The sequence below is a fragment of the Streptosporangium sp. NPDC049078 genome (genome assembly GCF_040648855.1).
Taxonomy (GTDB): Bacteria; Actinomycetota; Actinomycetes; order Streptosporangiales; family Streptosporangiaceae; genus Streptosporangium.
In genome coordinates this window covers 114,339-171,641 of sequence record NZ_JBEZEL010000006.1, presented here as the reverse complement: position 1 = coordinate 171,641, position 57,303 = coordinate 114,339, and the positions used below count along the sequence as shown (strand labels likewise).

Sequence of the window (57,303 nt, the reverse complement as noted above, 5' to 3'; positions counted from 1 at the left end):
CCGACGGTCGGCGGGATCACCCCTTCGGTCAGCGTCATAGCCGCCCAGGCGAGGTCGAGGGCCGCACCGCCTGAGCACAGGCGGCCGGTCATCGTCTTGGGCACCGTCACCGGCACGCGACGATCCCCGAACACCTCCCGCAGCGCCGCCACCTCAAGGGAGTCCCTGACCACGTCTCCCGCCCCGTCCGCGAAGACCACGCCGACGTCGTCCACGCCGAGCCCGGCGCGGGCGATCGCCTCGCGCATCGCCCTGGCGTACTGACGGTGGTCGGGGGCCGGGTCGCTCACGTGGTGGGCGTCGTGGGTGGAGGCGGTCCCGGCGATCTCGGCGTAGACGGTCGGGGCGCCCCGGCCGAAGGCGCTGTGCCGGTCCTCCACGACGAGGATCGCGCCTCCCTCACCGGGAACATGCCCGGCCGCGTCGGGCGCGAAGGGCCGGTAGGCCGCGTCGGGGTCGGCCGAGCGGTTCACCGTCGCCTCACCGGCCTGGCAGGCGAGCGCGTACGGCGACAGCGGCGCCTCGGTGCCCCCGGTCACGACGACCTCGGTACCCGCGCGGATCAGCCGTGCCGCCTCGGCGAGCGCGTCGATCGCCCCCGCCGCGTCCGCGACCAGCACCCCGCAGGCGCCCTTGAGCCGGTGAGCGATGGACAGCTGGCCGGTGCTCGCGGCGTAGAACCAGCCGATGGACTGGTAGGCGCTCACCGCTCGTGGCCCCTTCCGCCACAGCGCCTGGATCTCCCGCTGACCGAAGGCGTTTCCTCCCGAGGCGGCGGCGGTCACCACCGACAGGTCGAACGGATCCTCTTTGGCGGGGTCGAGGGCGGCGTCGGCCAGGGCGAGCCGGGTGGCGGCGAGGGCGAACCAGGTCCACCGGTCGGTCTGCACCAGCAGCTTGCTGTCGACGAACTCGCGCTCGTCGAAACCGGTGACCTCCCCCGCCAGCCTGACCGGTGACCCCGAGGCGTCGAACGACGTCACCGGGCCGATCCGGCTCCGCCCGGACAGGGACCCCTTCCAGTGCCCGGCCGCGCCGACACCCGTCGGGGCGACCACGCCGAGCCCGGTGATCACCGCCCTGCGGTCGCTCATCGGGCCGCCCCCGGCTCAGAGAAGATCATCGCGGACTGGAACCCGCCGAAGCCGCTGCCCGCGGAGAGCGCGTGCCCGGCGGTCACCTCCCGCGCGACCAGGGGCGTGTAGTCCAGGTCGCACTCGGGGTCGGGGACGGTCAGGTTGGCCGTGGGCGGGATCACGCCCCGCTGCAGGACCAGGGCGCAGGCCGCCATCTCGATCGAGCCGATCGCACCGAGCGAGTGGCCGATCACCGACTTGATCGAGCTGATCGGCACCCGCCGGGCGTGCTCGCCGAGACTCCGTTTGTAGGCGGCCGTCTCGTGCCGGTCGTTCTGCCTGGTCCCCGACCCGTGGGCGTTGACATAGCCGATGTCCTCGGGGTTGAGTCTCGCCTGGTCGAGCGCGTGGCCGATCGCCCTGCCCAGTTCCAGGCCGTCGGGCCGCAGCCCGGTCATGTGGAAGCCGTTGGCCCGCGCGGCGTAGCCGGTGATCTCGCAGTACACCCGGGCACCGCGCCGCCGGGCGTGCTCCAACTCCTCCACCACCAGCACCGCCGCGCCCTCACCGAGGACGAAGCCCTTGCGCCCGGCGTCGAATGGCCGCGAGGCCGTCTCCGGTTCGGCGTTGTCCGGGCTGGTCGCGCGGATGGCGTCGAAGCACGCCACGGTGATCGGGGAGATCGGCGCGTCCGACGCCCCCGCGAGCATCATGTCCGCCTCACCGTCCTGGACGAGCCGGTACGCCCGGCCGATGGCGTCGATGCCGGAGGTGCAGCCGGTCGAGACGACGGCGGCCGGGCCGTTCAGGCCGAACCGGACCGCCAGCTCGGCCGCCGCGCTGGAGGGCACCAGCGCCTGGTGAACGAACGGCTTCAGGTGGCGGTGATCCACCTCCCAGTCCTTGCCGCGGTCGCTCGCGACCACGTACTCCTCCTCCAGGGTGATGGTGGCCCCGACCGCCGAGCCGAGGCTCACCCCGGCCCGCTCGGGATCGGCCGCGCCGAGGTCGAGGCCGGAGTCGGTCACCGCCTCGTCGGCGCAGGCGACGGCGAGCTGGACGAAGCGATCCATGCGCCGGACCTCACGCGCGGTGAGACCGTGGGCGGCCGGGTCGAAGTCGACCTCGGCCGCGATCTGGGAGCGGAACGGGGACGGGTCGAAGGCGGTGACCCGGCGGACGGCCGGTCTGCCGTCCACGATCCGGTTCCAGAACCGCTCCCGGCCCACCCCGCCCGGGGCGATCACCCCGATGCCGGTGACGACGACCCGTCTCACCTTCCCACCGCCTCCGGACAGGGCTCGGTGTCCACGTGCCCGAGTTCGGGCCTCGGGGCGAGCGGGCTGAGCTGGAAGACCACGAGCGCGTCGTCGTCGCCGACGTTGGTGAGGCGGTGCCTCACCTCGCGGGGGATGAGCAGCGCCTGCTCGGCGCCGACGGTGAGCGGCTCACCGTCGAGGTCCACCCTGAGCGTCCCGGTCGCGACGAACACGTACTCCTCGGAGTAGGGATGGTAGTGCTCACAGACGCCCTCGCCGGGCGCCAGGCGCACGGCCCCGCAGAAGCCCGACGAGGAACCGCAGGTCGCCGGGGAGACCAGGGTGCGCAGGTCGCCGCCGCGCCTGGTGTTGGACGGCACGTCGTGAAACCCCACGACGCGCCGGCGGCGTCTCTCCACCTTCTCCTTGATCAACGACATCTGGACCGCGGAGCCGGCGTTGATGCGGCCGGTCATCTCCCGGGTGTCGACCGGCGCCTCGGGCCTCATGTGGAAGTCCTGCACCCAGCGCATGCGGGTACGGTCGGGGCCGAGCTCCTCGTAGACCCAGGTGATGTTCATGAACTCGAACGGCCCGGTCTCCACCCGGCGCGCCCTCACCGTCCAGGTGTCGCGGTCCCAGGAGCGCTCCGACACCCAGGACCAGACGCGGTCCAGCTCGTCGGGGTGCATGGTGAGCCGGAAGGTCACCGAGTCGTCCGACTCGGTGAGGACCTCCACCTTGGCGTACTCGGAGAAGAGCTCCGGCCAGGCCCGGACGTCGTTCGTCAGGTCCCAGACGAATCCGATGGGAGCGTCGATCTCGATCGTTTTGTCGGTGTGTCCGATCATGATGTGCGTTCGCCTCCTCAGAAGACACCGGTCAGGCGCCCGTCGCCGCCAGCCGCTCGGTCACGAGTTCTCTCATCAGGGACGGCGTGGTCTGGGCCGTCAGCTCCTCCTCCACGTCCACGCCGAACCGGTCCTGGATGCGGGTGGCGATCTCCACCCTGGCCAGGGAGTCGAGGTCCAGCGCGTCGAAGGTGAGTTCCAGGGCCTCGTCCCCGGCCGCGGGGTCCAGGCCCACACAGAGCAGCAGTTCGCGTACGTTCTCATCGGTGAACGGCATCGTCATCGGCTCCTGTCGTCGGTCGGTGTCCTTCTTCGTCTCGCAGGGCGTCCACCAGCCAGATCCGGGCCGAGCCGACCGTCCGGGGATCCGCCATCACCGGGACGGGACGGCCCATCGCCCGGGCGAGGTCGGCCTGGTGGGTCACCGTGGCACGCCACCCGTACCGGGCCAGCCATGCGGTCGGGTCTTCGACGGCCGACCGCCAGGCGGCCCGGGTGGAGGCGAGCCTGCCCATCGCGGGCCGCATCTGCGGCAGTTCGGCGTACGCCTTGTTGACGTGCTCGACGGCGAGCCTGCTCCCGGGGGGCGACAGCTCGGAGACCCGGCCGACCACACGCCCCGCCTCGGCAGGCGTGAGGTACATCAGCACGCCCTCGATCAGCCAGGCGGTCGGCGCGTCCGGATCGAGGCCCGCGGACAGCAGCGCCGACGGCCAGTCCTCGCGCAGGTCGGCGGGGACGACCGCGCGATCGCAGGCGGGCCGGGCCCCCTGGTCGGCGAGCGCCTTCTCCTTGAAGGAGATCAGGTCCGGCAGGTCGACCTCGAACAGGCGGGTGCCTTCTGGCCATTTCAGCCGGAAGGCACGGGTGTCCAGGCCGGCGGCGAGCAGGGCCACCTGCCGCAGGCCCGCCTCCGCGGCCTCGCGCAGCCGGTCGTCGAAGAAGCGGGTGCGCAGGACGAAGTGCTCGGCCGCGTGCCGGCCCGCCTCGCTGATCCCGGTGATCCGCCCGGCCGCGTCGGCGAGCGGGCCCGCGAGCGGATCGTCGAAGAGCCGGTCGGGCCGCGCGCTCTCCGCCTCCCGCGCCTGGGTGATCACCACCGCGGTGCGGCTCACGCCCGTGGGCGGCCCGGGCTTCCCCGCGAGTCTGGTCACGTCTCACTCCCCTCCGCCGTGAGGTCCCCGTCGCCGGCGGACCTCCCGGCTCCGATGGCGTCCGCGTCTCCGGTGAAGTCGACGGCCATGGTGAGCCGGTACGTCTCGCGGTACACCAGCCGGTCGAACGTCAGGCGCATGAACGCGTCGCGTGCCGCGCAGGCGATCGGGTGCCGCCAGCGGGTGAGCTCGCCGTTGGCCCGCGACCGCCGGACCATCCGGGTGGTGCGTTCCACCCTGCGGGCCTCGTAGGCGGCGAGTGCCGCCGGAACGTCGCCGCCCGCGAGCTCCTCGCCCAGGACGAGCGCGTCCTCGATCGCCTGTCCGGCCCCCTGGCCGAGGTTGAACGTCATCGGATGAGCCGCGTCCCCCAGCAGCGTCACCCGGCCGTGGCTCCAGCGCCGCAGCGGAGGACGGTCGAAGACGTGCACCGGGGTGACGTCGTCGGCCCCGGTGGCGGCGATCAGGCCGGGAATCGGGTCGGGCCAGCCGTCGAACTCCGCGGCCAGCAGGCCGAGAGGGCTCTCGCCGAGCCGCGGCGCGACCCGGTCGCCCAGCACCCCGTCCCAGTAGACGTGGTCGTCGGAGAGCCGGTAGCAGACGAACCACCGGCCTCGGCCCCACGTGCTGAGGAAGGTGTGCTCGGGCATCCCGGAGCCGGGCAGCCTGATCACCCCCTGGAAGGCGGTGAACCCGGCGTATCGGGGCGGAGGGTCGCCGGGGAGCAGTGCGGCGCGTACGGCCGAGCGCAGCCCGTCCGCGCCGACGAGCAGGTCCGCCCGCTCCTCGCGGCCCTCGCCGAACCGGACGACGACGCCGTCCCCGGTCGCGGTGAAACCGGTGAACCGGAAGCCGGTCACGAGGTCGTCCCCCACCCGGTCGGCGAGGAGCGCGTGCAGGTGGGGGCGGCCGACGCCGTAGACGGGGGCGCCGAGACGCCCCGCCATGCGCGCCATCGACCACTCCGCGATCCTTCTGCCACGCGCGTCCAGAAAGCGATGCCGGTGAAGCTCGTGACCGATCTTCTCGACCTCGGGCCCCACACCGAGCGCGCGCAGTGCCAGTACGGCGTTGTGCCAGAGCACCAGGCCGTGTCCCGCCCGCGCGGCACGCGGTTCGGTGACGCGTTCGTACACGGTGACCTCGGCTCCCGCGGCCCGCAGCGCCAGCGCCGCGCTCAGCCCGCCGATGCCGCCCCCGACGACGGCCACCCTCACGACGGCTCCCGCGCGACGGCGGCGGCCACGACGGCCTTCGCCTTCCCCGCGGACGGCACGGCCGCCTCCTCAGGGAGTGACACGACCACCGCCGTCCCCCCGGCGGGCGGCGCTCCTCCGGGGACGGCATGGCCGTCCTCCGTCCCCTCCGGGAGCGGTACGGCCGCCGCCGTCCCCTCGGGAAGCGGTACGGCCGCCGTCCCCTCGGGGGACGTTAAGGCCGCCCCCGTCTCCTCGCGGATCAGAAAGCGCAGGGAACGGGCCTCGGTCATGCACTCGCGCATGGGCCCGACGAGTTCGCGGTGTTCCTCGGTCGCCTCCCAGGTGAGGAAGTCGGCCAGTTCGCGCCACTCACTGGTGATGAGCCACTGCTCGGGGTCGGTGGCCGACTGGCAGACCTGGTCCCTCAGGTGGCCGGGGACACCTGCGGACACCTGGTAGCGGATCTTCTCGTAGGCGGCCAGGAAGTCCTCTCGCCGCTCGTCGGGCACCCTGATCAGGAAGACGATCCTGGCCCTCATCGGGGACCTCCCGCACCGGGCGGCGGTCCGCCCAGCTCGGAGGTGAACTCGAACCGGCCCAGCACCGGGACGCAGCTGCCGTACAGGCCGTCCGACTCCTCGCAGGTGAGGAACCCCACGACCCTGGCGACCAGCTCGGGGGTGACGGTGTGGTCGAAGTTCATCCCGGGCCGTTCCCGGCGCTTGTCCGGTGTGTCCGCCACGGTCATGACGACCGTGTTGGCATGGATGCCGCTCCGCTTCACCTCGTGCGCGATGGAACGGACCCAGGCGACCAGGGCAGCCTTCGCGGCGGTGTAGGCCGACAGCGCGGGCAGCGGCTCACCGGCGAGCGGGGTGCTGAAGTAGACCAGCCGCGCCCCCTCGCCCAGGTACGGCAGGACCGCCTGAGTGGCGATCACCGCCGACAGGAAGTTGTCGCGCAGCATCCGCTCGTAGACCCCGATGTCCGTCAGGAAGAGCGGTCCCGCCCGGAAGCCGCCGACCAGGTGGACCAGCCCGTCGAGGCGGCCGAAACGCCTGATCGCCTCCTCGGCGGCGAGACGGGCGCCTTCGGGATCGAAGACGTCCGTGGCCAGCGTCTCGATCCGTCCGACGACCCCGTGCCGTCGCCGCAGCCCGTCGAGGCGGTCCTTGTCGCGGCCGGTGAGCAGCAGCCGGTCGCCCCGGCCGCCGAGCAGCTCGATCACGGACTCGGCGAGCTGCCCGGTCGCCCCGGTGATCAGGAAGGCCGGGGCGCTCATCGAACCGGCTCCACTCGAACCGGCTCCCCTCGAACCGGATCAGCTCGGAAGGGCTCAGCTCGGAAGGGCTCAGCCGGCTCAGCTCTGCCCGATTCCCCTCGTACCGCCTCAACCTGGACGGCCTCTGCCTGTACGGGCTCTGCCTGGACAGGCTCGCTCCTGGCCGGCCCGGCGACGCGGGTGGTCACGTGGTCCATGAGCGCCGACGCGAAGAAGGCGCGCACTCCCTCCGGGTCACTCATGTCGCGCGGGACCGCGAGGTAGGCGTCCAGCTCGCGTTCCAGTCGCTGAATGCCCGGCTGCCTGGACAGGTGGGCCATCACACTCGGCAGATCGCCGTCGATCTCGATGACACGGACGACCGTGGTGCCGTGCATGAAGATCGACGTACTGAGCAGACGCGTCCCGTCGGAGGTCTCCCAATCCGGGGGAGCGTACTCCGACAGGAGTTTCCGCACCGCCGCCTCCGTGCCGGGCCTGATCTGGAAAGTGATCGCGTAGCGCCGCATCGGTCTCCCTTGGCCGGTGGCAGCCGTCCGCCGCCTTCTGGAACCAGCCTGTTCGCGGCGGGCCCGGCTGTCTTCCACCGCGTGACCGAACCCGTCGTTCCCCCCTCGGTGGGGTCCTCTCCGCCATGGGTGGGAGCAGGCGTCCCCTCACCGCGGTGTTTTCCGGCCTCCGGTGCGGGAGCCCGCCGCCCCCTGCCCCGCGGAACACCCCGGAGCACGGGCACCCTGGCCACGGAATCGGGGACACGGGGCCGAAGGCACAGGGCAGGCGCACGGGAGCATGAAGGCGCGGGAGACCGGGAGGGCCAGGGCATCGACAGAGGTCGGAGCGAGGAGACGGAGACACCGAGGTCCAGGACACGGGCGTGGGGATCGAGGGGTGAGGGGCGCGGAGGCGAGAGGCGCGGAGGCGATGGTGCCATTGCGCCCAGCACTTAAACCGCCTCGCCTTTTAATTCAAAACATCATCACCACAATGCCTCGTTGTCACGATTCACGCCACTTTACCCGCATATCAAGTCACCGCACATAATGCGATTCGGTCCGCGCACCTTAAGAACCTCCGAGACCTCTCTGTGAGAACCCATAGATCGCTTGAATGCGGAGCCCGTCGCCGGTATCCGCCGACAGGAGCGCCTCGAATTCCCCGACGACCGCCCGAGAACATTTCCAGACGCGCGATCGGCGTTTCACTTACCCGGAGAACAGAATCTTAACGAAGCCTGTGACGGCCCATATAATTTGCTTGATATAGCTCCCTTTTCTGACTACGCTCACCTTTCATGGGGGAACGACGGGGCAAAACAACCCAGAAATGCAAGCACCTCTCACATCCACTGATCAGCCGATCCCAGCGGAGATCTCAACGGACCCCAACGGGGTGGGTCCGGTGAGCGACTTCTTCGGCTATCTCCTCTCCGAGCTGAGCTGGACCGACCTGTTGTGCTCCACGGCGGCCGTGATCCTGGCCACCGTGTCGGCGACGACCGATCCTCGCCAGGCCCGGATCACACCGACCCAGACCACCTCGGCCCAGACCATCCCGACCGGGAGCGAGACCGGCGCGATGCTCCGCGAGCGGCGCTGGATCGCCCGCAACCTGCACGACGGCGTGGGTCACGGCCTGACCGTCATCGCGCTCCAGGCCAGACGGCTGTCCGGCTCGTCGACGACGGGACACCAGGTGGCCCGGATCATCGAGGAGACGGCCCAGGCGACCCTGGAGGACCTGCGGGAAACACTGGCCGCCCTGCGGCACGAGCCGTCTCTCCCACGGGGGAGGCTCGACCTGGCGCCCTGGAAGGACCCGCTGGGAGATCCCGCATGGGAGCGGCCTCCGCGTGGTCCGTCTCGAAGAGAGCCGCCACTCCGCCTCTCCCGGAGGAAACCGTCGCGTGGCCTCCCCCTGGAGGAGCCTTCAGGCGGGCTCATCCGGCAGGAGCCTCGACGCGGTGACGACGGGGTGCCGCTCTCGACCAGGCTGACCGAGCTCGCCGGGCGCTTTCCTCTCCCCGACCTGGCCGTACGGCTGCGCAACATCGCCGACGAGCGCCACGTGCCACCCGAGGTCGCCAAGACCGCGTTCCGCGTCGCCCAGGAGGCACTGACGAACGCGCTCAAGCACAACGCCGGCCCGGTCCACCTGGACGTCTGCTTCGGTGACGAGCTGAGCGTCTCGGTGGTCAACGAGACACGCCCCGGTGTGATGACCGTGGCCGCTCCCGTGCCCTTTCCCGGCAGGCGGGTTCCCGGCGAACGGGGCGGCACAGGACTGTCCGGCCTGTCCGAGCGGGTCGCGGAGCAGGGGGGCCACCTGGAGTCGGGGCCACTGCCCGGGGGCGGGTTCGCCACCCGGGCCGTCATCCCCGTCACCTCCGCCGTCTCCAGAGAGGACGAGCCATGCGGAAGATCCGCGTCCTGATCGCCGACGACCAGCCGCTGATCCGCAGCGGCCTGCACGCCGTCTTCGACGGGGTGCCCGACATCGTCGTGGTCGGAGAGGCACCGCACGGGCTACAGGCGGTGCAGTCGGTCAAGTCACTCCGCCCGGACGTGGTGCTGATGGACATCAACATGCCGCGCATGGACGGCATCACCGCCACCAGGGAGATCTGCAAGCTGGGTGCCGCCTACCCCGCGAAGGTCGTGATCCTCACCATCTACGACCAGGACGAGCACGTCTTCGAGGCGCTGCGCAGCGGGGCCAGCGGCTTCATCCTCAAGCACACACCCACCGACCGGCTGGTGGAGGCCGTGCGCGAGGTCGCCGAGGGCGACGCCCTGCTCTCGCCCTCGGTGACGCGAAAGCTCATCGACGAGTTCGCCAGGCGCCCGGTGCTCTCGGCCGCGCCGACCGCCGTGCTCGACCAGCTCACCGAGCGGGAGCGGGAGGTGTTCCGCCTGCTCGTACGTGGCTACGGCAACGACGAGATCGCACGCGCGCTCGTGCTCGGCGACAGCACGATCAAGTCGCACGTCCAGCACCTCTACCAGAAGCTCGGGGTCCGCGACCGGGTCCAGATAGTGATCTTCGCGTACGAGAACGGCCTGGTGGCGGCCACCCCTCGGGGCTGACACGGCTCAGGCGCGCGAAGGCGGCCGTCTCCCCCACGGGGGGCGGCCCATTCGCGTCCGCCCGTACCGCGAGACCACCTTCCGCTCGATCCCGCAAAAGCACCAGAAACCCGAAAAGGCGCCAGGAAGAGGGCCGGAAGGAAGGTCCCGAAGGGGGCCCGGGAAAGAGGACGGCTCCCCTCGGGGAAGGAGGGGGTCCCCTCCCCGGAGGAGTCCCGGGTTCACGCCGGCGGCGGGCGACAGCGGCCCGGCCCGGTTCCTACGGTGGGACGGACCCGATCGACCGGACACCGAGGAGTTCCCGTGCCCGACCGGATTCTGATCGTCGCCCGCCTCACCCCCGGCGGCTCCGGCGAGGTCTCCCGCCTCTTCGGCGAGTCCGACGCCGGCGAGCTGCCCCGCGCGCTCGGGGTGACGCGCCGCGACCTGTTCCGCTACCGAGACCTCTACTTCCACCACGTCGAGTTCGGGGGATCCGCAGCCGAGGCGATGGCCACGGCCGGCGGACGCGAGGACTTCCTGCGGCTGAGCCGGGAGCTCGCCCCGCACGTCAGACCGTACGACCCGGACACCTGGCGCGGCCCCGCCGACGCGATGGCACAGCGGTTCTACCACTGGACCCCCCAGGAGCGTGCCCTGTGACGATCTCCCCCGCCGCACCGGCCACCGCCCCCGCCCCCGCCCTGTGGTCTCGCTGCCCCGGCTGCGCGTCCATCGTGTACGTCCCCCGCCTGGCCCGTACGCGGGGCGTCTGCCCCGAGTGCGACCACCACCACCGGCTGTGCGCCGACGAGCGGCTGCGCACACTGGTGGACGACGGTTCCTTCGTCGCCGCCCCCCGGGTGCGCGGTGGCGACCCGCTGGGATTCACCGACTCCCTGCCCTACGGCGAGCGCCTGGCGCGGGCACGCGAGCGCACCGGCCTGGACGACGCCGTCCTGCACGGCACCGCCACGATCGGCGGCCACCGCGTGGTCGTCGCCGTCATGGATTTCTCCTTCCTCGGCGGCAGCATGGGTTCGGCGGTCGGCGAGGCCGTCACCCGCTCCTGCGAGCGGGCGCTGAGCGAGCGCGTGCCGCTGGTCCTGGCCGTCGCCTCGGGAGGCGCCCGCATGCAGGAGGGCTGCCTGTCACTGATGCAGATGGGCAAGACCGCCCAGGCGATGCGACGACTGCGGCGGGCGGGCGTGCTCAGCGTCTGCGTGCTGACCGATCCCACCTTCGGCGGGGTGACCGCCTCCTTCGCCACTCTCGGGGACGTGCTGATCGCCGAGCGCGGTGCGCTCGTCGGCTTCGCGGGGCCGCGCGTCATCGCCTCCGCCACCCGCGAGAAGCTCCCGCCCGGGTTCCAGAGCGCCGAATACCTCGCCGAACGCGGCATGCTCGACCGGGTCGAGCCCCGCGAAGGGCTGCGTCCCCTGCTCGTCCGGCTGCTGTCCACGACCGGCCGCCCCGGAAACGAACAGACCGGGAACGCACCACACCGAGACGTGCGAAACGGGAACGGATCCGCGCAGGGGACGCCGCTCCCCGCCCGGTCCGCGGCGGTGATCCGCGATCCGGGCGAGCTGTCCGGCGCGCCGGCCGCCCGGGAGACCCTGCGGCTGGCCCGCGACACCCGGCGTCCGACCGCCCTCGACTACATCTGGCACCTGTGCTCGGACTTCGTGGAGCTTCACGGAGACCGCACGCACGGCGACGACCCGGCGATCGTCGGCGGCACCGGCCTGCTCGACGGGACACCCGTGATGATCATTGGTCATCAGAAGGGGCACGACACCGGGGAACTCGTCGCCAGAAACTTCGGTCTCGCCCATCCCGAGGGCTACCGCAAGGCACTGCGGCTGATGCGGCTCGCCGACCGGCTCGGCCTGCCGGTGGTGACGCTCGTCGACACCCAGGGCGCGGCCCCGGGCGTCGGAGCCGAGGATCGCGGGCAGTCCTGGGCGATCGCCGAGTGCCTCGCCGGCATGTCGGAGCTGTCCGTGCCGGTGGTCGCCACCGTGGTCGGCGAGGGAGGCAGCGGCGGGGCGCTGGCCCTCGCGCTGGCCAACCGGGTCCTGATGCTGCGCCACGCCGTCTACTCGGTGATCAGCCCGGAGAGCTGCTCGGCGATCCTGTACGGCGATCCCTCACACGCCACCGAGCTGGCCGGTTCCCTGCGGATCACCGCGCCCGAGTTGCTGCGGCTCGGTGTCGTGGACGGGGTCGTGCCGGAGCCCGCGGGCGGTGCCCAGGAGGATCCGCGAGCGGCGATGGACGCGCTCAGGTCGGCCGTACTGGAATCACTGCGCGAGCTGTCCGGGCTCGACGGCGACGAGCTGCGCAAGCACCGCCACGAGAGGTTCCGCGTGCTGGGGGTGGTCGAGGATGAGTGAGCGGGCCACCGGAAGGCAGGGCCGGGGAGAGGACACCCACGCGGTGGTCCGAGACACCGAGAGGCGGAGTGAGGGGGAGGAGACCCACGCGGCGATGCGGCTGCTGCGCGAGGAGGTCGCCAACCTCGTCAAGGCCGTCCCGGGACCGGTGGCCGGCATCTCCCTGCGCCTGGGCGAGTGCGCCCTTGAGGTGACCTGGGCCTTTCCCCAGGCCCCTCCCCCGGTCCTGCGGCCCGCCTCCCAGCCCGCCGCGCCGGTCCAGCAGCCCGCGGCCGTGACCACGGAGCAGGCGGCCGGGTCGCCCGAGCGGGAGGACCCCGCCTCGTACGCGGTGACCTCTCCCCTGGTGGGCACCTTCTACGTCGCCGCCGAGCCGGGAGCCCCGCCGTTCGTACGACCCGGCGACCGGGTGGACGCGGGACAGACGGTCGGCCTCGTCGAGGCGATGAAACTCATGAACCCGGTGGCCGCCGGCCAGGCGGGCGAGGTCGTCGAGGTGGTCGTGGGAAACGGCGAGCCTGTGGAGTACGGGCAGGTCCTGGTGCGGCTACGGACGGACGAGCCATGAGCTTCGGAAGGATACTCATCGCCAACCGGGGCGAGATCGCGCTGCGCGTGGCCAGGACCTGCCGCGAGATGGGCATCGAGACCGTCGCCGTGTACTCCACGGCCGACCGGGACGCCCGGTTCGTGGCCTACGCCGACAGAGCCGTCCACATCGGCCCGGCCCCGGCGCGGCGCAGCTACCTCTCGGTGCCCGCCGTCATCGAGGCGGCCCTGCAGACCGGGGCGGAGGCGATCCACCCCGGCTACGGTTTCCTGTCGGAGGACGCCGACTTCGCGAGGATCTGCGCGGACAGCGGGATCACCTTCATCGGTCCCCGTCCCGAGGTCATGGAGCGCGTCGGCGACAAGGCGCGGGCGCGCTCCCTGATGGCCGAGGCCGGGCTGCCCGTCCTGCCCGGCAGCGACGGCGCCGTCTCCTCCGCGGCCGAGGCCGAGCGGATCGGCTCCGAGATCGGCTATCCGGTCATCGTGAAGGCCGTCGCGGGCGGCGGCGGGCGGGGCATCGAGGTGGCGCGCGACCGGGCGGAGCTGCGTGACGTCTACCGGCGCACCACCGCGCTCGCCCGGCGGATGTTCGGTGACGGCGACGTCTACATCGAGCGGTTCGTGCCCGTGGCCCGCCACGTGGAGGTGCAGCTGCTGGGAGATTCCGCCGGGACCGTCGTGCACCTGGGGGAGCGCGACTGCTCGTTGCAGCGGCGCAACCAGAAGCTCGTCGAGGAGGCGCCCTCCCCCGCCCTGTCCGAGGAGGCGCGCGGGCGGCTCGGCGAGTACGCCGTGGCGGGAGCGCGGCACGTGGGCTACACCGGAGCGGGGACGATGGAGTTCCTGGTCGGCCCGACCGGCGAGGCGACCTTCATGGAGATCAACGCCCGTATCCAGGTCGAGCACCCGGTGACCGAGATGCTCACCGGCGTCGACCTGGTCAGGGAGCAGATCCGGGTGGCGGCGGGCGAGCTCCTGCCGTTCACCCAGGAGCAGATCCGCTTCACCGGCGCGGCCGTCGAGTGCCGGGTGAACGCCGAGGACCCGGGCGCGGGGTTCCGCCCCACTCCTGGCCGCCTGACGGTCTTTCGTCCGCCCGGCGGACCCGGGGTGCGGGTCGACTCCGGGTTCGCCCAGGGCGACACGATTCCCCCCGACTACGACTCGATGATCGCGAAACTGGTCGTCTGGGCGCCCACCAGAAAGGAGGCGATCGCCAGGGCGGACCGCGCGCTCGCCGAGTTCGCCGTGGAGGGACCGGGGGTGGCCACCACCATCCCGTTGCTGCGCGCCCTGCTCGCGCAACCGCGGTTCGCGGCGGGTGAGCACGGCACCGGATTCGTGGACACGTTCATGCGCGAAGAAGGGCACATGCTCTGGTCTGCGTAAACTTTCCTGAATGCCGACGTAAATCCTGGGTACTCGCCACCCCATGACCGATTCTCAGGGGATCATCGGAGCCCGCTACCGCCTGCTCGAACGCATCGGCCGAGGAGGCATGGGAACGGTCTGGCGAGCGCGGGACGAGGTCCTGGGCCGGGAGGTGGCGGTCAAGGAGGTCGTCCCCTCCCCCGACCTCACCGGTCCCGAGCGGGAGGTCTTCACCGTCCGGACCCTCAGGGAGGCCCGTACCGCCGGGCGGATCGGCGGCCACCCGGGGGTGGCGACGGTCTACGACGTGATCGAGGAGAACGGGCGCCCCTGGATCATCATGCAGCTCATCGACTCCCGCACGCTCGGAGCGGTGGTCAGGGAGGACGGGCCGCTGCCGCCGATGCGGGTGGCGCGGATCGGGCTGGAGGTGCTGGGCGCGCTGCTCGCCGCCCACCACGCCGGTGTCCTGCACCGCGACGTGAAGCCGGACAACGTGCTGATCGCCAGGGACGGACGGGCGGTGCTCACCGACTTCGGCATCGCCGTCCTGGAGGGCGACTCCTCGATCACCAGGACCGGCTCGCTCATCGGCACCCCGGCGTTCATCGCGCCGGAGCGGGCGAGCGGCGGGCCGGCCGAGTTCGCCTCCGACCTGTGGTCGCTCGGCGTGACGCTTTACGTGGCGGTCGAGGGACGCTCCCCCTTCGAGCGTGCCCACCCGCTCGCGACGCTCAGCGCCGTCATGCACCAGGAGCCGTCGCCGATGCGGTTCGCCGGGCCGCTCGCCCCGGTGATCTTCGGCCTGCTCCACAAGGATTCCGCGCGACGCATGTCGGCCCGCGATGTGCAGGTCCACCTCACCTCCCTGGTGAACGGCACCGCACCGGAACCGACCATGCCCATCGAACTGCCCATCGAACTGCCCACCGCACCGCCCACCGCACCGCCCGCCGGGGCCGCCACCGGACCGTCGACCGGATCTTCCTTGGCGGTTCCCCTGGTGGCCGCGGTCCCGGGTCCGGACGGCGCACCCACCGCTCCGGCCGAGGCCACACCGCCGCCGCCTCCCGTGCCCGCCGGATCCGGCCCGGAGCAGGGGCCGGGCTTCGTCCCCCGGAGGAGGCGACGCCCGGCGATGGCCGCCCTGGTCGCGGCGACGCTCGCCATCGCCGCGACCGCGGGAGGTGCGGCGTGGGTCGCCGTCAACTCCTCGCCCCCGATCCCCCGGGATCAGCCGACGTCGGCGAGCGTGGGGCCCGACGAGAAGAAGCCCTCGAACAAGCCCGAGCAGGCGAAGGTACCCGCGCGAGACAACGGTGGCGGGACCTCGGGTCGCCCCGCCCCGGAAAGGGCGAGGAACGACGACCCCGCGCCACGGGACAGGCCGTCGGGCGAACCGTCGGAGAAGCCGTCGCCCAAGCCGTCACAGGACCCTCAAAACAAGCCCGACAAACCCGACAAGCCTGAGGAGGACCCCGCCGGCCAGGGGCAGAACGAGGAGCAGGACCAGAGTGAGGGGACCGGCGAGGGCTCGGGGCAGGACACCGCGCCGGGCGAGGGGCAGCAGGGCGACTCACCCGACCAGGTCGACCCCAACGCCGGGACGGCCTCCGAGAGCAAGGTCGCGAACGCCGGAGTGATCAACGAGCCGGGCCAGGACACGGACACCGGAGGCGAGATCAGGAACGGCTGATCGGTGTGCGGCGCTAGGACTCGGCGGCGACGATCCTGAGAGCCTGGGCCAGATCTTCGGGGTAGGCGGTGCTGAAGGAGACCCACTCGCCGGTGGAAGGGTGCTCGAAGGCGAGGGAGACCGCGTGCAGCCACTGCCTGCTCACCCCCAGGCGCGCGGCCAGGGTGGGGTCGGCCCCGTACAGCATGTCGCCGACGCACGGGTGGCGCAGCGCCGACATGTGGACCCTGATCTGGTGGGTGCGGCCCGTCTCCAGCTTGATGTCCAGCAGCGACGCCGCGCGGAACGCCTCGATCGTGTCGTAGTGGGTGACCGAGTCCTTGCCCCCGGCCACCACCGCCCAGCGGCCGTCCCCGACGGGATGGCGGTCGATCGGCGCGTCCACCGTGCCTCGGTGCGGGTCGGGGTGGCCCTGGACCAGCGCGTGGTAGCGCTTGTCGACCGTACGCTCCTTGAAAGCCCTCTTCAGGTGGGAGTAGGCGTGCTCGCTCTTGGCGACGACCATCGCGCCGGTGGTGTTGGCGTCCAGCCGGTGCACGATGCCCTGGCGTTCGGCCGCGCCGCTGGTGGCCACCCGGTGGCCGGTGCCCAGCAGACCGCCGATCACGGTGGGACCGGTCCATCCGGTGGTCGGGTGGGCGGCCACGCCGATGGGCTTGTTGACGACGACGATGTCGTCGTCCTCGTACACGATGTGCATTCCGGGCACGGGCTCGGCCACCGGCATCGGCGTGGTGGGCGGCGGCGGAAGGGTGACCTCCAGCCACGCGCCGCCGTGGACCCGGTCGGACTTGATCGCGGTCGCGCCGTCCACCAGCACGTCACCGGCGACGATCAGCTCGGCCGCGCGGGTGCGGGAGAGGCCGAACAGGCGTGACAGGGCGGCGTCGAGGCGCTCGCCCTCCAGCCCGTCGGGGACGGGCAGGCTTCGCCGGTCAGCCATCGCTGTTCTCCTTCGTTTCCTTCGTGGTCTTCTCGGCTCCCATGTCGCGCGTGCCGTCGAGCTGGTAGCCCCGCCAGGCGAGAACGACCGCCAGGATGCCCCCGCAGACGATCGCCGAGTCGGCGACGTTCCAGACCGGGAAGTGGCCGGGGAAGGTCTCGATGAAGTCGACCACGTGCCCCTGGAAGGGCGAGGGCCTGCCGGGCCCGAAGCCCGAGGGCCAGCGGAAGATCCGGTCGGTGAGGTTGCCGAGTGCCCCGCCGAGCAGCAGGCTCAGCGTGATCGCCCAGGGCAGGCTGCGCAGGTTGCGCGCGGTGCGCAGGATCGCCACCACGACGGCGGTCGCGACACAGGTGAAGATGATCGTCATCCCGGTGCCGAGACTGAAGGCGGCCCCCGAGTTGAAGATCACCCGGAACTGGAGGAGATCCGGGACGACCACGAGCGGTTCCCTGCCCTCCAGGGTCCGAAGCACGAGGGTCTTCGTGGCCAGGTCGAGGGCGTAGATGACGGGGACGATCGTCGCGAGTACGGCGATCCGCCGCCTCGGGAGCGGGGCGGCGGAAACCGCCCCGTCCTCGCTGTCACCGGTCAGCGGCGCTCCTCCCGCTGCTTGCAGGCCACGCACAGCGTCGCCCTCGGAAACGCCTGAAGGCGCTCCTTTCCGATCGGCTGATGGCACGATTCGCACACTCCGTAGGTCCCCGCGTCGATCCGGGCGATCGCTCGCTCGTTCTGCGCGACCAGGTCGCGCGAGTTCAGGGTAAGGGCGATTTCGCGCTCGCGTTCATACGTCCGGGCTCCGGCGTCGGCCTGATCGTCGCCCGCGCCGTCGGTGACGTCGCTCGACGCGATCTCCGTCTCGGCCTTGGCGATCTCCTCGGTGAGCTCTCGGATCTCCGTGGCCAGTTGCTCACGGACCACCTTGAGTTCCTCGGCCGACCAGGTGACGACGGCGCCGTCCTGGGACGGCGCCACCGCGCTGTTGTGTGCGCGCACGGTCGCGGCCATGGCGGCCTCCTTGCTCGATGACCGTTTCCAATGTGGTAAGCGGTGCGGGCAGCTTAGGTCTTCTATAACAGAACGGCAAACGACCCGCCGCATTGTTTACCACTCCCGTAGCATCCGGTCGCTTCCCCCTGATTCCGCTCAGCCTGCCTCGATAACGGGAAGCTTCCAGGGGGGCGGGTGCGTTATCGTGTGAGCCTGCAAGGCGTTGATGGGGACAGCAACCTCCGCATCCCCTCGCACGAGCGACCCGGGGACGGTGCGAGCCCGGGGCGAGGCGCGAAGGCACGATCACCCCGGAGCCGCCGGAAGAACGGCCGCGACGTCCCGGAGAAGATCCGCGGCGGCCCAGTAGACCCGGCAGCAGACCGAAGGAAGAGGGCCTCGCACGCGAGGTCAAGGAGGGTGGTACCGCGGGGCCCGACGGCCTCGTCCCTCCACGCCACAGCCGGTTCCAGCGTGGAGGTCCAGCCCATCATGTCCGCCTATTTCCGCTCTCTTCCCGCGCAGGTCGATCTTCCCGCGCTTGAGCACGAGGTGCTCGACCGCTGGCGGGACGGCAAGATCTTCGAGCGCTCGGTCGAGCAGAACGCCGGCGGTCCCAACTGGGTCTTCTACGAGGGTCCGCCCACCGCCAACGGCATGCCCGGCGTCCACCACGTCGAGGCGCGTGTCTTCAAGGACGTCTTCCCCCGCTACAAGTCGATGCGTGGCTACAACGTCCCCCGCAAGGCGGGCTGGGACTGCCACGGACTGCCTGTCGAGGTCGCCGTCGAGAAGTCCCTCGGCCTCTCCGGCAAGAAGGAGATCGAGGCGTACGGCATCGCCGAGTTCAACGACAGGTGCCGCGAGTCCGTGCTGAAGCACGTGGACGCCTTCGAGGAAATGACCGAGCGGATGGGCTACTGGATCGACCTGTCCCAGGCGTACCGCACGATGGACCCCGCCTACGTGGAGTCCGTCTGGTGGTCGCTCAAGGTCATCTTCGACAAGGACCTCCTCACCCGCGACTTCCGCATCACCCCGTACTGCCCCCGCTGCGGCACCGGCCTGTCCGACCACGAGCTGGGCCAGCCGGGCGGCTACGAGACCGTGAACAGCCCGTCGGTCTACGTCCGCATGCCCGCGACCTCGGGGCCGCTCGCCGACCTCGGCGCCTCGCTGCTGATCTGGACCACCACGCCGTGGACCCTGGTCTCCAACACCGCCGTGGCCGTGCACCCGGACGTGACCTACGTCGCGGCCCGTCCCGCCGGATCCGACGAGGTCCTCGTCGTGGCCGAGCCGCTGCTCGCCGCCGCGCTGGGCGAGGGCGCCGAGGTCCTCGCCTCCTTCCAGGGGGCCGACCTGGAGCACACCACCTACACGCGCCCCTTCGAGCTGGTCGACATCCCCGGTGCGCACTACGTGGTGCTCGGCTACTACGTCACCACCGACAACGGCACCGGCCTGGTCCACCAGGCGCCCGCCTTCGGCGCCGACGACATGACGACCTGCAAGCGCTACGGGCTGCCCGTGGTCAACCCGATCGGCCCCGACGGCCGCTTCCTCGACAACGTTCCCCAGGTCGGCGGCACGTTCTTCAAGGACGCCGACGAAGGGCTCACCGCCGACCTGCGGACGCGCGGCCTGCTCTACCGGGGCGGCCACTTCGAGCACAGCTACCCGCACTGCTGGCGCTGCCACACCGCGCTGCTCTACTACGCCCTCCCCGCCTGGTACATCCGCACCACCTCGATCAAGGACCAGCTCCTCGCCGAGAACGAGAAGACCAACTGGTACCCCGAGACGATCAAGTGGGGCCGGTTCGGCGAGTGGCTGCGCAACAACGTCGACTGGTCGCTGTCGCGCTCACGCTACTGGGGCACCCCGCTGCCCCTGTGGGTCTGCACCACCGACGACTCGCACGTCACCTGCGTCGGCTCGCTGGACGAGCTGGGCCGCCTGTCCGGTCAGGACGTCTCCGCGCTCGACCCGCACCGCCCCTACGTGGACGACGTCACCCTGCCCTGCCCCACCTGCGGCGACGAGGCGCGCCGGGTGCCCGACGTGATCGACGCCTGGTACGACTCGGGCTCGATGCCGTTCGCCCAGTGGGGCGCCCCGTACCAGAACGAGGAGATGCTCGCCAAGGCGTATCCCGCGCAGTTCATCTGCGAGGCCACCGACCAGACCCGCGGCTGGTTCTACTCGCTGATGGCGGTGGGCACGCTCGTCTTCGGCAGGTCCTCGTACGAGAACGTGCTCTGCCTCGGCCTGATCCTCGCCGAGGACGGCCGCAAGATGAGCAAGCACCTGGGCAACGTCCTGCAGCCGATGCCGCTGATGGACCAGCACGGCGCCGACGCGCTGCGCTGGTACATGGCCTGCTCCGGCTCGCCGTGGGCGGCCCGCAGGGTGGGGCACGGCGCCCTTGAGGAGATCGTCCGCAAGGTCCTGCTCACCTACTGGAACACCACGTCGTTCTTCACCCTGTACGCGAACGCGGAGTCCTGGTCGCCGTCCCAGCTGTCGGCGGCGCCCGCGTACCACGAGCGCCCGCTGATCGACCGCTGGGCCCTCGCCGAGCTGCACAGGACCGTGGACGAGGTCACCGCGTCGATGGACGTCTTCGACACCGCCCGCGTCGGGCGGCGCCTCGCCGAGTTCCTCGACGACCTGTCCAACTGGTACGTACGGCGTTCCCGGCGCCGCTTCTGGAGCGGTGACCCCGCGGCGTTCGCCACGCTGTACGAGTGCCTGGAGACGGTCACCCGGCTGATGGCGCCGGTGGTGCCGTTCACCACCGACTACGTGTGGGACGTGCTCCGCGACGCCGACGCCGACGCCCCCTCCTCGGTCCACCTCGCCTCCTGGCCCGAGGTCAACGGCGAACTGCTGGACCCGGAGCTGTCCGAGCGGATGGCGCTGGTCCGTCGCCTGGTGGAGCTGGGCCGCTCGGCCCGCGCCTCCAGCGGGGTCAAGACCCGCCAGCCGCTCGGCCGGGCCCTGGTCGGCGCCCCCGGCTGGGCCACGCTCCCCCCGGAACTGCGCGAGCTGATCACCGACGAGCTCAACGTGAAGGACCTGGAGGACCTGTCCGGGATCGGAGCGGACCTGGTGTCCTTCACGGTCAAGCCCAACTTCAGGGCGCTGGGCAAGCGGTTCGGCTCGCGGACCAAGCTGGTCGCCTCGGCCGTCACCGCCGCGGATCCCGCCGAGCTCGCCCGCGCGCTCCGTACCGGTTCACCGGTCCCGGTGGAGGCGGGAGAGCTGGGCACCGTGGAGCTCGGCGCCGACGACGTGATCGTCACCGAGCAGCCGAGGTCGGGCTGGGCGGTGGAGGCCGGGGCCGGTGAGACGGTCGCCCTCGACCTGACCATCACCGACGAGCTGCGCCGCGCGGGCCTGATCCGCGACGTCATCCGCCTGCTCCAGGACACCCGCAAGTCCACCGGCCTGTCGATCGCCGACCGGATCGACGTGTGGTGGTCCACCGGCGACGCCGACCTGGCCGAAGCCCTGCGAACCCAGGGACAGGCGGTGGCCGACGAGGTCCTCGCCGTCTCCCTCACCGAGGGCGGCGCCGACGACCTCCCCGTCCACGGCGACGCGGAGCTGGGCCTGACCTTCCAGCTCCGCCGCGCGACGACGACGGTCTGACCGCTGACCGGTCCGGCCGGTCCGATCGGCTCAACCGGTCGGACCGGCCCGGGAAGGTCGGCGAGACCGGACGCGGCCGGGGTTTCCTGGATGTCCTCCAGGAAACCCCGGCCGTCATGGTTCACAGCGGTACGGATGTGCGGAGGGGCCGGTAAGGGCCGGGCATCCGGCCTGCCCGGTCAGCTCACGTCCGGCGGTCGATCCGGCAGATCGGGCAGTTGCTCAGACCGGCCCGCTCGGCCTCGGCTCGGGTCGTGGTCTCGACGCCGCTGCCGCCCACGCTGGCCCCCTTGACGAGAGGGCAGTCGGAATCGTGGAAGCGGCGGGTGCCGGCGATGACCGTGACCGTCTCGCCGTCCGTCTCCCGCTCCTCGGTCGCGGGGCGCGGCCGGTCCTTGATGGCGGGGATACCGCCGGGAGAGGTGTCGTCGTCTCGATCATCGGGGGCGTCGCCGTCGTCGCGGCCGTCGCGGGAGGAGGCCCCCGCGCCTGCTTCGGACCTCACATCGGCCGAGGCGTTCTCGGGTGCCGGGTCGGGTTCGGCTGAGGTGGAGTCGGCCGCTACCTGCCGCCCGGCGCGCCCGGGTGCGGTCTCGGCCGGCTCCACCGGCTCGGGGGTGCCGACCGTGGCGGAGTCTTCTCGCCCGGAGGAACCCGAGGGCTCCGGAGAGGTCTCCCGACCGGCGGTCGTGGTTTCCGCCTCCGCGGAGGAGGCGTTCTCGCCGGGGACGGCTTCGGCGCGGGCCTCCCCGCCACCGGACCCGCCCTTCGCGGAGTCGGCGGACGTGGCCTCGGCCGGTCGGCTCCTGGTCTGCTCGTCCTTCGCGGGCTTGGTCCGAGCGGGCCTGGTGGGCTCGACCTCGGCCTGATCGGATCCGGTTGACCCGGACTTCGCGGACGCGACCCCGCCGGCGTCCGGCTCATCGGGGTCGGACGCCCCGGCCCGGCTCGCCGAGGCGTCCGTGGCCGGCGTACCGGAAGATCCTGGGGCGCCTGAGGCGGCGGGCTCGGGTCCGGCCTTCGCGGAGTCAGGCTCCGGCTTCGGCGAACCGGGCTTGGCCGAGGCGCCCACGGAGCCGGCGGAGGCCTCCCGGCTCTCCCCTGCCGCCTGCGCGGCCACGTCACGGCTGAACCAGCTGGTGGCCTCGGACGCGGCGTGCGGGATCTCGGGGATCTTCGGCAACTGGATCGCCGGTCGGGTGGGCTGCTCCGCCGGGCGGGCCGGAGGGCTCGCGGGCTTCTGCGGCTGGGGCCTGGGCTCGGAGGAGCGAGGCTGGGGCTCGGAGGACCGCACGTAGGGCCGGGCGACCGGGACGACGGGGTCCTGCTGGGAGGGCTCGGCTTCCGGACGCCCGGTCTCCTGGCGGGACGCGGTGCTCTCGCGACCGCCTGCGGAGCTCTCCGGCCTGGCGGGCGCGGCGTCGCGGCTCGCGACCGGAAACGCCGGAGACGCCGGAGATTCAGCCCTGGTCTGCGAAGCCTCGAAACGGCCCTGCGATGCCGCTGTCTCGGACCGCTGCGATTCGGGCCGCTGAGTCTCGGACCCCTGCTGTTCGCCGGGCCGCTGATATTCGGAGCGCTGTGATTCGGGCCGCTGGGACTCGGAGCGCTGGGACTCGGGCCGCTGAGGTTCGGGCCGCGCTCCGGGAGTCTGCTGCCCGCCGGACGAGACCCCACCGGACGGAGCGGTGGGCTGCACGGGCCGGTACGGGGAGGTGAAGCGGGCGGTGGCCTCATGAGCACCTGGCTCGCGAGCACCGGCGACGGGGCCGGACTCCCGAGAGGCGGTCAGAGGCTCGTCGGGCTTCCGCGCCTCGGGCGAGGTCTCCCGCGGCTGGGGCCCGGAGGCGGAGTCTGCGGGCAGGCACGTGGTGCAGGGCGTGAAGCCCTCCTCCAGCGCCTCCTCGTGGGTGAGCTCCTCATGATCCCTGCCGGCCAGCTGGCGGCACCCCGCGACGTGATAGCGCTTACGGCCGGGGATGACCAGCACGATGGCCTCGGGGGCCAGGGCGCCCCGCCTCGCCGCGGCGGTGGCGGGTCCGGCCACCGGGCCGCGTCGCGGCTGGGTCGGGGCCACGGGCGCCTGCTGCATCCCGTGCCGCACCATCATCTGCTGTGGCGCCGAAGGGTGGTTCGGCACCCCGTGCGGCGCGGGCAGTGGCCCGGCCGGCATCGGTCCCTTCTGGGGAAGGGGCTGAGATGCCCCGGCGTCCCCGCCGGGGAACAACTCGTGGCGGCGCAGCAACGCCCCGATCACCAGGAAGACCGCCGACAACACGCTGACCGCGATCGACCACATGACCAGAAATGGCTTGGCCAGCACGAACCCCGCGATGAGCAGGACGATGGCCGTGAGTACCAAACCGGCGCTGATAAGGATCACAGAGAGACTCCCGGGTGCGGGTCAAGGGGATGACCCGACACCTTAGCGGCGGTCGTTGTGAGGACCGTCAACGCCCTGGAAGGCACCGGAGTGCTGCGAGGGGTCACCGCCGAACGGGTTGGGTGCGCTCTGGAGGGTCGGCTGACCGCCCTGAGCCACCGCGTGGGACATCGCCGGAGGCCCGCTCACGATCGGGAACCCGCCGCTGCCCTCGGCAGCCACGTTCAGCTCTGCGAGCTGGTTCTCCAGGTACAGCTTCAGGCGACTGCGATACTCGCGCTCGAAGCTGCGGAGCTCCTCGACCTTGCGCTCAAGCTCGTCGCGGGTCTGCACCAGAGAGCCCATGGCCTGGCGGTGCCGCTCCTGCGCGTCACGTTCCAGCGTCTCGGCTCGGGCACGCGCGTCGCCGATGACCTGCTCGGCCTGGCGACGTGCCTTGCCGAGGATGTCGTCGGCCTCGCGGCGCGCCCGGGTCACCGTCTCGTCCGCCTCACGGCGGGCGTCGGCGATGGCCTGGTCGGCGGTCTGCTGGGCGAGGGCGAGAACGCGGGCCGCGGTGTCCATGTTGTCCTCGGCCGGAGGCATTCCCATCGCGACGGGAACAGGCTGCTGATGCTGCACCGGCTCGGGAGCGCGCATGGGCTCCGGCTGCTGCTGCATCATCATCTCGGGCTTGGGCTCGGCGATGGGGGCCGGCGCCATGGCCATGCCCATACCGCCGGGGACCTTGCCCCGCAGGCACTCCGCCAGCTTGGCGCGGAGCTCCTCGTTCTCCTGAATGAGACGGTCCAACTCGGACTCGACCTCATCGAGGAAGGCGTCTACCTCTTCCTCGTCGTAACCCGGCCGAAGGCGGGTCGTACTGAATTGCTTGTTCCGCACATCGGCGGGTGTCAGCGGCATTTCGGTCTCCTTGGCGCGCTTGGAGTCTGTCCGGGGGGACGGTACCCGATCAACGAAGCGCGGACACGAGTTGGATCAAGACCAAGACCACAATGAACAGCACTGTGAAGCTTAGGTCAAAGGCCACCGTACCCAACCGGAGTGGTGGAATGAAACGGCGGAGGAACTTGAGAGGTGGGTCGGTCACCGTGTATACGGCTTCCGCCAGCACCAGAACGATGCCGGTGGGGCGCCACTGGCGCGCGAACGCCTGCACCGTCTCCAAGATCATTCTGCCGATCAGCAGGACGAGGTAGATGGACAGGACGAAGACCAAGATCCCGCTAACGATCCCCACGGTCCGTGCCCGCCTCCACTTCGCTCTGCCGTCCTCTGGCCCGTCGGGACCTGTCAGGCCGGTCACTGTTCATGATGGAACTCTAGCTCTGGTTGAAGAATCCGCGTTCCGCGATTCGAGCCTTGTCCTCGGCGGTCACCTCGACATTGGCTGGGGACAACAGGAACACCTTGTTCGTAACACGTTCGATGCTGCCGTGTAGGCCAAAGACGAGACCTGCCGCGAAATCAACGAGCCGCTTGGCGTCACTGTCAACCATCTCGGTCAGATTCATGATGACCGGGGTGCCGTCACGGAAGTGCTCGCCGATGGTCCGCGCCTCGTTGTACGTGCGGGGATGCAGGGTGGTGATGCGCGCCAGATCGGTCGTACGGCGCTCCAGAAGGGCCGTCGCGGGCCTCGGGGCGGGGACGCCGGAGTCGGTGTCGTCCTGGAGGTCGTGGACCGTGCCAGACCGCTCGTCGCCCTCGCGGCGCGCGTCGTCGAACTCCTCGTACTCGTCGTCGGGGTAGCTGTCGTATCTCTCGTAGCGGTCGTCCTCAACAAGACCGAGGTAGACCGCCATCTTGCGCATCGCGCCGGCCATCGCTACTTCTTCCTCCGTCTTACTTCAGATGTGCCCCAGGGGGACAGCCCGACCGCCCTGAGCTCACCACCGTTCGACCGCTGTCCGGACACGTGGACGCCAAGGTCCACTTGAAGGGACATTACCTGACGAAGGGCTTCCTGCGACCGAGCAACGCCGTACCAACACGCAGGTGTGTCGCGCCGTTGGCGATAGCCTGGGACATATCCCCACTCATCCCCGCCGAGACGACACCGGCGCCGGGGTGAGCCCGCCGGACGGACCTCGCGATCTCCCTCAGCCTCGCGAACGCCCTGCCCGGCTCCTCGCCCAGTGGCGCGACCGCCATCACCCCGCCCAGCTCAAGCCCCTCGGCTCCGGCGACGGCGTCGGCCAGGGCCTCCACCTCCTCGGGCCGCGCACCGCCCCGCGCGGGGTCGCCGTCGAGCGCGACCTGCACCAGGCAGGTGACCGGGCGTCCCGCCGCGAGCGCCTCCCGGCTGAGCGCGGCCACCAGGCGCGGACGGTCGACCGAGTGGACGACGTCCGCGTACCCGACCACCGAGCGGACCTTGTTGGTCTGCAACTGGCCGACGAAGTGCCAGCGGAGATCGAGGTCGGCGCATTCGCGCGCCTTGGCGGACGCCTCCTGGTCGCGGTTCTCCCCCACGTCGGTGATCCCGAGCTCGGCCAGGATCCGCACGTCGGCGGCGGGATAGGTCTTGCTCACCGCGATGAGCGTCAGCTCCTCGCGGTGACGGCCGGCGGCCCGGCAGGCTTGGGCGATCTCCGCCTCCACCCGGGCCAGCCCGGCCGCGATCTCATCACGTCGTGTTGTTTCCGTCACATCTCCGCCGCTCGGACGTCGGCAAACCGGCGGAGCCCATTCTTCCCGGCACGGCCGGGCAGGTCGTCGCCACCCCCACCGTGAGAGATCTCACTTCAGGAAGTCGGGGACGTCCAGCTCCTCTTCCTGCTCCTCGAAGATCACCGGTCGGCGCCGGGCCGGGTCGGTGGCCCTGGCGGAGATCGGCGTCGGCTGCGAGGGTTCGGGAGCCGGGCGGGGGATCGACAACGGCGGGGAGTGCGGCTCCTCCGCGCGGTGCGGCTCGGCGTGCTCCGCCGAGGGCTGCGCCTGCTGGACCGGGTAGATCTGCTGCTGGGGCGTGGGCTCCGCCGGCGCCGGCTGCGGGGTGGCGACCGGTCGCACCGGAGGGGGCGGCGCGTGCTCCACCCTCGGCTCGGGGCGGGGCTCGGCCTTGACCGTGGGCGCCAGCGGGCGGACCGGCGCCGTCGCGGCGGGCGGGGCGGGGCGGGAGACGGCCTGCGGGCGCGCGGCCGGCTGCGCGGCCTGCTTGGGCTCGGGAGCGGGCTCGTCGAAACCGGCCGCGATCACCGTGACGCGCACCTCGTCGCCGAGGGCGTCGTCGATGACCGTACCGAAGATGATGTTGGCATCCGGCGCGGCGGCGGTGGAGACGAGCTGGGCCGCCTCGTTGATCTCGAAAAGGCCGAGGTCGGAGCCTCCGGCGATCGAGAGCAGCACGCCGTGCGCACCGTCGATGCTGGCCTCCAGCAGCGGGCTGGAGACGGCCATCTCGGCCGCCGCGACCGAGCGGTCGTCGCCGCGGGCGTGGCCGATGCCCATCAGGGCCGAACCGGCTCCGGACATGACCGACTTCACGTCGGCGAAGTCGAGGTTGATCAGGCCGGGCGTGGTGATCAGGTCGGTGATGCCCTGGACACCGGAGAGCAGCACCTGGTCGGCCGCCTTGAAGGCGTCGAGCACGCTCACCTGCCGGTCGGAGATCGACAGCAACCGGTCGTTCGGGATCACGATGAGGGTGTCGACCTCCTCGCGGAGGGTCTCGATGCCGGCGTCGGCCTGCATCGCCCTGCGCCGTCCCTCGAAGCTGAACGGCCGGGTCACCACACCGATGGTGAGCGCGCCCAGCGTACGGGCGATGTTGGCCACCACCGGGGCGCCGCCGGTGCCCGTGCCACCGCCCTCGCCCGCCGTGACGAAAACCATGTCGGCCCCCTTGAGGACCTCCTCGATCTCCTCGCGGTGGTCCTCGGCCGCCTTGCGCCCGACTTCGGGGTTGGCCCCCGCGCCGAGGCCGCGGGTGAGCTCGCGCCCGACGTCGAGTTTGACGTCGGCGTCACTCATCAGCAGCGCCTGGGCGTCGGTATTGATGGCGATGAACTCGACGCCCTTGAGTCCCTCCTCGATCATCCGGTTGACGGCGTTGACTCCGCCTCCGCCGATTCCTACAACCTTGATGACCGCGAGGTAGTTCTGCGGTGCTGCCACGACGAGGGGCCTTTCCGCTCGTTGACTTGCAATTTCATGCGGCACGGGGCCCGTGCCGTCGTTTCCAAAACCCTCACCCTCAAGTTGAGATTTAGCTTTATGTCAACCTGAGGAGTGATACGGACAGTAGGAGTTACGCTCCTGGCGGGTCAACTAACCGCGCCGCAAGCGTGTCCAGCGTGTCGCGGGCCGTCCTTTTCCGGGAACGCCCGCCATCCGATGAGATCACTTAACCGTCACCACGTCAGGCGAACTGACGTCATAGGTGTCAGCGGGACGCTTGAGCAGCGTAACAAGGATCCGCGCCTTGTCTGCGGGGCGGTCGCCGCCACCCCACACGATCGCGCGGCCGTCCTTGAGACGCAGCGAGACCGTCTCCGCCGACGGCGCGAGAACCTCCGCGACCCGGCGGGCGAGATTCTGCGGCAGCGCGGTGATGACCTTGAGCGCCGCCGCGGTCGCGGGATCCGCCGGGCCCGGCCGGGACACCCTCAGCACGGGCAGTGCCGGGGGCGCGACGTTCCTGAGCTCGGTGACGATCCCGTGGCGGTCCATCAGCGCGGACCTGTCACCGACCGGCACCACCGCCACCGGCTCGCGCTCCACGACCTCGACGCGCAGGGTGCCCGGCCAGCCACGGCTCACCGTCACCGACTCCACCTGCGGGATCCTGCCGATCCTGCCCTCGACCTCGGCCACGTCGACGGTGGCGAGTGGCATGTCCTCGGCCACCTGCGCCGCCTGGCGGATCTGCTCGGCGGACAGGCCCGCGTTGCCCACCACCTGGATCTCCCTCACCCCGAGCACCGGGGAGAAGAACACCAGCCAGGCGGCGATGCCCACCACCCCCACGGTGAGCAGGGCCAGGAAGGCCGACCTCCACACCCCGTTCATCGCCACTCCCCCTCCGGCGACCCGCGCCCGCTGGCGTGAGTCACCGCGCGGCCAGCTCCGCAACGATCCTGGGACCGAGCTCGGTGACGTCGCCCGCTCCCATGGTCAGGACGATGTCACCGGGCCTGGCCCGCTCCGCCACCAGGGCGGGCACGCTGTCGCGGCGGGGGGCGTAGGCCACCCGCTCGGCGGGCAGCGGCACCTTCCCCGCCACCAGCGCCCCCGACACGCCCGGCTCGGGGTCCTCGCGGGCCCCGTAGACGTCCAGGACGATGGCCTCGTCGGCCAGCCCGAGCGCGGTACCGAAATCGTCGGCGAAGAACCTCGTCCGCGAGTACAGGTGCGGCTGGAAGACCGCGATGACCCTGCCGTCGCCGGAGAAGGACGCCACCACGTCCCGCGCCGCGCGCAGGTCGGCGGCGAGCTCGGTCGGGTGGTGGGCGTAGCTGTCGAAGACCGCGACCCCGCCCGCCTCCCCCTTGGCCTCGAAACGGCGCTTGGCGCCGGTGAAGGCCGCCAGGCCGTCACGGATCTCGTCGAAGGAGACGCCCAGCTCTCTGGCCACCGCGATCGCGGAGGCGGCGTTGAGCGCGTTGTGGCGGCCCGGCACCGCGAGCCTGACCTCCCCGTGCCCCACGATCGTGAAGGTGATGCCCAGCCCTTCGGGGACGATCCCGTCCACGCGCAGGTCGGCGTCCTCGCTCTCGCCGTAAGTGATCACCTTCAGGCCGCGGGCGCGGGCGATCGGGATGAGCGCGGCGGAACCGGGATCGTCGGCGCACACGACCATGGTGGCGGTGACGCGCTCGACGAACCGGGCGAAGCTGTCGTGGACCGCGCGCGGGTCTCCGTAGTTGTCCAGGTGGTCGGGCTCGACGTTGGTCACCACGGCGATGTCGGGGGCGAGCATCAGGAAGGAGCCGTCGCTCTCGTCGGCCTCGGCGACGAACGTACCGCCCGAACCCTCGTCGGCGCCCAGGCCCGTCGTCACCAACTGCCCGCCCACGCAGTACGAGGGGTCGGCGCCGCACTTCTGCAGCGCCACGGTGAGCATCGAGGTCGTGGTGGTCTTGCCGTGGGTGCCGGCCAGCGCGACACCGGTCTTGCCCGCCATCACGGAGGCGAGCGCCGCGGCCCTGGGGATGACCCGCAGGCCCTGGCGGAGCGCCTCGCCCAGCTCGGGGTTGGAGTCGCGGATCGCGGTGGAGACCACGACGGTGTCGACGTTCTTGATGTGGGAGGCGGCGTGGCCGATGTGGACCCTCGCCCCCAGATCGCGCAGCTCCGTCACCAGGTCCGAGCCCCGCGCGTCACTGCCGGAGACCGGCACTCCCCGCTTGAGCAGGATGCGCGCGATCCCGGACATCCCGGAACCGCCGATCCCGATGAAGTGGACCCGTCCCAGATCGCCGGCCGCGACCGGATCCACCAGCTTGACCAGGCTCATCGGCCGCTCACCCCTCCTCGTTCGCCGCGCGGGCGCGTCCGCGCCCCTCCGGCCGTCGTTCGTCTCCGGCGGTCCCGCGCCCGCCGCCCCGGCTCCCCTGCGCGCCCATTCAGCCTCTCCCCTGCGCCGCGATCCGCAGCACCTCGCGTGCCAGCGTCACGTCGGCGTCCTTCCTGCCCATCCTGGCGGCCGCCTCGGACATGGTGACCACGCGCTCGGGGTCGGACAGGATGGGCAGCACGCTGTGGACGATCCACTCCGCCGACAGCTCGGCGTCGTCGATCATCACACCGCCGCCGCCCCGCACGATCGGGGTGGCGTTGAGCCGCTGCTCGCCGTTGCCGTGCGGCAGCGGGATGTACGCGGCCGGCAGGCCCACGGCCGTCAGTTCGGCGCAGGTCATCGCGCCGCTGCGGCACAGGGCGAAGTCGGCCGCCGCGTAGGCGAGGTCCATCCGGTCGACGTACTGCAGCACGACGTACTGGGGGTCGCCCGGCGGCGGCTCCTCCTCCAGCGTGTTCTTCGGGCCGATGACGTGCAGCACCTGCACCCCGGCCCTGCGCAGCGCGGGGGCGGCCGCCAGGGCCGCCCGGTTGAGCGAGCGCGCCCCCTGGGAACCTCCGGTGACCAGCAGCGTGGGCAGGTCGGCCTCCAGGCCGAACCAGGACCGGGCCTTGTCGCCCATGGACAACCGGTCCAGGTTGACGATCTCGCGGCGAAGCGGGATCCCGATGTGCTCGGCGCGGCCCAGGGGGGTGTCCGGATGGCCGGTGAACACGTGCTCGGTGAGGCGCGCGCCCAGCCGGTTGGCCAGGCCGGGGCGCGGGTTGGCCTCGTGGACCACGATCGGCACGTTGCGCCGCCGCGCCGCCAGGTAGGCGGGGGTGGCCACGTAACCGCCGAAGCCGACCAGGACGTCGGCCTGCACGCGGTCCATGATGCCGGCGGCCGCGTTGACCGCGCCCGCCAGACGGCCCGGCACGCTCAGCAGCTGGGGCGTCAGGGACCGGGGCAGCGGCACCGCGGGCACCAGCTGCAGCTCGTATCCCCGGGCGGGCACCAGCCTGGTCTCCAGGCCGCGCTCGGTGCCGAGGCAGGTGATCCCGATGTTCGGGTCGAGCCGGCGCAACGCGTCGGCCAGAGCGAGCGCCGGTTCGATATGACCGGCCGTCCCGCCGCCGGCGAGGACCACCCTCATCTCGGTCCTTTCGCTTATCGTTTTCCGCGGCCCGGCCGTCGTTTCCTGGCCGGACCACCCAGGCCAAGCCAGCTTAGGCCCCGCGCCACCGGTCCGGGGCCATGGGCCGCCAGCGCCTCGCGGGCGCCGGGTTCCTGCTTGGCGAACGACAGGAGCATGCCCAGGGCGGCGAGGGTGGGCAACAGGGCCGATCCACCGTAGGAGACCAGCGGCAACGGGATGCCGGTGATGGGCAGCACGCCGATGACCGCGCCGATGTTGACGAGCGCCTGACCCACGATCCAGGCGACCGCGGCGGAGGAGGCGAGCCTGATGAACGGGTCCTTGACCCGGGTGGCGACCCGCAGCCCCGCGTAGCCCAGCAGCCCGAACAGGGCCACCGCGACGAGCGTGCCCATCAGGCCGAGTTCCTCGCCGAGGATGGAGAAGATGAAGTCGCTCTCGGCGTGCGGGATCCAGCTCCACTTCTGCCTGCTGGACCCCAGCCCCAGCCCGAACCAGCCGCCGCTGCCGATGGCGATCTGTCCCTGTACGGCCTGGAAGCCCGCCCCCTGGGCGTTGCCCCACGGGTCGAGCCACCCGGCGATCCGCGCCGAACGGTATCCCTCGGTGCTGATCATGACGATGGTCGCGAGCGCCGTCACCCCGAGGATCCCGCCGAACAGCTTCAGCGGCGCCCCCACCACCCACAGCAGCGACAGGAAGATGAGCATCAGCACCAGCGTGGTGCCGAGGTCGCTGCCCAGCATGACCAGGACGGCCAGGATGGCGGTGCCCGGCATCAGCGGGATGAACAGGCTGCGCCACTCGATCATGCCGTTGCGCGCCTTGCGGGCCAGCAGGTCGGCCCCCCAGAGCATCAGCCCGAGCTTGGCGGGCTCGGACGGCTGCAGGTAGATGGGGCCGAGGTCGATCCAGCGCTGGGCGCCGAGCTGGGAGGTGCCGACGAACAGCACGAGCACCAGCCCGAGGATCGCCAGCGCCATCAGCGGGTATCCGGCGAGCCTGAAGAACCTCGGCGGCAGCTGCGCGCAGATCCACATCAGCGGGAGGCCGAGCCCGACCGAGATCGACTGCTTGAAGAACCAGTAGAAGGGATCGCCCGTCTTCTGCAGCGCCTCGATGCTGGAGGCCGAGAGCACCATCATCAGGCCGAGGACGAGCAGCAGGCCGCTGCACCCCAGGATCAGGTAGTACGAGGTCAGCGGCCGGTTGAGCAGCTCACGGAAGGCGGTCAGGTGCTCGCGGAACCCCTCGGGGCGCCCGGGGGCGCCCTGGCGGGCGGGCGCGCCCTCCTGGGTGGTCGCGCTCACGCCGCTCCCCCGTCGTGCCCCTCGGCGAGACGGTGCACGGCCCGGGCGAACGCCTCCCCTCGGGCGGGGTAACCGGCGAACATGTCCAGAGACGCGCCGGCCGGGGCCAGCAGCACGGTGTCTCCGGGGGCGGCGAGCCTGGCGGCTTCGGTGACGACACGGTCCATGACCCCAGTGTCTTGCCCCGCCACCTCCACCACGGGAACATTCCCGGCGTGTCGCGCCAGAGCCTCGCGAATTCGCTCGCGGTCGGCACCCAGGAGCACCGCGCCGCGCAGCCTGGGCGCGGCCCGGCGTACCAGCTCGCCGACGTCGGCCCCCTTCAGCTGCCCTCCGGCGACCCAGACGATCGACGGGTAGGCGGCCAGCGAGGCGGCGGCGGCGTGCGGGTTGGTGGCCTTGGAGTCGTCCACGTAGTCGACCTCGGCGACCCTGGCCACGTGCGCGATCCTGTGGGGGTCGGGAACGAAGGCGAGCAGTCCCTCGCGGACGGCGGCGGCGGGCACCCCGTAGGCCCTGGCGAGGGCCGCGGCGGCGAGCGCGTTCGCCACGTTGTGCGGCGCGAACGGGCGGATGTCGGCGAACGAGGCGAGCTCCTCGGCGCTGCTCGCCGGGTCGGCCACGAACGCCCGGTCCACCAGCAGGTCCTCGACCACGCCGAGCTGGCCGGGCCGGGGCACCTTGAGGGTGAAGCCCACGCTCCGCGCCGTGACGCCGTGCCCGGCCGCGCTCTCGTACGGCGCGGCGAGACCGGCCGCCCACTCGTCGTCGGCGTTGTACACGACCGTCCCGGCCCTGGCGAAGATCTCCCCCTTGACGCGGGCGTACTCCTCCATGGAGCCGTGCCAGTCGAGGTGGTCGGGCGCCACGTTGAGCACCGCGGCCGCGTACGGGGCGATGCTGGGCGAGCGGTGCAGCTGGAAGCTGGAGAGTTCCACCGCCAGCACGTCGCCGGGACCGGCGACGGCCTCCACCACCGGGGTGCCGACGTTGCCGACGGCGAGCGCCCGGTGGCCCGCGGCGAGGAGCATCGCGGTGAGCATGCGCACCGCGGTGGTCTTGCCGTTGGTGCCGGTCAGCGCCAGCCAGGGGGCGGCGCCCTCGCCTCGGAGCCGCCAGGCCAGCTCGACCTCGCCGATCACCTCGATACCGGCCGCCGCGGCGGCGGCGAGCAGCGGGTGGTGCGGCGGCCAGCCGGTGGTGACGATGAGGGAGGTGCCCTCGGGAGGCTCGGCGGGTTCGCCGAAGCGCACCTCGACGCCGAGCGCGGTCAGCTCCCCCGCGACCGCCCTGGCCCGCTCGCCGTCCCTGCCCTCCAGGACGACCACCTTCTCGCCGCGACCGGCCATCGCGCGGGCCACGGCGGTGCCGGAGACCCCCAGCCCCGCGACGCAGATCACACGCCCTCCCCGGCCACGCTCGTCCGTACGCTCACAGCCTGGGCATCCATTCCACGTAGAAGATCCCCAGTCCGGCGGCGGAGCACAGGGCGGCGATCAGCCAGAAGCGGACCACGATGGTCGTCTCGGCCCAGCCCTTCAACTCGAAGTGGTGCTGGAGCGGCGCCATCCTGAAGACCCGTTTCCCGGTCATCTTGAAGAAGCCGACCTGGATGATCACCGACATGGTGATGAGCACGCACATCCCGGCGAGGATGATCAGCAGCAGCTGGGTCCTGGTGGTGATGGCCAGACCGGCGATCACGCCGCCCAGGGCGAGCGAGCCGGTGTCACCCATGAAGATCTTCGCGGGCGGCGCGTTCCACCACAGGAACCCGACCAGCGCGCCGAGCACCGCGGCGGCGACCACCGCCAAATCCAGCGGGTCGCGGACCCAGTAGCAGTTGGGTCCGAGCTGGCTGGTGCAGCTGTTGCGCAGCTGCCAGTTGCCGATCAGCACGTACGAGGCGAGCACCACGCCGGTGGCGCCGCTGGCGAGGCCGTCGAGACCGTCGGTGAGGTTCACCGCGTTGGAGAAGCCGACGATCATGATCAGCACCCAGATGGTGAAGCCGATGAGGCCGATGGAGGGGCCGAAGTCCCTCAGGAACGACAGGCGCGTCTCGGCCGGGGTGATCTGGTAGGAGTTGGGGAAACGGGTCACCAGGACCGCGAAGACCGCGCCCACGATGAGCTGGCCCAGCGCCTTGGCACCGCTTCGCAGACCGAGGCTGCGCTGCTTGTAGATCTTGATGAAGTCGTCGAGGAAGCCGACCGCGCCCAGTCCCGTCATCAGGAACAGCACGAGGACGGCGGAGACCGTGGGGGGCGTGAAGCTGTACAGGTGGGCGCAGGCGAAGCCGACCAGCGCGGCGATCACGATCACGGTGCCGCCCATGGTGGGGGTGCCGCGCTTGTCGTGGTGGCCGGAGGGTCCCTCCTCCCGGATGCTCTGCCCGTAGCCGCGCCGGGAGAACAGGCGGATCGCCAGCGGCGTGCCCAGCATGGACAGCAGCAGGCTGACCGCCGCCGCGACGAGGATCTCCCTCATCGGCGGTCACCCCCGAGCAGCGCCGCGGCCACGCGTTCGAGGCCCGCGGCGCGCGGTCCCTTGATCAGTACGACGTCGCCGGGGGCGAGCAGTGCCGACAGCTCCGCGCCCGCCTGGGCCGCGTCGGCGGCGTGCGAGATCCGGATGGCGCCGGCGGCGGCATCGGGCTCGGCGGTCTCGCCGAACGCGGAGAGAGGCGAGAGCGCGCCGTCGCCCGGTGGTCCCCCCGCCCCGTGCGGCGCCGCTCCCGCGTGCGCGACGACGCCGCTCTCCCGCGCGGCCCGTACGGCGGCCTCCGCCCCTGCCAGGACCGGATCCGCGTCGGGGCCGACGACGAACAGGCCCGCCAGGCCCGCGCCCCCGGCCAGGCGTCCCAGCCCCTCGTTGAGCGCGGCACTCTCGTCACCGAGCTCGCGCAGGGCGGCGATGACCGCGAAGCGGCGGCGGCCGCCCGCGAGCACGTCCAGGGTGCCGAAGGCGGCCCGCATGGAGTCGGGGTTGGCGTTGTAGGCGTCGTTGATCACGGTGACGCCGTCCGCGCGGTCGGTGACCTCCATCCGCCAGCGGCTGCGGGGCTCGGCCTCGGACAGCTCCTCGGCGATGGTGGCGACCGGCAGGCCCAGCTCGTAGGCGGCCGCCGCGGCGGCGAGCGCGTTCTCCACCGCGTGCTCGCCGTACAGGCGCAGGCCGACGGGGGCGGCACCCGAGGGGGTACGCAGCGTGAAGGAGGCTCGGCCGCGCTCGTCGACGGTCACGTTCTCGGCCCGTACGGTCGCGTCCTCGCCCCGGCCGTACCAGGTGACGCGGGCACCGGTGCGCCCGGCCATCGCGGCCACCAGCGGGTCGTCGGCGTTGAGCACGGCCACCCCGTCGGCGGGCAGCGCCTCGACCAGCTCGCCCTTCGCCCTCGCGATCTCCTCCTTGCCGCCGAAGACGCCCAGGTGGGCGGTGCCGACGTTGAGGACCACGCCGATCCTCGGCGGGGCGACGCGGGTCAGGTGGGCGATGTGCCCCGCGTTCCTCGCGCCGAGTTCCAGCACCAGGTAGCGGGTGTCCTCGCAGGACTTCAGCACGGTCAGCGGGTGGCCGATCTCGTTGTTGAACGAACCGGCCGTGGCGACCGTCGGGCCGATCCTCGCGGTGAGCCTGGCGAGCAGGTCCTTGGTGGTGGTCTTGCCCGCGGAGCCGGTGATGCCGATGACCGTGGTCGCCGGCAGTGCCGCGCAGACGGCGGTGGCCAGGCCCGTCATGGCGGCCACGGTGTCACCGACGATGACGGCGGGGGCGTCGACCGGCCGGGCGGCGAGCACGGCGACCGCCCCGGCCGCGACGGCCTGCGCCGCGAAGTCGTGCCCGTCGACCCGTTCGCCCTTGATCGCGACGAACAGCGACCCCGGTTCGACGGCGCGGGAGTCGGTGACGACCGGGCCGCGCACCACCGCGCGTGGGTCGGCCATGCCCGCGAGGGCCCCCGAGGTGATCTCGGCGATCCTGGCCAGCGGCAACGGGATCATGATGCGTCTTCCCTACTCTCCATACGTGCTTCGGCGCCCGGTGCGGTTCCTGCGCCTGACGATCGCGTCGGCCACGACCTGCCTGTCGTCGAAAGGAAGCACCTGGTCGCCGACGTACTGGCCCTGCTCGTGGCCCTTGCCGGCCACGACGACGACGTCACCGAGACCCGCCCGGCCGATGGCCAGGTCGATGGCCGCGGCGCGGTCCGGCTCAATGATCACATGTGCGCGCCCGTCCTGGGGCACACCGAGAACTCCGTCCATCATCTCCGCGAGGATCCGCAGGGGATCCTCGGAGCGGGGGTTGTCGCTGGTGAGAATAGCCACATCTGCCAACCTTGCGGCGGCTTCTCCCATCATTGGGCGTTTACTGCGGTCACGGTCACCCCCGCAGCCGAGCACGACGATGAGTTCGCCCTCGGTGACCTCGCGCAGCGAGCGCAGGACCGACTCGACCGCGCCGGGCTTGTGCGAGTAGTCGACGATGGCCTGGAAGTCCTCGCCGCCGGGAACCCGCTCCATCCGGCCGGGAACCCCCGTCAGCGTACCGACACCCGCCACCGCGGCCCGCAGCGGCACACCCGCCTCCACCAGCGCGACGATCGCGCCCAGGGCGTTGGACACGTTGAAGGGCCCCGGCAGGGCGACCGAGGCGGCCTCCTCGACGCCTCCCGGCCCCACGACCGTGAAGGTGCTGCCCTCGGGGCCCAGCCGCACACCGGTGGCCCGCCAGTCGGCCTCCAGGGCGCCCTCGGCGGAGAAGGTGGTCATCGGGATCTTCGCGAAGCCCGCGAGTTCACGTCCGTGCGGATCGTCGAGGTTGACGACCCCCACGCGACTCATCTCGGGGGTGAACAACCTGGCCTTCGCCGCGAAGTAGTCGTCGAGGTCACGGTGGAAGTCGAGGTGGTCCTGGGACAGGTTGGTGAACAGCGCCACGTCGTAGAACACCCCGTCGACCCGGCCGAGCGCCAGCGCGTGGCTGGAGACCTCCATCGCCGCGGCGGTGACGCCCCGCTCGCGCATCAGGGCGAACAGGCTCTGCAGGTCGCTCGCCTCGGGCGTGGTGAGCTTCGGCGCGAAGCGCAGCTCACCGGCGTGGATCTCCACCCCCCCGATGAGCCCGGGGCTGTGCCCGGCGGCCCGCAGCCCGGCCTCCAGCATGAAGGTGACCGTGGACTTGCCGCTGGTGCCGGTGACTCCGACGACCATGACGTCCGCCACGGGATTGCCGTACACCCAGGCGGAGACCTGCCCGAGCAGGGCCCGCGGATCGGGCACGACGAGGACCGGGAGGCCGGTCGCGACCGCGGCCTCCCTTCCCGCCTCGTCGGTCAGGATCGCGCTGGCACCCGCGGCGAGGGCCTGGGCGGAGAAGTCGGCCCCGTGGACCGAGGCCCCCGGGAGCGCGACGTAGAGATCTCCCCGGCACACCTGGCGCGAGTCGATGGTGATCCCGGACACCGCGGCAAGCGGGGCTCGCGACGTGCCCGAGGGCGCGCCGATGAGGCTCGCCAGCCCCGAGAGCGGACGGGGTGAACTGGTTGAGGGTCGCATTGACGACGGGGGACGCACGGCGAGAGCGTACCTTCACTCGTCACTCTCCGGCGCGTATCCGCACCGGGGACGGCTTGGTTCCGGTCGGCGGGATCTTCCCGCTCTTCAACGCGAACGTCATCACCTTCTTGAAGACCGGCGCGGCGATCTCCCCACCGTAATGGCCCTCCTTGGGGTCCTGGAGGACCGCCAGGACGACGAGGCGGGGCTTGTCCGCGGGAGCGAAACCAACAAAAGTCGCGGTATAACCGCAATAACCCTGACATCTGGTGTCGTAGCGCATCGCGGTCCCCGTCTTGCCCGCCACCCGGTAACCGTCGATCGCGGCGAGGTTGCCGGTGCCCTCCTCGCTCACGGCGGCCTCCAGCATGGTCGCGATCTCCCGCGCCGTACGCTCGCCGACCACCCGGGTCTGCTTGCCCGGCGGCGACGGCGTGAACACGCCGTTCTCACCGGTGGTGCCGGCCACGATCCGCGGGGTGACACGCACCCCGCCGTTGGCGATGGTCTGGTACACGCTCGCCGTCTGCAGCGCCGTCACCGAGACCCCCTGGCCGTACGCGATCGTGCAGCGCTGGCTACCCGACCAGCTCTTCCAGTCGGGCAGGAGCCCGGCCTCCTCCCCCGGCAACTCCGAGCCCGGCTTCGTGCCGAACCCGAAGCGCTGGAGCATCGAGTGGAGCTTCTCGTCGCCGATCTTCTGGGTGGCGAGGATCGTGCCCACGTTGCTGGAGGTCGCCACGATGCCCGAGAAGGTCAGGCGCTCGGTGGGGTGCGGGTGGGAGTCCTTCAGCACCTGGTCGGCGCACCTGATCCGGTCGGCGACCGTGAACAGGGTCTCCGGCCGCACGGCACCCGACTCCAGGGCCGCCGCCGCGGTGATGACCTTGTTGGTGCTGCCCGGCTCGAACACGTCCGTGACCGACCGGTTGACCCGGTCGGCGCCGGGAGAGTTCATCCAGTTCTTCAGGTCGAGCTCGGGCGCGTTGGCCATGGCGATCACCTCGCCGGTCCGCGTGTCCAGCACGATCGCGCTGCCGGTGCGCGCCCCGGTCGCCTTGACCTGCTCGGCGATCGCCTTCTGCGCGGCCCACTGGACGTCGCGGTCGATGGTCAGACGCACGTCCCTGCCCTCGACGGGCGCCCGGACGGTGCTGCGGGTCATCGGGATGCGCTGCCCCCTGGCACCCGTCTCGATGATCTGCTCGCCGTCGCGGCCCGCGAGCAGCTTGTCGTAGGTGCTCTCCAGCCCGGCCAGCCCGGTGCCGTCGGTGCCGACGAAGCCCAGCAGGGTGCCCGCCAGGTCGCCGCCGGGATAGTCACGCCGGTAGCGGTGCTTGCTGCCGACGCCCTTGAGGTCTTGCGCCATGATCCGCTGGGCGAGCGGCGGGTCGACGGCCGCGGCGAGCTGCTGGTAGTGGCTGGTGCTCTGGGCCAGCTTGGCGGCGATCGACTCCTTGGGCGTGCCCAGCTCCTTGGCCAGGATCGTGGCCACCCGGTCACGCTGGCCGGCGGAGACCTGGGAGGGGTCCACGAAGATCTCGCGAGCCTCCAGGGTGAGCGCGAGCTCGTGACCGTTCACGTCGGTGATCGACCCTCGCCTCGCGGGCAGCTTCTCACCCTGGACGCGCTGCTTGGCCGCCTCCGCGGTGTAGACCTTCGAGTCGAGGCCCTGGAGCTGGATGAGCCGCCCCGCGAAGATGGACAGCACGAAGGTCATCGCCATCAGGCCGATACCGATGCGCCTGCGGGGGTTGCCCAGGCGCAGCACCGCCGACGGGCGCGCCGGCGGCCGCGGCGGCCTGCCACCGCCGCCGCGTGTGGTCATGCGGGTGTGCTCGTGATCCCCCGGTCGCTCGCCCCCGCGCCTCGGCGCGGACCGCACCCAGCCCAGCGGGTCCGGCGGTCCTTCCGCCCGTGAGGACCGCACCGGCCCACGCGGGGCCTCGGATCCCGAGGACCTGCGCGGGGCCTCGGGCCCCGAGGACCTGCGTGGGGCCTCGGACCCCGGCGGCCTGCCGGGGCGGGGGGCGGAGGTCCTGCCCGGCGCCTCGGGGCGGCCGGATCCACCGGAAGCCCTCGGGGCTCCGGAGACACCGGGAACGCCGGGGACACCACGGATGCCGGGGGCACCGGGGGCACCGGAGGCACCGCCCTTGCCGTCCGGTCGTCTTTGCCGGCCCGAGCCGTCGGAAGCGGGCGGCCGTGCGCCGGAACCGGTCCTGCCAGTGGGAGCGGGCCTGCCCGGGGCTCCCGGCCTGCCGGACGCGCCGGCGGCCGACGGCCTCGCCGGGGAGCCCGGCCTGCCGCCCCTGGCCGGTTTACCGGATTTGCCGGAACCTTCCGGTGCCGGTGACCCGCCGGACGAGCCTGCCCTGCCGGAGGCACCGGAGGAGCCCGCACGGCCGGAGCTCCCGGCGGAGCCCCCGCGCCCCGAGCCACCGGAGGAACCCGCACGGCCCGAAGGGGAGCCCGCACGGCCGGAACTTCCGGAGGAACCCGTACGGCCCGAACCGCCTGCCCCCTGCCTGCCCGAGGCCGGAGGCCTGCGCGGGGGGGCCGGCTCCCGGGGGCTGTCGGGAACGCCGGGAGCACCGGACGGCCCGGCGTCGCCGGACCCCGGCCTGCGCGGCTTACCGGAGGCGTCCGGGGAACCGCCAGGTCTGGCCGCGCGGCCGGGACCGCCGGGAGAACGGCGGCCCGCCCCTCCCGCCGGTCCTCCCCCGGAGCCCCCGCGGCCCTGCCCGGGACCGGGCCCCCCGGTCTCCCTCACCGGCCCGTGCCCGGCACTCGCTCCTGCCCCGCGGGCTTGGTGGCGTCGTCGGCGCCCCCGACGGCGGGCTTGTCGGGGTCGATGACGCGCGCGGTGTCCCAGTCGGGACCCAGACCCTGGAGTTCGTTGTTCCTCGCCACCGCTTCCGGCATCTCCTGCCGCATGATCGCGCTCTGCTTGCTCTCCTTCGCGATGCGCAGGTCACTGATCTCCTTGCGCAGCCCGTTGGCCCTGAAGGAGTCCTGGGCGAGCACGGCGTTCAGCAGCAGCAGGCTGATCAGCCCGCCGCAGAGCAGGCCGACCACGAGCAGCAGGAAAGGAGTCCTCGGCGGCCTGGCGCGACGGGCCGCCGGGGGCCCTGAGGCACCTGTAGCCCCGAGAGCCACAGCCTTGACCTGCTTACCCTGCGCGGCCGGAGCGGTTGCGGGCGCAGGCCTGGCCGGCTTGGTCCCGTACCCCTGCGGCACCGCGCGGGGGACGCGCACGGGGCGTGCGCCGCGGCTGGGCGCGGCGCGTCGGACGTCTGTCTCACTCCTCGTCAACTGCCTCACGGATCCTCTCTGCCGCCCGACACCGGGCGGAGGCCGCCCGCGGGTTGCGGGCCACCTCCTCTTCGCTCGGAAGCTCGGCTCCCCTTGTCAGGAGCGCGAACCGCGGCTGGTGAGCCGGCAGCGGGACGGGGAGGCCGACAGGGCCGGTGTCCCTGGTCCGCGCGGTGATGACCTGCTTCGTCAACCGGTCCTCAAGGGAGTGGTACGCGAGCACGACGACGCGCCCGCCCAGCGTCAATGCGTCGAGCGCGGCCGGGAGCGCGCGTTCCAGTGCTGTCAACTCCGCGTTCACCTCGATCCGCAACGCCTGGAAAGTCCTTTTGGCGGGGTTGCCCCCGGTCCTGCGGGTAGCGGCCGGGATCGCCGTTCTGACGATCTCCGCAAGCCGCTTGGTAGACGTTATGGCCTCTCTGGCCCTTTCCTTGATGATTAAGTGCGCGACACGCGGGGCGAATCGTTCTTCTCCGTAATCCCGCAGGATCCGGATCAGCTCGGCGGCCGGGTAGGTGTTGACCACGACCTCGGCCGTCAGCTCCTCGTCGCGGTCCATCCGCATGTCCAGCGGCGCGTCGTAGGAGTAGGCGAAACCGCGTTCGGCCTCGTCCAGCTGCGGGGAGGAGACGCCCAGGTCGAACAGCGCGGCGTCGACGCGGGGACGGCCCAGCTCGGCCAGCACCTCGGGAAGCTCGTCGGAGACCGCGCGGACCAGCGTGATCCGCTCGGCGTACGGGGCGAGCCTGGTGGTGGAGCGCTCGATGGCGGTGGGGTCGCGGTCGATCCCGATCAGGTGGAGCGAGGGGTGCGCGGCCAGCAGGGCCTCGGCGTGACCGCCGAGGCCGAGGTTGGCGTCGACGAGCACGGGGGCGGGGCGGGCCAGCGCCGGAGCGAGCAACTCCAGCACCCGGTCGAGCATGACGGGGACGTGACCCCCGGCCGTCTGGAGATCATGGTTTTGGTTCTCGGCGCGCATGAAGCGCAACCCCCCTCTTTCCCGCCTCGTCCCGTGGACGCGCGGCGGACGCTCACCGGTGTCTTGAAAACAGGCCCCCACCCCCGGGGCCGTCCGGCCAGGTCCCCATCCGCACCCGCGTGTCCACCCGTCACCTGACACCGGGGAAGGTGCATCAGCTGACGGACAGGTGGTTGCGGGTGGAGACCTCGCCGAACGACGTTTTACCGATGAGTCGACCGTGGAATCACAGAATCCCTGGCAGCACCTCCTCCGACAGATCGGCGAAAGCCTGCTCTTGGTCGGCCAGATAGGCGCTCCAGGCGTCCGCGGCCCAGATCTCCAACCGGGTGTTGGCTCCGATGACCACGCAGTCGCGGCGCAGGCTGGCGTACTCGCGCAGAGGTTGCGGAACGGTGATCCGGCCCTGCTTGTCGGCGACCTCGTCGGATGCGCTGGCGAAGAGGACGCGGCTGTAGTCGCGGACCGCCTTGGCGGTCACCGGCGCGGTGCGCAGAGCCTCGGTTATGCGCTGGAACTCCTCTACGGGAAAGACGTAGAGGCAGCGCTCCTGGCCTTTGGTGATCACCAGACCCTCCGCCAGCTCCTCGCGGTACTTCGCCGGCAGGAACAGCCGTCCCTTGTCATCAAGACGTGGGTGGTGAGTGCCGAGGAACACCGGCCTCACCTCCCGTGCCCAGCGGAGCGCCAGGCGTCGCCGCCCTGCCCTCCACTGCGCACCACCATACTCCACTTCTCTCCACCGTCAACTGATTCCACGCCTCTTCACGACGGGTTTCGCCGACATTTCCCCAGTTCAAATGGGGTGGTGCGGAGTGGAGGGGGTAAGCGGCCCCTCGTACGCCACGGGCGTGTCGGGTAAGGCCGCCGAATAGGCTATGGATCATGAAATAAGTCGGATCGCGGCGAAGAATGATGGAAGGCGGGGATCCCCGCACCGTTCCGGAATCGGCGCGCCCCGGCACGTGGTCGCGACCACCGCGTCGCCCGCTATGACCGTTTACCCGGAATCAGCCCTGATGACCGCATAAAGTCGCCGTGGGAACGTATGGCGCCGTAGTGTCGGAAGGCAGAATGAGTTACGGGATCGCAAAGATTCCGCAACGGTAACCCCTCGGCGCACAACCGCCGCACCCTCATGGAGGCCTGGTGGCAGTAACACATGACGTCTCACCACAGCTCGATGATCTTGTGGTCACCGCGCACCGGATTCGTGAGTCGATCGAATCGGTGATCGAGGGCAAGAGCGACGTCGTCCGCCTGACCTTGACCGTACTACTCGCCGAGGGACACCTCCTCATCGAGGACGTGCCCGGAGTCGGCAAGACCATGCTCGCCAAGGCGCTGGCGCGGTCCATCGACTGCCCGGTGCGCCGCGTGCAGTTCACCCCCGACCTGCTACCGAGCGACATCACCGGGGTGAGCGCCTACAACCAGCAGACCAGGGAGTTCGAGTTCAAGCCCGGCCCGGTCTTCGCCAACATCGTGGTCGGTGACGAGATCAACCGGGCCTCGCCGAAGACCCAGTCGGCGCTGCTGGAGTGCATGGAGGAGCACCAGGTCACCGTCGACGGCGCGACCTACCGCCTGGACTCCCCCTTCATGGTGATCGCGACACAGAACCCGATCGAGATGGAGGGCACCTATCCCCTTCCCGAGGCACAGCGCGACCGGTTCACCGCCCGGATCGCGATGGGCTATCCCGCCCCCTCCGCGGAGCTGGAGATGCTCGACGTGCACGGCGCGGCCTCCCCGCTGGACAAGCTGGAGCCGGTGGCCACCACCGAGCAGGTGAAGGCCCTGATCGAGGCGGTGCGCGGGGTCTACGTCTCCCAGCCGATCAAGAAATACGCGATCGACCTGGTGACCGCCACCCGTCAGTCCCCCGACCTGAGGCTGGGCGCCTCCCCCCGCTCGACCCTGCAGCTGGTCAGGGCGGCGCGGGCGCACGCCGCACTCGCGGGCCGCGACTACGTCATCCCCGACGACCTTCAGGATTTGTGCGCCCCCGTGCTCGCGCACCGGCTGCTGCCCAGCATCGAGGCCCAGGGGCAGCGCCGCCCGCCCGAGCAGGTGATCGCCGACCTGGTCCGCCGGGTGCCCGTGCCCGAGGCCCAGGCCCGGTGACCTCTGGCCTCAAGGCGCTCACCGCCCGCGGCCGGTCCTTCCTCGCGTCCGGCGTCGCGGCGCTGTTGTGCGCCTTCATCCTCGGCGAGCACGACCTGCTCAGGATCGGCGTGCTGATCGTCTCGCTGCCGCTGCTCGCGGCCCTGGTGGTCGCCCGCACCCGTTACCGGCTGAGCTGCGCCCGGCGCCTGGACCCGCCCAGGACCGAGGTGGGCAGCGAGGCCACCGTGACGCTGCGGCTGGAGAACATCACCCGGCTGCCGACCGGGCTGCTGATGATCGAGGACACCGTTCCCTACGCCCTCGGCGCCCGGCCCAGGTTCGTGCTGGACCGGGTGGAGGCGCAGGGCATCCGGGAGATCGACTACCGGGTCCGCTCCGACCTGCGCGGGCGCTTCACCATCGGGCCGCTCTCCATCCGGATCAGCGACCCCTTCGGCCTGGTCGAGCTGACCAGGTCGTTCACCATCACCGACACGCTCATGGTGACGCCCCAGGTGGTGGCGTTGCCCCATGTGCGCCTGTCCGGTGAGTGGACGGGCGGGGGCGACAGCCGTACGAGAAGCGTCGCGGCCGCGGGAGACGACGACGTCGCGCCACGTGAGTACCGTCAGGGCGACGACCTGCGTCGCGTCCACTGGCGCTCGACCGCCAGGCACGGCGAGCTGATGGTGCGGCGCGAGGAGCAGCAGTGGCAGAGCAGGGGGGCGCTGCTGCTGGACACCCGGCGCTACGCCCACCGGGGCGAGGGCCCGCGCTCGTCGTTCGAGGCGGCGGTCTCGGTCGCGGCCTCCATCGGCGTGCACCTCGCCCACGAGGGTCTCGGCCTGCGCCTGGTCACCGACCAGGGGGCCGAGCAGCTCACCGACAGCGGGCTGAGCCTGTCGCTGCTGGACACCCTGGCCGTCGTGCGGACCAGCACGGCACGGTCACTGGAGTACGGCGTCGGCGCGCTGCGGCAGGGGGGCGGCGACGGCCTGATCGTCGCCGTGCTCGGCAAGATGGACCTCGACCAGGCCCAGGAGCTGGCCAGGGCCAGGCACGGCAACGTGACCGGCGTGGCCGTGCTGCTGGACGTCGAGGGCTGGGAGAATCCCGAACTGGGCGAGGACGAGGAGTTCCGGGCGGTGCGCTCGGTGCTCACGGGAACGGGCTGGCGCGTGGTGGGGCTGCCCGCCGGCACCTCCGTCGCGAGCGTCTGGCAGGACGTCGCGCAACGCGGACGATTCGCGGCCGGCAGGAGTGGCTCATGAGACTTTCCATCGCGTCGGGCGTGGCCACGGGAGCGGTCGCGCTCGCGCTCTACCCGCTCTTCCAGGGCGGTGCCTGGTTCTGGTCGAGCCTGGGCGCCATCCTGGTCGTGACCGGGGTCGGCATGCTGGCCGGTCACTACACGCTGCCCGGCTGGCTGGCGCCGCCCGTGCAGGTGCTCGCGGTGTTGCTCTATCTCACGGCGGTGTTCGCCGGGGACGAGGCGTGGGCGAGGGTGTTTCCCACCTGGGACTCGCTCGACAGGCTGGACGAGTTGCTGACGACGGGCTTCGCCGACATCCAGCGGTTCGCCGCCCCCGTGCCCGACAACGCCGGCATCGTCCTGCTCACCTGCGGCGGTGTCGGCCTGATCGCCGTCCTGGTGGACCTGCTCGCCGCGCGGCTGCGCAGGGCGGCGCTCACCGGGCTGCCGCTGCTGGCGCTGTTCACGGTCCCGGCCGCGGTGATCGTCGAGCCGATCAGCTGGCCGGCGTTCATCATCGGCGCCCTGGGCTACCTGGGGATCCTCGTCGCCGACGGGCGGGAACGGGTCGGCCAATGGGGCCGCGCGGTGCTGGTGCGCCGCACGTCGTCCTTCACCGCCACCCGGCCGAACCCCGCCGACACCGGGCCGCTGCGGCTCTCGGGCAGGCGCATCGGCTTCACCGCGATCGCGCTCGCCGTCCTGCTGCCAGCGCTGCTGCCCACCCTTGAGCCCGACCCGCTGTTCAATTTCGGCGTGGGCAACGGCAGGGGCGGCGGCGGCAACTCGATCAGCATCCCGAACCCCATGGTCAACCTGCGCGGCCAGCTGTCGCTGCCGGAGAACTCCACCGTCCTGACCTACCAGGCCAGCGACAGCACGCCGCGCTACCTGAGGATGTACTCCCTCGACGTCTTCGACGGCGAGCAGTGGACGATGTCGGAGCCCAGGGGCCGCCCCGAGGACCGGACCTCCGAGGCACCGATGCCACCGCCTCCCGGCCAGGGCGCGAACGTGCCCGTCACGCCCGCGACCGTCACCGTCACGGTGAGCCCGCAGGTCAGGAGACTGAGCTTCCTCCCCCTGCCCTACCCGGTGTCCAGGGTCACGGTGGCGGGCGACTGGCGTCCCGACCGCGACACGCTCATGGTCTTCTCCACGCGGAACACCGCGGGGGGCCTCACCTACCAGGCCCTCACCGCCGAGCCCGAGGCCACGGCGGACAGGCTCAAGGCGGCGCCCTCGCCCGCCACGGCGATCAGGGACCGATACCTGACGCTGCCGGAAAACCTGCCCGAGGAGATCAGGCAGCTCGCCCTCAGCGAGACCAAGCAGGACGCAAGCCCGTACGAGCAGGCGATCCAGCTGCAGGAGTTCTTCACCAAGACCGGCGGGTTCACCTACAGTCTGGCCACCCAGGGGCACGACGGCCCGGCGCTGACGGACTTCCTGATCCGCAACAGGACCGGCTACTGCGAGCAGTTCGCCGCGTCCATGGCGGTGCTGGCGCGCGTCCTGGGCATCCCCTCCAGGGTCGCCATCGGTTACACCGGGGGCAGCGTCACCTCCGAGGGGTGGCAGGTGCGCACCCATGACTCGCACGCCTGGCCCGAGCTGTACTTCGAGGGCGTCGGGTGGCTCCGCTTCGAGCCCACCCCGGCGGGCGGAGCGGGTCAGGGCAGCGCGACGGTGCCGTCCTACACCCGCCCCGAGGTGGCGCCGGCCACCTCCGACGAGCCGAGCGCGGCACCGTCGTCGGCCCCCGACGACTCCGACTCGCCCACCGGCGCGGCGGACGACCGCCGCCGCGAGCAACTCGACCGGGACTCCGGCGGCGCGCTGATCCCGGTGGACGAGGGAATGCCGCCGGCTGCGAAGATCGGCATCGGGGTCGCGATCGCGCTTCTGGTCGCGCTGATCCCCGCGCTGATCCGCTGGCAGCTGCGGGCCCGCCGAGCCAGGTCCTACTCACGGCCGGTGAAGGGTCCCGGGGGCGAGGGTTCGGCCGTCCCCGATCCCACCGCCGTCGCGCCCGCCGCGGTCAGGGAGATCCGCTGGGAGCCGGCGGTGACGGCCGCGTGGGCCGAACTCGACGACGCCCTGTGCGACTACGGGATGTCGCGGCAGGTGAGCGAGAGTCCGCGCGCGCTGGCCAGGCGGCTGGCCGAGCAGTACGTGTTCGAGCCGGAGGCCGCCGCCGCGCTGGCGAGGATCGCCGCGGCGGTGGAGCGGATGCTCTACGCCAGAACGCCGGGCGAGATCGGCACCCTGCGCGAGGACATGCGCACCGTGCGGCGGGCGCTGGCGGCCACCGTGACCCGTGGCAGGCGGATCAGGGCGGTGCTGCTACCGCCCTCCACGCTCCTGCGGGCGCGGGCGATGGGCGGGCGGGTGCTGGACGGTTTCGACCGGCTGGAGAACATCCGGCTGCGCCGACCGGCCAGGAAGGGCGCCTGAGCCCTCCGGTGATCGGGGCGCGACATCGCGCCCCGATCACCGGGCCGCCGCTGCCGGCACTGTTCACGGTCCCGGCCGCGGTGATCGTCGAGCCGGTCGGCCGACCGGCGTTCATCATCGGCGCTCCGGGCTACCCGGGGATCCTCGTCGCCGACGGACGGCGAGGCAGGAGCCGCCGGGGCACGCGAGAGGGACCCGGGGGACGACACCGTGCGACACAGCGGACGAGGCGATGGACGACGCGCTGAACGACACAGGGGGTGACGTGGGCCGCTCCCATGCGGGAGTGACCCTCGTCGGCGTGGAGAGATCGTCGGGGGGATTCTCCGGGGAAGGTGACGCCCCCCGCCGGGCTAGCGCTCGTCGTTGCGACGGCGCCAGCGCTCCTCCATACGTTCCATGAAGCTCTGGCGGGAGCCGCCGGGACGGCGCCCCCCCTTGCCTCGCGGCTGATCGGGCGACGTGGCCGCGTTGGCCTCACCGAACCCGTTCATCCGCTTCCAGCTGGACAGACCCCACAGACACGCGGCGAGCATGACCACGAAACCGCCGACGCCGAGCGGGATGTTGATGATCACAACGCCGACCATCAGCAGGACGACACCCAGGATGAAGCCGATGGAGGCTTTCACCAGGCGGCGCCTGTAATGGCTGCGGGGATCACTGATCCTGACGGTATTGGCCCACTTCGGGTCCTCGGCGTAGAGGGCCTGCTCGATCTGGTCGAGCAAGCGCTGCTCGTGCTCAGAGAGCGGCACGGCGCCTCCCAAGGACAGCCCCAGGACGGGGAAGACGGTGACGGACGACACGGGGTGTCCGAACCTCGCGGTCGGTTATCCCCAGAATACGAGGCTGTAGACGTAGACGAAAGAAAACGTCCAACGTAGTCCAAACCGGAGGCCGCGTCATGGGTCTATTCCATCAAACGGCGGGCGAACAAGGGAGGCCGGGAGGACGGCATCGCGACCGAATCTGCGGGCCGCCCTGTCCATCGCCCGCTCGGCCTCCCGCCAGCCCGTCTCGCGCTCTCCGAGCCCGAGCTGCCGGGTCGCCCCGGCGGCCGGGCCGAGGTTCTCCACCCGCACGCCGACCAGTCTCAGCCTGGTGTTCTCCAGGCCGGAGGCGGCGTAGAGGGCGCAGGCGACCTCGTACAGGACCTTGGCGACGTCGGTGGGCTCTCGCAGGCTCCTGGACCGGGAAAGGGTGGTGAAGTCGGCGCGGCGGAGCTTGACGCTGATCGTGCGGCCGACGCTGCCGCCCTCCCTGAGCCTGGCGGCGACCCGCTCGGAGAGCCGGAGCAGCTCCCTGCGGATCTCCACGGGATCGGCGATGTCTGTGGCGAAGGTCTCTTCCGCGCCGATGCTCTTGTCGGGGACGTACGGGGTCACCGGGCGTTCGTCGCGCCCCCAGGCGAGCGCCGCCAGGTGCGCGCCGGCCGCCTGGCCCAGATCCCGCTGGAGCGTCTCCACAGGGACCCTGGCGAGGTCACCGACGGTCTTGATGCCGAGGCGGGCCAGTGACCGCTCGGTGCGCTCCCCGACGCCCCACAGCGCCGCCACGGGCAGCGGGTGCAGGAAGTCGACCACCCTGTCGGCGGGCACCACGAACAGGCCGTCGGGCTTGCAGTGCCGCGAGGCGAGCTTCGCCACGAACTTGCTGCCGGCGACCCCGACGGAACAGGTGACGCCCTGCTCTCGCACGACCTGCTCGCGGATCATCCCGGCGATCGCCGCCGGCGGGCCGAGACGCTTGCGGGCCCCGCCGACGTCGAGGAACGCCTCGTCGGAGGCGATCGGCTCGACCTCGGGGGTGTAGGTGTGGAAGATCTCCATGACGCGCCGGGAGACCTCCGCGTATTTGCCCCGGCTCGGCGGGATGATCACCGCTTGGGGGCAGAGCCGTCGGGCCCGGGTCATGGGCATGGCCGAGTGCACCCCGAATCTCCGGGCCTCGTAGGTGGCGCTGAGCACCACCCCGCGCGCCCCGGGCGCGCCGATGATGACGGGAGAACCCCGGAGCTCGGGACGGTCACGCAGCTCGACACCCGCGTAGAAGGCGTCCATGTCGACGTGGAGGATCGGGCAGCCGCTGTCGTCCGTCCCCAGATCGGAACCCGGACGCGGCATCTGCTGCTTTCTCGACACCCCGCCATCCTACGGGAACACGCGTTCGATGTGGTGTTCACCGGTGGCCAAGCATGTGCAGTTGGGTGGCGATGTCGCGGAGCACCGGGTGCGCCGCCGCCGCCTGCTCCAGGGCGACCAGGGCGCGGGCGGCTCCGGGCTCGCCGTCGAGCAGCCTGCTGGGCACCAGGTCGGTGAAGATCCGCACGCCGTGCGCCTCGCCGGGCGTGAAACCCGCCGCGGCGAGAAGCCGCTCCAGCGCCTCTCGGGTGAAGCGCCTGGGCGTGGGGTCGCGGTCGCCCCAGCGGCCCTGGGGGTCGTCCAGGACCTGGAGTGCCTCGTCGAACCTGCCCGCGATGGAGCGGTGGAGTGCGGCGGCGAGCGGGTTGGCGGCGAGCACGCTGATCACGCCGCTCTCGCGCAGCAGGCCGGCCATCGCCCGCACCGCGCCGGTCGGGTCCTCCACGTACTCCAGCACGCTGTGGCAGAGCACCAGGTCGGCCCCGCCACCCGGGAGCAACTCCCCCAGGTCCGCGGCGTCACCCTGCAGGGCGCGCACCTCCACCCCCGCCTCCGCCGCGCGGCGCTCCAGCGCGGCGAGCGAGTCGGGGCTGGGATCGACGACCGTCACGGCGTGCCCCAGGGCGGCCAGGGGAACGGCGAAACCGCCCGTTCCGCCCCCGGCGTCGACGATGTCGAGCCGCTCACGGCCTGTCGCGGCCACCCGCTCGGCCAGCACGGCACTCAGGACGTCCCACACGACCGCTGTGCGGACCGCGGGGGTGCCCGCCTGCCGTGAGATGCCTACGGCGTGCAACTTCAGATCGCCTCCTCGTTCGGTGACGAGCCCAGCCTACGCGGCGCGCCCCCCGGTGCGGCCCAAGGAGTATCCATACTCGTACTTGATCGAGTCTTTTTCCCGGCTCGGACGGATCCCATGGGCAAGCCGGGAGAAAAGGGGACACCCTGGACAGGGGTACGCCGGGGCGGGGAGACCCGGAGATCCGGGCCCCCGAGGGGCGACCGGCGAGGTGTCTGCTGCCCCTGAGCGGGTTTCCCTCGGCCGGGACGGTTGTTCCCCGCCGAGGTTTTCCCGGTCGACGTCCGGCGCGGGACCGCTAGAGCGCCAGGGACGGCTTGAGCTGCTTGAAACGGGCCATCAGCCCGTTGACGAACTGCGGCGACTCGTCGGTCGACAGCTCGGAGGCCAGGCTGACCCACTCGCTGATGACGACGCCCTCGGGAACGTCGGGCATCCACAGCAGCTCGTAGGTGCCACCGCGCAGGAGGTTGCGGTCGACCGCGGGCATGCGGTCGAGCGTCCAGCCCTCGGAGTAGGTGGTGATCAGCTCGTCGATGCGCGACCGGTGCCTGCACACGCCCTCGACGATCGTCGTGGTGTATTCGTTCACGGGCGGCTCGGCCCGCTCCAGGCGCTCGGCGAGGACGCTCAGCGGGTCCTGGCCACGCGCCTCGGCCTCGAAGAGGATGTCGAGCGCGCGCCTGCGCGCCTTACCTCGTGCCGACATCAGGCGCGGCCGAGATAATCGCCGGTGCGGGTGTCGACCTTGACCTTCTCACCGGTGGTGATGAAGAGCGGCACCTTGATCTCGGCGCCGGTCTCCAGCGTGGCGGGCTTGGTGCCGCCGGTGGAGCGGTCGCCCTGGAGGCCGGGCTCGGTCTCGGCGACGAGCAGCTCGACGGCCGCGGGCAGGTCGACGTAGAGGACGTTGCCCTCGTTGATCGCCACGGTGGCCAGCATGTTCTCCAGCAGGTAGTTGGCCGAGTCGCCGACCGCCGTCCTGGAGACGTGGAGCATGTCGTAGGTCTCGGTGTCCATGAAGACGTAGTCGTCGCCGTCCATGTAGGAGAACTGCATCTCGCGCTTGTCGACGTTGGCCACCTCGACCTTCACGCCCGCGTTGAAGGTCTTGTCGACGACCTTGCCCGATAGCACGTTCTTGAGCTTGGTGCGGACGAACGCGCCGCCCTTGCCGGGCTTGACGTGCTGGAACTCCACGACGGCCCAGAGCTCACCGCCGTCGAGCTTGAGCACCAGGCCGTTCTTGAGGTCGTTCGTCGTCGCCACTAGTCTCTCCTGCGTACGGCCGCTCTTAAAGGACGAGCAGCTCTTTGGTCGTCCGTGTGAGAAGTTCCGGTCCGCCATCGCGCACCACGAGCGTGTCCTCGATGCGGACACCGCCCCTGCCGGGAAGGTAAACCCCTGGCTCGACGGTCACCGGAACTCGATCCTCTAGTCTAGCGTGCTCATGGTCGCGCTCCGGCGCTCTCGAAGATCGTTCCGGCTTCGGAGAACCTTCCCGCTCTCCCCGGGAGTCCTGCGGGTTCTCGGGTCTCGCCGGCGAGAGGAACGGGGCCTCGTGGATCTGCAGCCCGACGCCGTGGCCGAGGCCGTGCTTGAAGAACTCCCCGTAGCCCGCCTCCCCGATCAGGTCGCGGGCCGCGGCGTCCACCTCGTGGAGCGCCGCGCCGACCCGCGCGGCCAGGCTCCCGGCCCGCTGGGCGGCGCGGACCAGGTCGTACAGCTCGCGCTGCCATCCCGCGGGCTCGCCGATCGCCACGGTCCTGGTCATGTCCGCGTGGTAGCCCCGGTACAGCGCCCCGAAGTCCATGGTGACCAGGTCGCCGCGCTCCAGCGGCCGGTCCGAGGGCGAGTGGTGCGGGATCGCGCCGTTGGGCCCGCTCGCGACGATCGAGTCGAAGGCGAGCCCGTCCGCGCCCAGTTCCACCATCCGGCGCTCCAGTGCCCTGGCGACCTCCTTCTCGGTCAGTCCGGGACGCAAGCCGGGCACGACCTCGTCGAAGGCCCTGCCGGTGAGCTCGCACGCGGTGCGGATGAGGTCGATCTCGGCGTCGTCCTTGACCGTGCGCACCGACTCCACGAGCCCGGACAGACGCGGCAGTCCTCCGCCCAGCCGGAAGTAGTCGGCGACGGACATGTGGTCGGCCTCGATGCCGGTCCGGCCGTTCTCCGGCAGCAGGGCCCCGGCGACGTCGGACGCCTCGATCACCTCCACGTCGGCGCAGACGCGCCGGGCGGCCTCGATGTAGCGGGAGTCGGTGGCCAGGGTGGCGTCGGCGTCGGCCCTGACCAGGACTGCCGCGTTGGAGCTGGCCAGGCCGGTCAGGTAGCGCACGTTCACGACGCTGGTGACCAGGATCGCGTCCGCTCGGTGAGCGGGCAGCAGGGCCGCGAGGCTCGCGCGGCGCCGGGCGTGGGTGGCGGTCATGGTAGGCATGCTATTAACCGATTTGACCAATTTTAACCGATGCCGTCACCTTAATCCTGCGACCCTGCGCTCACCGGACCGGCGGTCAGGAGGCGAGCTCCCTCACCCTCTCGATGAGCCGGACGCGCTCCTCGTGGGTGCCCGCGAGCGGGGCGACGTTGACGGTCGTGACACCCGACTCGCGCATCGCCTGCAGGCGCTCGCGGACGTGCCCCTCCGAGCCGATCAGGGACGTCCTCTCCAGCAGCTCGTGCGGTACGAGCGCGGCGGCCTCGTCCTTCCTGCCCTCCAGGTAGAGGTTCTGGATCTGCTCGGCCTCCTTCTCGTAGCCGTACCTGCGGGCGAGGTCGTTGTAGAAGTTCCTGCCCTTGGCGCCCATACCGCCGATGTAGAGCGCGGCCATCGGGCGGCCCAGCTCCAGCCAGCCGGAGACGTCGTCGCCGATGGCGAGCGGGGCCTGGGCGATCACGTCCAGCTCGCCCAGCGCCGGATCCCGCCTCGCCCCGCCCGCCGCCAGGGAGGCACCCCACACGTCGGCGGCCTTCTCCGGCACGTAGAAGATCGGCTCCCAGCCCTCGGCGAGCTCGGCGGCGAGCTCGACGTTCTTGGGACCGATGGCGGCGATCACGACGGGGATGCGCTCGCGGACCGGGTGGTTGATGAGCTTCAGCGGCTTGCCCAGCCCCGTTCCCTGGTCCGCGGGGAGCGGGACGGTGTAGTGCCTGCCCTCGTAGGTCAGGCGCTCGCGCCGCCAGACCTGACGGCAGATCTCGACGACCTCGCGGGTACGGCCGAGCGGCGCGGTGTAGGGAACACCGTGGAAGCCCTCGACGACCTGGGGGCCCGAGGCTCCCAGTCCGAGGGTGAAGCGGCCGTCGGAGACGTAGTCCAGGCCCGCGGCGGTCATGGCCAGCAGGGCGGGGGTGCGGGAGTAGACGGGCAGGATGCCGGAGGCGATCTGCAGCCTCTCGGTCCTGGCGGCGATGTAGCCCAGCTGACTGACCGCGTCGAAGCTGTACGCCTCGGCGACGAAGACGATGTCGAGCCCGGCCTTCTCGTAGTCGGCCAGCTCGGCCACCGTCTCCTTGAAGCCCCCCGAGTAGTTCAGGGCCATACCGATGCGCATCGTGAGATCGTCCTTCCGCGGTGCCGACAAAACCGAATGTTATTCCGTCGCCTCGTCGGCAAAGGCTATCGACTCACCGCCGAAGCACCAAGCCCCGCGCCGCCGCCATCGGGCCGGTAGCCTACGCATTCCGGGGTAGGGGACCCCGGAGGTGGGGGCGGGTCACCACCACAGAGCGGACGAGGAGCGGTGTGCTGAGGCAGTCGATCGTCGTGGCGGCGGCAGCGCTCGCCCTCACGCTCGGAGGGCACCGGCTCCTGCCGGAGCTGGGCGGTTTCACGCCCGTGCTGGAGAGCCTGCTCCCCTGGCTCGGGGTGGCCGTGCCGATCCTGCTGATCTGCGCGCTGGCCACCCGTTCGTGGCAGGTGATCGTCGCCGCACTGGTCCCGGCGACCGTGTGGGGCCTCATGTTCGGCCCGGCGCTGCTGCGCAGCCCGCCCGGCGGACCCAGCGACCTCTCGGTCGCCACCCTCAACGTCGGCGCGACCAACGCCGCCTCCGCCGAGGCCATGCGATCCGTCTCCAAGGGCCGCGACCTGGTCGCGGTGCAGGAACTGACCGCCGGCGGCCCCGCGGCGAAGTTCCTCAACGACCACTTCCCCCACCGCTACCGGATCGCCACGGTCGGCCTGTGGAGCCGGTTCCCGATCGCCGAGACACGCAAGGCCGACATCGGCCTCGACTGGGCGCGGGCACTGCGCGCGGTGGTCGTCACTCCCAAGGGCAGGGTGACCGTGTACGTCATGCACCTCGCCTCCGCCCGCCCGGGACAGACCGCCCAGCGCGACGAGACCCTCGCCCACGCCCGCAGGATGATCGACAGGGACGACAGCGAGCACCTGCTGCTCCTCGGCGACCTCAACACCGCCACCACCGACCGCAAGCGTTCCGGCCTGGTGCCGCCGCTGTCGGACGCCCAGCAGGAGGCCGGTACCGGATTCGGCTTCACCTGGCCCGCGTCCTTCCCCGTCACCCGCCCCGACCACATCCTGTACCGCGGCATGATCGCCACCAGCGCCGGCGTCGAGCGTGCCGCGGGCAGCGACCACCGCGCCGCCGTCGCCTCCCTGCGCCTGGCCGCCTAAAGACCCGGCGCCCTTGGGCGGGCACGGAGGGCGGACAGGTCGGCCGGGGTGTCGATGTCGGCGGGGTCGGCGACGTCGTCGCAGGGGACCGCGACGACCAGTTCCGGATGGGCCCTCAGGAACGGGCGGGCGCCCGCGTCCCCGGTCGCGAGCCTGGCGACCTCCTCGAAGTGCTCCCTCGCGATCAACACCGGGTTCCTCCGCGCGCCGCCGTAGGTGGCGACGGCGACCGAGGCGCCCCGCCGCGCGGCCTCGATGAGCCGCTCCACCGCCCGCGGGCCGACGAACGGCTGGTCCACCAGGGCGATCACCACGTGCTCGGCGACGTCCGGGATCGCGTTCAGTCCGGCCCTGAGCGAGGAGCCCATCCCCGAGCTCCACTCCGGGTTGTGGACGGTCACCACTCCCCCTATCCGCACGGTGGCCGCGCCGAGCACCACGACCACGGGACGGCAGCCGCCGTCGTGGAGGGCCCTCACCCCGCGATCCACCAGCCGCTCCCCGTGGAAGTCCACCAGCGCCTTGGGAGTGCCGAGCCGCGAGCCGGATCCGGCGGCGAGCAGCAGTCCCGCGCTCGCCGCACGCCCACCGAGCTCCGCTGCGCTCATCCGCCGGGTCCCTCGCCGTGGATCCTGCCGGAACCGTCGGTCAGCGGCCGGCCAGAGCCGCCCCAGCGCAGCTGGATCAGCTCCGCGGCGATCGAGATCGCCGTCTCCTCCGGCGTGCGCGCGCCCAGGTCCAGCCCGATCGGCGAGCGGAGCCTCTTCAGCTCGGCCTCTCCCATCCCCGCCTGCGCCAGCCGGGCCAGCCGGTCCTCGTGCGTACGGCGCGAGCCCATCGCGCCGACGTAGCCCGCCGGGGTGCGCAGCGCGACCTCCAGCAGGGGAACGTCGAACTTGGGATCGTGGGTGAGCACGCAGATCGCGGTCCGCTCGTCCACGACGGTCGAGGTGAGATAGTCGTGCGGCCACTTCACGACCACCTCGTCCGCCTCGGGGAAGCGCTTGGCCGTGGCGAACACCGGCCGGGCGTCGCACACGACCACGTGGTAGCCGAGGAACTTGCCGACCCTCGCGACCGCGGCGGCGAAGTCGATCGCGCCGAAGACCAGCATCCTGGGCGGCGGCGCGAAGGACTGGACGAAGACCGACAGCTCGTCGAGCCGTCGCTCTCCCTTCGCCCCGTACCTGCGGATGC

51 protein-coding genes (2 of these 51 running past the window's edge) are annotated in these 57,303 nt (G+C 71.6%); 12 read left to right on the top strand and 39 right to left on the bottom strand.

The features are described 5' to 3' along the window. The 9 genes in view from AB0B90_RS11980 to AB0B90_RS11940 are tightly spaced (at most 31 nt apart) and all read right to left on the bottom strand, a layout consistent with a single transcriptional unit that may run on beyond the window. Positions 1-1,094 carry the 5' portion of a beta-ketoacyl synthase N-terminal-like domain-containing protein gene (locus AB0B90_RS11980; RefSeq protein ID WP_362922370.1) on the bottom strand. Its footprint begins 127 nt before the window's first position, so only the first 1,094 of its 1,221 coding nucleotides appear in the window; the start codon lies at positions 1,092-1,094; its stop codon lies beyond the left edge, outside the window. Then, a complete protein-coding gene (locus AB0B90_RS11975) occupies positions 1,091-2,353 on the bottom strand; it encodes a beta-ketoacyl-[acyl-carrier-protein] synthase family protein (RefSeq protein WP_362922368.1) in 1,263 nt (420 codons plus the stop codon). The genes AB0B90_RS11980 and AB0B90_RS11975 overlap by 4 nt, the downstream gene beginning before the upstream one ends. Continuing rightward, a complete protein-coding gene (locus AB0B90_RS11970; protein ID WP_362922366.1) occupies positions 2,350-3,186 on the bottom strand; it encodes a cupin domain-containing protein in 837 nt (278 codons plus the stop codon). The genes AB0B90_RS11975 and AB0B90_RS11970 overlap by 4 nt, the downstream gene beginning before the upstream one ends. A 31-nt stretch (positions 3,187-3,217) precedes the next feature. Further along, entirely contained in the window at positions 3,218-3,463 is a 246-nt protein-coding gene (locus tag AB0B90_RS11965; RefSeq protein WP_350948126.1) for an acyl carrier protein, read from the bottom strand. Beyond that, on the bottom strand, positions 3,447-4,340 hold the full coding sequence (locus AB0B90_RS11960; RefSeq protein WP_362922364.1) for an SAM-dependent methyltransferase: 894 nt from the start codon (positions 4,338-4,340) through the stop codon (positions 3,447-3,449). Before AB0B90_RS11960 ends, AB0B90_RS11965 begins: the two co-directional genes overlap by 17 nt. Next, the gene (locus tag AB0B90_RS11955; protein ID WP_362922362.1) at positions 4,337-5,557 is read right to left on the bottom strand and encodes an FAD-dependent monooxygenase; all 1,221 of its coding nucleotides are present in this window, start codon (positions 5,555-5,557) and stop codon (positions 4,337-4,339) included. Before AB0B90_RS11955 ends, AB0B90_RS11960 begins: the two co-directional genes overlap by 4 nt. Further along, entirely contained in the window at positions 5,554-6,078 is a 525-nt protein-coding gene (locus AB0B90_RS11950) for an antibiotic biosynthesis monooxygenase (RefSeq protein WP_362922360.1), read from the bottom strand. Before AB0B90_RS11950 ends, AB0B90_RS11955 begins: the two co-directional genes overlap by 4 nt. Continuing rightward, on the bottom strand, positions 6,075-6,821 hold the full coding sequence (locus AB0B90_RS11945; protein WP_362922358.1) for an SDR family oxidoreductase: 747 nt from the start codon (positions 6,819-6,821) through the stop codon (positions 6,075-6,077). Before AB0B90_RS11945 ends, AB0B90_RS11950 begins: the two co-directional genes overlap by 4 nt. Beyond that, positions 6,818-7,330, bottom strand: coding sequence for a SchA/CurD-like domain-containing protein (locus tag AB0B90_RS11940; RefSeq protein WP_362922356.1), 513 nt, complete (start codon positions 7,328-7,330; stop codon positions 6,818-6,820). Before AB0B90_RS11940 ends, AB0B90_RS11945 begins: the two co-directional genes overlap by 4 nt. A gap of 889 nt (positions 7,331-8,219) precedes the next feature. On the opposite strand from AB0B90_RS11940, the gene AB0B90_RS11935 reads away from it, so the two are divergent. The 7 genes from AB0B90_RS11935 to AB0B90_RS11905 all read left to right on the top strand — a co-directional run bounded on the left by AB0B90_RS11935 (position 8,220) and on the right by AB0B90_RS11905 (position 15,901). Next, positions 8,220-9,251 carry a histidine kinase gene (locus tag AB0B90_RS11935; protein WP_362922354.1) on the top strand — a complete coding sequence of 344 codons (1,032 nt, stop codon included), beginning with the start codon at positions 8,220-8,222 and terminating at the stop codon, positions 9,249-9,251. Beyond that, entirely contained in the window at positions 9,230-9,904 is a 675-nt protein-coding gene (locus AB0B90_RS11930) for a response regulator transcription factor (protein ID WP_350948119.1), read from the top strand. Before AB0B90_RS11935 ends, AB0B90_RS11930 begins: the two co-directional genes overlap by 22 nt. A 303-nt stretch (positions 9,905-10,207) precedes the next feature. Then, positions 10,208-10,546 carry a TcmI family type II polyketide cyclase gene (locus AB0B90_RS11925; RefSeq protein WP_362922352.1) on the top strand — a complete coding sequence of 113 codons (339 nt, stop codon included), beginning with the start codon at positions 10,208-10,210 and terminating at the stop codon, positions 10,544-10,546. Further along, positions 10,543-12,282 (top strand): acetyl-CoA carboxylase carboxyltransferase subunit alpha, encoded by a 1,740-nt coding sequence (locus tag AB0B90_RS11920; RefSeq protein WP_362922350.1) that lies wholly within the window; start codon positions 10,543-10,545, stop codon positions 12,280-12,282. The genes AB0B90_RS11925 and AB0B90_RS11920 overlap by 4 nt, the downstream gene beginning before the upstream one ends. After that, positions 12,275-12,850, top strand: coding sequence for an acetyl-CoA carboxylase biotin carboxyl carrier protein (gene accB, locus AB0B90_RS11915; RefSeq protein WP_362922348.1), 576 nt, complete (start codon positions 12,275-12,277; stop codon positions 12,848-12,850). Before AB0B90_RS11920 ends, accB begins: the two co-directional genes overlap by 8 nt. Beyond that, complete coding sequence (locus AB0B90_RS11910) at positions 12,847-14,223, top strand: acetyl-CoA carboxylase biotin carboxylase subunit (protein ID WP_362922346.1); 1,377 nt, start codon at positions 12,847-12,849, stop codon at positions 14,221-14,223. The genes accB and AB0B90_RS11910 overlap by 4 nt, the downstream gene beginning before the upstream one ends. 43 nt (positions 14,224-14,266) lie before the next feature. Next, positions 14,267-15,901, top strand: coding sequence for a protein kinase (locus AB0B90_RS11905; protein WP_362922344.1), 1,635 nt, complete (start codon positions 14,267-14,269; stop codon positions 15,899-15,901). A 13-nt stretch (positions 15,902-15,914) separates the two neighbouring features. Here the strand turns inward: AB0B90_RS11905 and AB0B90_RS11900 are convergent, their stop codons facing one another. Genes AB0B90_RS11900 through AB0B90_RS11890 form a run of 3 tightly spaced genes read right to left on the bottom strand, consistent with a single transcriptional unit; the run spans position 15,915 to position 17,855 of the window. Next, positions 15,915-16,844 (bottom strand): RluA family pseudouridine synthase, encoded by a 930-nt coding sequence (locus AB0B90_RS11900; RefSeq protein ID WP_350948113.1) that lies wholly within the window; start codon positions 16,842-16,844, stop codon positions 15,915-15,917. Continuing rightward, positions 16,837-17,472, bottom strand: coding sequence for a signal peptidase II (locus AB0B90_RS11895; protein ID WP_350948112.1), 636 nt, complete (start codon positions 17,470-17,472; stop codon positions 16,837-16,839). Before AB0B90_RS11895 ends, AB0B90_RS11900 begins: the two co-directional genes overlap by 8 nt. Further along, complete coding sequence (locus AB0B90_RS11890; protein WP_350948111.1) at positions 17,436-17,855, bottom strand: TraR/DksA C4-type zinc finger protein; 420 nt, start codon at positions 17,853-17,855, stop codon at positions 17,436-17,438. Before AB0B90_RS11890 ends, AB0B90_RS11895 begins: the two co-directional genes overlap by 37 nt. Before the next feature lie 474 nt (positions 17,856-18,329). Between AB0B90_RS11890 and ileS the strand changes: the two genes are divergently transcribed. After that, complete coding sequence (gene ileS, locus AB0B90_RS11885; RefSeq protein WP_362922339.1) at positions 18,330-21,494, top strand: isoleucine--tRNA ligase; 3,165 nt, start codon at positions 18,330-18,332, stop codon at positions 21,492-21,494. Positions 21,495-21,678: 184 nt separating this feature from the next. On the opposite strand, the gene AB0B90_RS11880 is transcribed toward ileS, so the two are convergent. The 18 genes from AB0B90_RS11880 to mraZ form a co-directional block, all read right to left on the bottom strand. Continuing rightward, positions 21,679-23,877 (bottom strand): hypothetical protein, encoded by a 2,199-nt coding sequence (locus AB0B90_RS11880; protein WP_362922337.1) that lies wholly within the window; start codon positions 23,875-23,877, stop codon positions 21,679-21,681. Between the two features lie 42 nt (positions 23,878-23,919). Then, positions 23,920-24,780, bottom strand: a complete 861-nt coding sequence (locus tag AB0B90_RS11875; RefSeq protein ID WP_350948108.1) for a DivIVA domain-containing protein — start codon at positions 24,778-24,780, stop codon at positions 23,920-23,922. Between the two features lie 49 nt (positions 24,781-24,829). Beyond that, entirely contained in the window at positions 24,830-25,117 is a 288-nt protein-coding gene (locus tag AB0B90_RS11870) for a YggT family protein (RefSeq protein WP_350948107.1), read from the bottom strand. An 82-nt stretch (positions 25,118-25,199) separates the two neighbouring features. Next, positions 25,200-25,703 (bottom strand): cell division protein SepF, encoded by a 504-nt coding sequence (gene sepF / locus AB0B90_RS11865; RefSeq protein WP_350948106.1) that lies wholly within the window; start codon positions 25,701-25,703, stop codon positions 25,200-25,202. Positions 25,704-25,824: 121 nt separating this feature from the next. Then, positions 25,825-26,529 (bottom strand): YggS family pyridoxal phosphate-dependent enzyme, encoded by a 705-nt coding sequence (locus AB0B90_RS11860; RefSeq protein ID WP_350948105.1) that lies wholly within the window; start codon positions 26,527-26,529, stop codon positions 25,825-25,827. Between the two features lie 90 nt (positions 26,530-26,619). Continuing rightward, entirely contained in the window at positions 26,620-27,996 is a 1,377-nt protein-coding gene (gene ftsZ, locus AB0B90_RS11855; RefSeq protein WP_350948104.1) for a cell division protein FtsZ, read from the bottom strand. 225 nt (positions 27,997-28,221) lie between these two features. After that, positions 28,222-28,890, bottom strand: a complete 669-nt coding sequence (locus AB0B90_RS11850; protein WP_350948103.1) for an FtsQ-type POTRA domain-containing protein — start codon at positions 28,888-28,890, stop codon at positions 28,222-28,224. Between the two features lie 40 nt (positions 28,891-28,930). After that, positions 28,931-30,337 carry a UDP-N-acetylmuramate--L-alanine ligase gene (gene murC, locus AB0B90_RS11845; protein ID WP_350948102.1) on the bottom strand — a complete coding sequence of 469 codons (1,407 nt, stop codon included), beginning with the start codon at positions 30,335-30,337 and terminating at the stop codon, positions 28,931-28,933. A 109-nt stretch (positions 30,338-30,446) separates the two neighbouring features. Continuing rightward, entirely contained in the window at positions 30,447-31,535 is a 1,089-nt protein-coding gene (gene murG / locus AB0B90_RS11840) for an undecaprenyldiphospho-muramoylpentapeptide beta-N-acetylglucosaminyltransferase (protein WP_350948101.1), read from the bottom strand. 14 nt (positions 31,536-31,549) lie between these two features. Further along, positions 31,550-32,848, bottom strand: a complete 1,299-nt coding sequence (gene ftsW, locus AB0B90_RS11835; RefSeq protein WP_350948100.1) for a putative lipid II flippase FtsW — start codon at positions 32,846-32,848, stop codon at positions 31,550-31,552. Further along, positions 32,845-34,248: a UDP-N-acetylmuramoyl-L-alanine--D-glutamate ligase gene (gene murD, locus AB0B90_RS11830; RefSeq protein ID WP_350948099.1), complete on the bottom strand. Its 1,404-nt coding sequence runs from the start codon at positions 34,246-34,248 to the stop codon at positions 32,845-32,847. Before murD ends, ftsW begins: the two co-directional genes overlap by 4 nt. 31 nt (positions 34,249-34,279) lie before the next feature. Continuing rightward, a complete protein-coding gene (gene mraY / locus AB0B90_RS11825; protein WP_350948098.1) occupies positions 34,280-35,338 on the bottom strand; it encodes a phospho-N-acetylmuramoyl-pentapeptide-transferase in 1,059 nt (352 codons plus the stop codon). Beyond that, positions 35,335-36,852, bottom strand: a complete 1,518-nt coding sequence (gene murF / locus AB0B90_RS11820) for a UDP-N-acetylmuramoyl-tripeptide--D-alanyl-D-alanine ligase (protein ID WP_350948097.1) — start codon at positions 36,850-36,852, stop codon at positions 35,335-35,337. Before murF ends, mraY begins: the two co-directional genes overlap by 4 nt. A 12-nt stretch (positions 36,853-36,864) precedes the next feature. Beyond that, entirely contained in the window at positions 36,865-38,409 is a 1,545-nt protein-coding gene (locus tag AB0B90_RS11815) for a UDP-N-acetylmuramoyl-L-alanyl-D-glutamate--2,6-diaminopimelate ligase (protein WP_350948096.1), read from the bottom strand. A gap of 40 nt (positions 38,410-38,449) precedes the next feature. After that, positions 38,450-40,237: a penicillin-binding protein 2 gene (locus AB0B90_RS11810; protein ID WP_350948095.1), complete on the bottom strand. Its 1,788-nt coding sequence runs from the start codon at positions 40,235-40,237 to the stop codon at positions 38,450-38,452. A gap of 941 nt (positions 40,238-41,178) precedes the next feature. Next, complete coding sequence (locus AB0B90_RS11805; protein ID WP_350948094.1) at positions 41,179-41,487, bottom strand: hypothetical protein; 309 nt, start codon at positions 41,485-41,487, stop codon at positions 41,179-41,181. 223 nt (positions 41,488-41,710) lie between these two features. Next, on the bottom strand, positions 41,711-42,703 hold the full coding sequence (rsmH, locus tag AB0B90_RS11800) for a 16S rRNA (cytosine(1402)-N(4))-methyltransferase RsmH (protein ID WP_362922332.1): 993 nt from the start codon (positions 42,701-42,703) through the stop codon (positions 41,711-41,713). Between the two features lie 226 nt (positions 42,704-42,929). Further along, complete coding sequence (gene mraZ, locus AB0B90_RS11795; RefSeq protein ID WP_350948149.1) at positions 42,930-43,361, bottom strand: division/cell wall cluster transcriptional repressor MraZ; 432 nt, start codon at positions 43,359-43,361, stop codon at positions 42,930-42,932. Positions 43,362-43,852: 491 nt separating this feature from the next. Here mraZ and AB0B90_RS11790 point away from each other — a divergent pair, with 491 nt between their 5' ends. The 3 genes from AB0B90_RS11790 to AB0B90_RS11780 are packed head-to-tail and all read left to right on the top strand — an operon-like array spanning position 43,853 to position 48,521. Beyond that, positions 43,853-44,830: a MoxR family ATPase gene (locus AB0B90_RS11790; protein ID WP_350948092.1), complete on the top strand. Its 978-nt coding sequence runs from the start codon at positions 43,853-43,855 to the stop codon at positions 44,828-44,830. Continuing rightward, positions 44,827-46,083 carry a DUF58 domain-containing protein gene (locus tag AB0B90_RS11785; protein WP_350948091.1) on the top strand — a complete coding sequence of 419 codons (1,257 nt, stop codon included), beginning with the start codon at positions 44,827-44,829 and terminating at the stop codon, positions 46,081-46,083. Before AB0B90_RS11790 ends, AB0B90_RS11785 begins: the two co-directional genes overlap by 4 nt. Then, positions 46,080-48,521, top strand: coding sequence for a DUF3488 and transglutaminase-like domain-containing protein (locus AB0B90_RS11780; protein ID WP_362922329.1), 2,442 nt, complete (start codon positions 46,080-46,082; stop codon positions 48,519-48,521). Before AB0B90_RS11785 ends, AB0B90_RS11780 begins: the two co-directional genes overlap by 4 nt. A gap of 353 nt (positions 48,522-48,874) precedes the next feature. Here AB0B90_RS11780 and AB0B90_RS11775 read toward each other — a convergent pair whose 3' ends face one another. The 7 genes from AB0B90_RS11775 to AB0B90_RS11745 all read right to left on the bottom strand — a co-directional run bounded on the left by AB0B90_RS11775 (position 48,875) and on the right by AB0B90_RS11745 (position 55,021). Then, on the bottom strand, positions 48,875-49,279 hold the full coding sequence (locus AB0B90_RS11775) for a DUF3040 domain-containing protein (protein WP_350948148.1): 405 nt from the start codon (positions 49,277-49,279) through the stop codon (positions 48,875-48,877). A gap of 147 nt (positions 49,280-49,426) precedes the next feature. Then, on the bottom strand, positions 49,427-50,647 hold the full coding sequence (dinB, locus tag AB0B90_RS11770; protein WP_350948147.1) for a DNA polymerase IV: 1,221 nt from the start codon (positions 50,645-50,647) through the stop codon (positions 49,427-49,429). A 55-nt stretch (positions 50,648-50,702) separates the two neighbouring features. Further along, entirely contained in the window at positions 50,703-51,461 is a 759-nt protein-coding gene (locus AB0B90_RS11765) for a methyltransferase domain-containing protein (RefSeq protein WP_350948089.1), read from the bottom strand. A gap of 301 nt (positions 51,462-51,762) precedes the next feature. Next, complete coding sequence (nusB, locus tag AB0B90_RS11760) at positions 51,763-52,173, bottom strand: transcription antitermination factor NusB (protein ID WP_350948088.1); 411 nt, start codon at positions 52,171-52,173, stop codon at positions 51,763-51,765. Continuing rightward, positions 52,173-52,733 (bottom strand): elongation factor P, encoded by a 561-nt coding sequence (gene efp, locus AB0B90_RS11755; protein WP_350948087.1) that lies wholly within the window; start codon positions 52,731-52,733, stop codon positions 52,173-52,175. Before efp ends, nusB begins: the two co-directional genes overlap by 1 nt. Positions 52,734-52,758: 25 nt before the next feature. Further along, positions 52,759-53,895 carry an aminopeptidase P family protein gene (locus AB0B90_RS11750; RefSeq protein WP_362922326.1) on the bottom strand — a complete coding sequence of 379 codons (1,137 nt, stop codon included), beginning with the start codon at positions 53,893-53,895 and terminating at the stop codon, positions 52,759-52,761. An 85-nt stretch (positions 53,896-53,980) separates the two neighbouring features. Next, positions 53,981-55,021: an LLM class F420-dependent oxidoreductase gene (locus tag AB0B90_RS11745; protein WP_350948085.1), complete on the bottom strand. Its 1,041-nt coding sequence runs from the start codon at positions 55,019-55,021 to the stop codon at positions 53,981-53,983. 191 nt (positions 55,022-55,212) lie between these two features. Between AB0B90_RS11745 and AB0B90_RS11740 the strand changes: the two genes are divergently transcribed. Next, positions 55,213-56,106: an endonuclease/exonuclease/phosphatase family protein gene (locus AB0B90_RS11740; RefSeq protein ID WP_362922324.1), complete on the top strand. Its 894-nt coding sequence runs from the start codon at positions 55,213-55,215 to the stop codon at positions 56,104-56,106. Here AB0B90_RS11740 and AB0B90_RS11735 read toward each other — a convergent pair. Together AB0B90_RS11735 and AB0B90_RS11730 are read right to left on the bottom strand one after the other, a co-directional pair. Then, positions 56,103-56,714, bottom strand: coding sequence for a nucleotidyltransferase family protein (locus AB0B90_RS11735; protein ID WP_362922322.1), 612 nt, complete (start codon positions 56,712-56,714; stop codon positions 56,103-56,105). The two genes, AB0B90_RS11740 and AB0B90_RS11735, sit on opposite strands and share 4 nt — an antisense overlap. Then, positions 56,711-57,303, bottom strand: partial view of an XdhC/CoxI family protein gene (locus tag AB0B90_RS11730; RefSeq protein ID WP_350948082.1) — the 3' portion only. 514 nt of this gene lie beyond the right edge of the window; the window shows 593 of its 1,107 coding nt (coding positions 515-1,107); the start codon falls outside the window, past its right edge — the gene reads right to left on this strand; it ends in the stop codon at positions 56,711-56,713. Before AB0B90_RS11730 ends, AB0B90_RS11735 begins: the two co-directional genes overlap by 4 nt.

Excerpts from the sequence above, each read along its gene's own strand:
- AB0B90_RS11745 (WP_350948085.1), bottom strand. The coding sequence starts at position 55,021 with ATGCGCATCGGTATGGCCCTGAACTACTCGGGGGGCTTCAAGGAGACG.
- accB (WP_362922348.1), top strand. The coding sequence starts at position 12,275 with ATGAGTGAGCGGGCCACCGGAAGGCAGGGCCGGGGAGAGGACACCCAC.
- rsmH (WP_362922332.1), bottom strand. The coding sequence starts at position 42,703 with ATGCGCGCCGAGAACCAAAACCATGATCTCCAGACGGCCGGGGGTCAC.
- sepF (WP_350948106.1), bottom strand. The coding sequence starts at position 25,703 with ATGGCCGGCGCGATGCGCAAGATGGCGGTCTACCTCGGTCTTGTTGAG.
- AB0B90_RS11970 (WP_362922366.1), bottom strand. The coding sequence starts at position 3,186 with ATGATCGGACACACCGACAAAACGATCGAGATCGACGCTCCCATCGGA.
- dinB (WP_350948147.1), bottom strand. The coding sequence starts at position 50,647 with ATGCCGCGTCCGGGTTCCGATCTGGGGACGGACGACAGCGGCTGCCCG.
- AB0B90_RS11890 (WP_350948111.1), bottom strand. The coding sequence starts at position 17,855 with ATGGCCGCGACCGTGCGCGCACACAACAGCGCGGTGGCGCCGTCCCAG.
- AB0B90_RS11950 (WP_362922360.1), bottom strand. The coding sequence starts at position 6,078 with ATGAGGGCCAGGATCGTCTTCCTGATCAGGGTGCCCGACGAGCGGCGA.
- AB0B90_RS11945 (WP_362922358.1), bottom strand. The coding sequence starts at position 6,821 with ATGAGCGCCCCGGCCTTCCTGATCACCGGGGCGACCGGGCAGCTCGCC.
- AB0B90_RS11815 (WP_350948096.1), bottom strand. The coding sequence starts at position 38,409 with ATGCGACCCTCAACCAGTTCACCCCGTCCGCTCTCGGGGCTGGCGAGC.
- AB0B90_RS11900 (WP_350948113.1), bottom strand. The coding sequence starts at position 16,844 with ATGGCTGACCGGCGAAGCCTGCCCGTCCCCGACGGGCTGGAGGGCGAG.
- AB0B90_RS11930 (WP_350948119.1), top strand. The coding sequence starts at position 9,230 with ATGCGGAAGATCCGCGTCCTGATCGCCGACGACCAGCCGCTGATCCGC.
- murC (WP_350948102.1), bottom strand. The coding sequence starts at position 30,337 with ATGAGCCTGGTCAAGCTGGTGGATCCGGTCGCGGCCGGCGATCTGGGA.
- murF (WP_350948097.1), bottom strand. The coding sequence starts at position 36,852 with ATGATCCCGTTGCCGCTGGCCAGGATCGCCGAGATCACCTCGGGGGCC.
- ileS (WP_362922339.1), top strand. The coding sequence starts at position 18,330 with ATGTCCGCCTATTTCCGCTCTCTTCCCGCGCAGGTCGATCTTCCCGCG.
- AB0B90_RS11965 (WP_350948126.1), bottom strand. The coding sequence starts at position 3,463 with ATGCCGTTCACCGATGAGAACGTACGCGAACTGCTGCTCTGTGTGGGC.
- murG (WP_350948101.1), bottom strand. The coding sequence starts at position 31,535 with ATGAGGGTGGTCCTCGCCGGCGGCGGGACGGCCGGTCATATCGAACCG.
- mraY (WP_350948098.1), bottom strand. The coding sequence starts at position 35,338 with ATGAGGGAGATCCTCGTCGCGGCGGCGGTCAGCCTGCTGCTGTCCATG.
- AB0B90_RS11850 (WP_350948103.1), bottom strand. The coding sequence starts at position 28,890 with ATGAACGGGGTGTGGAGGTCGGCCTTCCTGGCCCTGCTCACCGTGGGG.
- AB0B90_RS11875 (WP_350948108.1), bottom strand. The coding sequence starts at position 24,780 with ATGCCGCTGACACCCGCCGATGTGCGGAACAAGCAATTCAGTACGACC.
- AB0B90_RS11750 (WP_362922326.1), bottom strand. The coding sequence starts at position 53,895 with ATGACCGCCACCCACGCCCGGCGCCGCGCGAGCCTCGCGGCCCTGCTG.
- AB0B90_RS11735 (WP_362922322.1), bottom strand. The coding sequence starts at position 56,714 with ATGAGCGCAGCGGAGCTCGGTGGGCGTGCGGCGAGCGCGGGACTGCTG.
- AB0B90_RS11905 (WP_362922344.1), top strand. The coding sequence starts at position 14,267 with ATGACCGATTCTCAGGGGATCATCGGAGCCCGCTACCGCCTGCTCGAA.
- AB0B90_RS11780 (WP_362922329.1), top strand. The coding sequence starts at position 46,080 with ATGAGACTTTCCATCGCGTCGGGCGTGGCCACGGGAGCGGTCGCGCTC.
- AB0B90_RS11810 (WP_350948095.1), bottom strand. The coding sequence starts at position 40,237 with ATGACCACACGCGGCGGCGGTGGCAGGCCGCCGCGGCCGCCGGCGCGC.
- AB0B90_RS11940 (WP_362922356.1), bottom strand. The coding sequence starts at position 7,330 with ATGCGGCGCTACGCGATCACTTTCCAGATCAGGCCCGGCACGGAGGCG.
- nusB (WP_350948088.1), bottom strand. The coding sequence starts at position 52,173 with ATGTCGGCACGAGGTAAGGCGCGCAGGCGCGCGCTCGACATCCTCTTC.
- AB0B90_RS11910 (WP_362922346.1), top strand. The coding sequence starts at position 12,847 with ATGAGCTTCGGAAGGATACTCATCGCCAACCGGGGCGAGATCGCGCTG.